The 57,671-nt window shown below is 38.8% G+C and carries 46 protein-coding genes (1 of these 46 running past the window's edge); 13 read left to right on the top strand and 33 right to left on the bottom strand.

What is annotated here, in order from left to right:
* From ABE099_RS19030 to ABE099_RS19000, 7 genes are all read right to left on the bottom strand, one after another.
* Positions 1-1,880, bottom strand: partial view of a GH36-type glycosyl hydrolase domain-containing protein gene (locus tag ABE099_RS19030; protein ID WP_430032908.1) — the 5' portion only. Its footprint begins 1,468 nt before the window's first position; 1,880 of the gene's 3,348 nt are visible here — the first part of the coding sequence; its start codon is at positions 1,878-1,880; its stop codon lies beyond the left edge, outside the window.
* A 104-nt stretch (positions 1,881-1,984) separates the two neighbouring features.
* Positions 1,985-4,111 carry a glycoside hydrolase family 3 N-terminal domain-containing protein gene (locus tag ABE099_RS19025; RefSeq protein ID WP_430032932.1) on the bottom strand — a complete coding sequence of 709 codons (2,127 nt, stop codon included), beginning with the start codon at positions 4,109-4,111 and terminating at the stop codon, positions 1,985-1,987.
* 370 nt (positions 4,112-4,481) lie between these two features.
* Positions 4,482-5,243: an alpha/beta hydrolase gene (locus ABE099_RS19020; RefSeq protein ID WP_430032906.1), complete on the bottom strand. Its 762-nt coding sequence runs from the start codon at positions 5,241-5,243 to the stop codon at positions 4,482-4,484.
* A 48-nt stretch (positions 5,244-5,291) separates the two neighbouring features.
* On the bottom strand, positions 5,292-6,281 hold the full coding sequence (locus tag ABE099_RS19015; protein ID WP_430032904.1) for a LacI family DNA-binding transcriptional regulator: 990 nt from the start codon (positions 6,279-6,281) through the stop codon (positions 5,292-5,294).
* Positions 6,282-6,564: 283 nt separating this feature from the next.
* Complete coding sequence (locus ABE099_RS19010; RefSeq protein WP_430032902.1) at positions 6,565-8,187, bottom strand: ABC transporter substrate-binding protein; 1,623 nt, start codon at positions 8,185-8,187, stop codon at positions 6,565-6,567.
* 66 nt (positions 8,188-8,253) lie between these two features.
* The gene (locus tag ABE099_RS19005; RefSeq protein WP_430032899.1) at positions 8,254-9,153 is read right to left on the bottom strand and encodes a carbohydrate ABC transporter permease; all 900 of its coding nucleotides are present in this window, start codon (positions 9,151-9,153) and stop codon (positions 8,254-8,256) included.
* 4 nt (positions 9,154-9,157) lie between these two features.
* On the bottom strand, positions 9,158-10,042 hold the full coding sequence (locus ABE099_RS19000) for an ABC transporter permease (RefSeq protein WP_430032930.1): 885 nt from the start codon (positions 10,040-10,042) through the stop codon (positions 9,158-9,160).
* Between the two features lie 753 nt (positions 10,043-10,795).
* Here ABE099_RS19000 and ABE099_RS18995 point away from each other — a divergent pair.
* Entirely contained in the window at positions 10,796-12,901 is a 2,106-nt protein-coding gene (locus ABE099_RS18995) for a serine hydrolase (RefSeq protein ID WP_430032897.1), read from the top strand.
* A 329-nt stretch (positions 12,902-13,230) separates the two neighbouring features.
* Here the strand turns inward: ABE099_RS18995 and ABE099_RS18990 are convergent, their stop codons facing one another.
* The 5 genes from ABE099_RS18990 to ABE099_RS18970 form a co-directional block, all read right to left on the bottom strand.
* A complete protein-coding gene (locus tag ABE099_RS18990) occupies positions 13,231-14,031 on the bottom strand; it encodes a DUF4261 domain-containing protein (protein WP_430032895.1) in 801 nt (266 codons plus the stop codon).
* Positions 14,032-14,071: 40 nt separating this feature from the next.
* Entirely contained in the window at positions 14,072-15,241 is a 1,170-nt protein-coding gene (locus ABE099_RS18985) for a YecA family protein (RefSeq protein ID WP_430032894.1), read from the bottom strand.
* A gap of 89 nt (positions 15,242-15,330) precedes the next feature.
* Entirely contained in the window at positions 15,331-16,314 is a 984-nt protein-coding gene (locus ABE099_RS18980; RefSeq protein ID WP_430032928.1) for a Gfo/Idh/MocA family protein, read from the bottom strand.
* Between the two features lie 153 nt (positions 16,315-16,467).
* Positions 16,468-17,334, bottom strand: a complete 867-nt coding sequence (locus ABE099_RS18975) for a DUF6612 family protein (protein WP_430032892.1) — start codon at positions 17,332-17,334, stop codon at positions 16,468-16,470.
* 191 nt (positions 17,335-17,525) lie between these two features.
* On the bottom strand, positions 17,526-18,410 hold the full coding sequence (locus ABE099_RS18970) for a DUF6612 family protein (protein WP_430032890.1): 885 nt from the start codon (positions 18,408-18,410) through the stop codon (positions 17,526-17,528).
* Between the two features lie 385 nt (positions 18,411-18,795).
* Between ABE099_RS18970 and glgP the strand changes: the two genes are divergently transcribed.
* Entirely contained in the window at positions 18,796-20,415 is a 1,620-nt protein-coding gene (gene glgP / locus ABE099_RS18965) for an alpha-glucan family phosphorylase (protein ID WP_430032888.1), read from the top strand.
* A 296-nt stretch (positions 20,416-20,711) separates the two neighbouring features.
* Here glgP and ABE099_RS18960 read toward each other — a convergent pair whose 3' ends face one another.
* Both ABE099_RS18960 and ABE099_RS18955 read right to left on the bottom strand, forming a co-directional pair.
* Positions 20,712-21,977 (bottom strand): DUF445 domain-containing protein, encoded by a 1,266-nt coding sequence (locus ABE099_RS18960; protein ID WP_430032886.1) that lies wholly within the window; start codon positions 21,975-21,977, stop codon positions 20,712-20,714.
* Between the two features lie 206 nt (positions 21,978-22,183).
* Positions 22,184-22,642: a hypothetical protein gene (locus ABE099_RS18955; protein ID WP_430032884.1), complete on the bottom strand. Its 459-nt coding sequence runs from the start codon at positions 22,640-22,642 to the stop codon at positions 22,184-22,186.
* A gap of 286 nt (positions 22,643-22,928) precedes the next feature.
* On the opposite strand from ABE099_RS18955, the gene ABE099_RS18950 reads away from it, so the two are divergent.
* Positions 22,929-23,255, top strand: coding sequence for a winged helix-turn-helix transcriptional regulator (locus ABE099_RS18950; RefSeq protein WP_430032882.1), 327 nt, complete (start codon positions 22,929-22,931; stop codon positions 23,253-23,255).
* A 119-nt stretch (positions 23,256-23,374) separates the two neighbouring features.
* Here the strand turns inward: ABE099_RS18950 and ABE099_RS18945 are convergent, their stop codons facing one another.
* Together ABE099_RS18945 and ABE099_RS18940 are read right to left on the bottom strand one after the other, a co-directional pair.
* A complete protein-coding gene (locus ABE099_RS18945) occupies positions 23,375-24,112 on the bottom strand; it encodes an AAA family ATPase (protein WP_430032880.1) in 738 nt (245 codons plus the stop codon).
* Positions 24,112-25,098: a Gfo/Idh/MocA family protein gene (locus ABE099_RS18940; RefSeq protein WP_430032925.1), complete on the bottom strand. Its 987-nt coding sequence runs from the start codon at positions 25,096-25,098 to the stop codon at positions 24,112-24,114. The genes ABE099_RS18945 and ABE099_RS18940 overlap by 1 nt, the downstream gene beginning before the upstream one ends.
* Before the next feature lie 172 nt (positions 25,099-25,270).
* On the opposite strand from ABE099_RS18940, the gene ABE099_RS18935 reads away from it, so the two are divergent.
* Genes ABE099_RS18935 through ABE099_RS18925 form a run of 3 tightly spaced genes read left to right on the top strand, consistent with a single transcriptional unit; the run spans position 25,271 to position 27,154 of the window.
* Entirely contained in the window at positions 25,271-26,038 is a 768-nt protein-coding gene (locus ABE099_RS18935; RefSeq protein ID WP_430032879.1) for an SGNH/GDSL hydrolase family protein, read from the top strand.
* 11 nt (positions 26,039-26,049) lie between these two features.
* Positions 26,050-26,583: a shikimate kinase gene (locus ABE099_RS18930; protein ID WP_430032877.1), complete on the top strand. Its 534-nt coding sequence runs from the start codon at positions 26,050-26,052 to the stop codon at positions 26,581-26,583.
* Between the two features lie 16 nt (positions 26,584-26,599).
* On the top strand, positions 26,600-27,154 hold the full coding sequence (locus ABE099_RS18925) for a GNAT family N-acetyltransferase (protein ID WP_430032875.1): 555 nt from the start codon (positions 26,600-26,602) through the stop codon (positions 27,152-27,154).
* Between the two features lie 143 nt (positions 27,155-27,297).
* Here the strand turns inward: ABE099_RS18925 and ABE099_RS18920 are convergent, their stop codons facing one another.
* The 4 genes from ABE099_RS18920 to ABE099_RS18905 all read right to left on the bottom strand — a co-directional run bounded on the left by ABE099_RS18920 (position 27,298) and on the right by ABE099_RS18905 (position 32,758).
* The gene (locus tag ABE099_RS18920) at positions 27,298-28,320 is read right to left on the bottom strand and encodes an NADH:flavin oxidoreductase/NADH oxidase (protein ID WP_430032874.1); all 1,023 of its coding nucleotides are present in this window, start codon (positions 28,318-28,320) and stop codon (positions 27,298-27,300) included.
* Positions 28,321-28,388: 68 nt separating this feature from the next.
* A complete protein-coding gene (gene aroD, locus ABE099_RS18915; protein WP_430032872.1) occupies positions 28,389-29,171 on the bottom strand; it encodes a type I 3-dehydroquinate dehydratase in 783 nt (260 codons plus the stop codon).
* A gap of 102 nt (positions 29,172-29,273) precedes the next feature.
* Complete coding sequence (locus ABE099_RS18910) at positions 29,274-31,013, bottom strand: ABC transporter ATP-binding protein (protein ID WP_430032869.1); 1,740 nt, start codon at positions 31,011-31,013, stop codon at positions 29,274-29,276.
* Positions 31,010-32,758 carry an ABC transporter ATP-binding protein gene (locus ABE099_RS18905; RefSeq protein ID WP_430032867.1) on the bottom strand — a complete coding sequence of 583 codons (1,749 nt, stop codon included), beginning with the start codon at positions 32,756-32,758 and terminating at the stop codon, positions 31,010-31,012. The genes ABE099_RS18910 and ABE099_RS18905 overlap by 4 nt, the downstream gene beginning before the upstream one ends.
* 175 nt (positions 32,759-32,933) lie before the next feature.
* On the opposite strand from ABE099_RS18905, the gene ABE099_RS18900 reads away from it, so the two are divergent.
* The 4 genes from ABE099_RS18900 to ABE099_RS18885 all read left to right on the top strand — a co-directional run bounded on the left by ABE099_RS18900 (position 32,934) and on the right by ABE099_RS18885 (position 39,839).
* On the top strand, positions 32,934-33,812 hold the full coding sequence (locus ABE099_RS18900; protein WP_430032864.1) for a LysR family transcriptional regulator: 879 nt from the start codon (positions 32,934-32,936) through the stop codon (positions 33,810-33,812).
* Positions 33,813-33,908: 96 nt separating this feature from the next.
* Positions 33,909-35,501: an acyl-CoA synthetase MbcS gene (gene mbcS, locus ABE099_RS18895; protein WP_430032862.1), complete on the top strand. Its 1,593-nt coding sequence runs from the start codon at positions 33,909-33,911 to the stop codon at positions 35,499-35,501.
* Between the two features lie 128 nt (positions 35,502-35,629).
* The gene (locus ABE099_RS18890; RefSeq protein ID WP_430032861.1) at positions 35,630-38,224 is read left to right on the top strand and encodes a beta strand repeat-containing protein; all 2,595 of its coding nucleotides are present in this window, start codon (positions 35,630-35,632) and stop codon (positions 38,222-38,224) included.
* Positions 38,225-38,420: 196 nt separating this feature from the next.
* A complete protein-coding gene (locus ABE099_RS18885; protein ID WP_430032859.1) occupies positions 38,421-39,839 on the top strand; it encodes an NTTRR-F1 domain in 1,419 nt (472 codons plus the stop codon).
* A 192-nt stretch (positions 39,840-40,031) separates the two neighbouring features.
* Here the strand turns inward: ABE099_RS18885 and ABE099_RS18880 are convergent, their stop codons facing one another.
* The 3 genes from ABE099_RS18880 to ABE099_RS18870 form a co-directional block, all read right to left on the bottom strand.
* Positions 40,032-41,972 (bottom strand): FAD-dependent oxidoreductase, encoded by a 1,941-nt coding sequence (locus ABE099_RS18880; protein ID WP_430032857.1) that lies wholly within the window; start codon positions 41,970-41,972, stop codon positions 40,032-40,034.
* A gap of 177 nt (positions 41,973-42,149) precedes the next feature.
* Positions 42,150-42,428 carry a MerR family transcriptional regulator gene (locus ABE099_RS18875; RefSeq protein WP_430032923.1) on the bottom strand — a complete coding sequence of 93 codons (279 nt, stop codon included), beginning with the start codon at positions 42,426-42,428 and terminating at the stop codon, positions 42,150-42,152.
* Positions 42,429-42,456: 28 nt separating this feature from the next.
* Positions 42,457-43,104, bottom strand: a complete 648-nt coding sequence (locus ABE099_RS18870) for an SMI1/KNR4 family protein (protein ID WP_430032855.1) — start codon at positions 43,102-43,104, stop codon at positions 42,457-42,459.
* Between the two features lie 400 nt (positions 43,105-43,504).
* On the opposite strand from ABE099_RS18870, the gene ABE099_RS18865 reads away from it, so the two are divergent.
* Both ABE099_RS18865 and ABE099_RS18860 read left to right on the top strand, forming a co-directional pair.
* Complete coding sequence (locus tag ABE099_RS18865; protein ID WP_430032853.1) at positions 43,505-43,774, top strand: ACT domain-containing protein; 270 nt, start codon at positions 43,505-43,507, stop codon at positions 43,772-43,774.
* A 29-nt stretch (positions 43,775-43,803) separates the two neighbouring features.
* Positions 43,804-45,159 carry a PFL family protein gene (locus tag ABE099_RS18860; RefSeq protein ID WP_430032921.1) on the top strand — a complete coding sequence of 452 codons (1,356 nt, stop codon included), beginning with the start codon at positions 43,804-43,806 and terminating at the stop codon, positions 45,157-45,159.
* Positions 45,160-45,329: 170 nt separating this feature from the next.
* Here ABE099_RS18860 and ABE099_RS18855 read toward each other — a convergent pair whose 3' ends face one another.
* Together ABE099_RS18855 and uxuA are read right to left on the bottom strand one after the other, a co-directional pair.
* Positions 45,330-46,937, bottom strand: coding sequence for a mannitol dehydrogenase family protein (locus ABE099_RS18855; RefSeq protein WP_430032852.1), 1,608 nt, complete (start codon positions 46,935-46,937; stop codon positions 45,330-45,332).
* Positions 46,938-48,014 (bottom strand): mannonate dehydratase, encoded by a 1,077-nt coding sequence (gene uxuA, locus ABE099_RS18850; RefSeq protein WP_430032850.1) that lies wholly within the window; start codon positions 48,012-48,014, stop codon positions 46,938-46,940. It abuts the gene before it with no gap.
* Positions 48,015-48,294: 280 nt separating this feature from the next.
* On the opposite strand from uxuA, the gene ABE099_RS18845 reads away from it, so the two are divergent.
* On the top strand, positions 48,295-48,960 hold the full coding sequence (locus ABE099_RS18845) for a GntR family transcriptional regulator (RefSeq protein WP_430032848.1): 666 nt from the start codon (positions 48,295-48,297) through the stop codon (positions 48,958-48,960).
* 116 nt (positions 48,961-49,076) lie between these two features.
* Here the strand turns inward: ABE099_RS18845 and ABE099_RS18840 are convergent, their stop codons facing one another.
* From ABE099_RS18840 to ABE099_RS18805, 8 genes are all read right to left on the bottom strand, one after another.
* Positions 49,077-50,270, bottom strand: a complete 1,194-nt coding sequence (locus ABE099_RS18840; protein WP_430032846.1) for a S1C family serine protease — start codon at positions 50,268-50,270, stop codon at positions 49,077-49,079.
* A gap of 33 nt (positions 50,271-50,303) precedes the next feature.
* Positions 50,304-51,647, bottom strand: coding sequence for an FxLYD domain-containing protein (locus tag ABE099_RS18835; RefSeq protein WP_430032844.1), 1,344 nt, complete (start codon positions 51,645-51,647; stop codon positions 50,304-50,306).
* 428 nt (positions 51,648-52,075) lie between these two features.
* Positions 52,076-52,477: a DUF6508 domain-containing protein gene (locus ABE099_RS18830; RefSeq protein ID WP_430032842.1), complete on the bottom strand. Its 402-nt coding sequence runs from the start codon at positions 52,475-52,477 to the stop codon at positions 52,076-52,078.
* A 238-nt stretch (positions 52,478-52,715) separates the two neighbouring features.
* Positions 52,716-53,102: a hypothetical protein gene (locus ABE099_RS18825; protein WP_430032840.1), complete on the bottom strand. Its 387-nt coding sequence runs from the start codon at positions 53,100-53,102 to the stop codon at positions 52,716-52,718.
* A gap of 273 nt (positions 53,103-53,375) precedes the next feature.
* Positions 53,376-53,642, bottom strand: coding sequence for a hypothetical protein (locus ABE099_RS18820; RefSeq protein WP_430032838.1), 267 nt, complete (start codon positions 53,640-53,642; stop codon positions 53,376-53,378).
* A 688-nt stretch (positions 53,643-54,330) separates the two neighbouring features.
* Complete coding sequence (locus ABE099_RS18815; protein WP_430032836.1) at positions 54,331-54,873, bottom strand: hypothetical protein; 543 nt, start codon at positions 54,871-54,873, stop codon at positions 54,331-54,333.
* A 488-nt stretch (positions 54,874-55,361) separates the two neighbouring features.
* Positions 55,362-55,781, bottom strand: coding sequence for a hypothetical protein (locus tag ABE099_RS18810; protein WP_430032834.1), 420 nt, complete (start codon positions 55,779-55,781; stop codon positions 55,362-55,364).
* Positions 55,782-55,821: 40 nt separating this feature from the next.
* The coding region (locus ABE099_RS18805; RefSeq protein WP_430032832.1) for an RHS repeat domain-containing protein at positions 55,822-57,671 on the bottom strand (1,850 nt) is incomplete at its 5' end.

Genomic DNA, 57,671 nt, shown 5'->3' with positions numbered 1-57,671 from the left:
GCTCCACCGTATTGCTCCAAGCCATGCGGAACAGCATAATGAACGAGCATATTGTGTGTGTACCACCATGCCAATGCATTTACCTTAAACACCTGCTCTTCATGTCCCTCTAAGCTAAGGTTAAAGCCATTCATAATTTGAGCAAAGGAGTCACGATACGCTGCAATTTCCTCTTCAATTGTCTTGTTAGCAGGAGCTATTTCTTCACCATGAAGCAACCCTTGAATCTTTAATATCCAATTTTGACTAGCCTCAAGCTGTAACACTGTTAATGAAGCAGAGCCTGCTTGCACCCCAGTGACGAATAAGCTTTCATCTGCAAGCGTCATATCAGTACCAGTTACAGTTATGCGGTATTCAAGATCTGGATAGGCTTGACGACTTAATGAAGACTCGTCTGCACGATACGTAATCCTATTTCCATCTTGTTTAATCTGATAGGATAGCTCATATTCGTTTACGTTCATCGTAATTTGGTCAGTAACGAGGTAACGATACGCTTTACCAGAGATAGAAGTCACCTGTAACGTGAGCTCTGGCGCATCTAGTGCGGCATAATTTGTAATTACGATCGTATCATCCTGCATTTTGTAAACCCACCGTGCATAGTTAAAGCCGATTTCAAAAAGGGAAGGCATAGTCAGCAAATGATAAGCTCCACCTTGCTCCACATAAATACGTTGACCTGCCGTTTTTGGCACGTTTAACGCATTTCTAGCATTTGTGCTCATTTTATTGAAATTGGTATTACCTACGACAAGCTGCGAGTTAAAAATACCATACATGTAAGCACTGGTCGTAATGACAGGCGTACCTAGTTCAACTTGATTTCCACTCATTAAAATATGTCCATGGGGACGTTCAACCATTAGCTCCTTTTGCTTCAATACAACATGCTCATACGTTGGTGTAAAGAAAGCTAATAAGTCATCCCCGTCCCACTCCTCCTGATAACGCTCAGGGAAAAGGGCATCAATTTCAGCTCTGGTCATCGTCTCAGCATATAGTGGCTTACCTATTTTTTTGTTTGTTGTTATCGTTGCGATGTGTTCTGCCTGTTGTCCTTGTGCAGGTAAGTCAGTGGCATAAGCTTGCTTGATTTCATCCCTAAATTCCAAAGTGGTAATCGCTGTGGGGTGATCTTCTTTTACTAAACCATAAAAAAGAAACTGCTTCTTACCGTTTAGTTGTATTTTTTGGGATTGAAGTGCCGTATACGCCATCTCATATTGGTATACTTCATTTGCTAAATTTTTACTGGATAGTGCAATCGGTTCGTTAGTTTCTTTATAATTTAGGCCAAAAAATTGGAAGCCATCTGTAGAATAACCAACTGCTTTTGTTAAGGAGCCTTGCTGAATATAAGGAAATTTACCGCCTTGCGGTTGATTTTGTCTGGAGCAAACAACATATCCCCAGTTCTCATCATCTAAAACGGTATGATCAATATATTGTGATAAATACGCTTCATTGCTTCTTACCGCACCAACATCCGCCACTCCAATATCTTGTGAGTAGATGACATCCACGACGGCATTACTTCCTTCTAGTTGTACATTCCAGAACCAAATCCCTGATGCCTGCAACGTAAAAGTAACTTCATATTGCACATCGTTAATTTCTCCACGATAAATGATCCCTTGATCTATCTTAAATACTTCACTTTGAGACTGGATGCCCAGTAATGGATAAGCCTTAATCTCCGCCCCGTTATGAAATCTTAAATATATGTTGTTCATTGCACCATCAATGGGATTGCTAAGCCATTGATTTATCATTACTTCATTAAATTTTGCTTGAAATAAATCACCTGTTGGCAAAAAATCAAACTTTAGTTTTCCTGCTGATAAGTTGATTAACTGCTCACTAATTCTACTCATTTTCTCCCAACTCCTAGCACAAAATAGTACTTAAAACTTTCTAGTATATAAGTGAAATCACTTGCTTACTTAATCGCTCGCCGCTAACTAACTCCAAAAAGTTGTTACACAAGACGGAAACGACGCTCTGCCACGTCCCGACTGTTACTACCCACAAATAAAGCAAACTCACCTTTATCACTGCTAAAGCTTAAATCAGAATGATGATAACGCAATTGCTCTTCAGTAATCGTAAAGGTTACCTCTTGGCTTTCTCCGACAGCAAGCATTAGCTTTTTAAAACCCTTCAGTTCCTTCATCGGTCTAACCACTTCACCTGAAATATCTCGAATATATAGCTGGACAACCTCTTCCCCAGCATAGCTACCTGTATTCGTGACAGTTAGCTTTACTTCGATGGATGACTCCTTAGTAAGTTGATCTGAGGAAATTGTCAGTTCACTATAACTAAAGGTCGTGTAGCTAAGTCCAAAACCAAACGGAAACAGGGGTTCATTTGGAATATCCAAATACTTAGAGGTGTAACGATTGTCAGGTTCAGAGGCTTTCATCGGACGACCCGTTTGGAAATGGTTATAATACACCGGTACTTGCCCTAATGCATAAGGGAAAGACATCGTAAGCTTTCCAGAAGGATTTACCTCTCCATACAACACATCACTAATCGCTGAGGCGCCTTCACTTCCAGGGAACCAGCATTCTACAACCGCACTAGATTGTTCGATTACCCCATGCAAATCAAGTGGACGTCCATTAAATAATAAAGTCACCATTGGTTTATTCAGCTTACGAATGGCTTGAACAAGCTCAAGCTGAGCCTGAGGTAATCTAATATCTGAACGACTGCCACCTTCACCACTCATTTCAGAGCTTTCTCCAAGTGCGAGAACAATAACATCAGCATATTTAGCAACCTCAATCGCTTGAGCTAATTCTGTTTCCGTTACTACATGAACAGCTTCACAAGCGGCTACCTTGACATTAGCGGCAGATAACTTCTCCTTAAGCACGTGCTCAAGGGTATGAATATCACCTTCTGCGCCCCGCCATGACCAAGAACCAAGGATATCCTTACTCTTAGCAAAAGGTCCAATTAAAGCAATATGCTGACTCTTTGATAGCGGAAGTACATTGTCATTTTTGAGTAATACTATCGACTTAGAGGCAAGCTGACGGGCAACCTGACGATGCTCCTCACAATAAACAATTTCCTGTTCTAGCTCTGGATTAGCACCACGTAATGGATTTTCAAACAAACCTAGTTTATTTTTCAACTGCAATATACGCATTACCGCTTCATCCACTAAGACTTCTTCAATTTCGCCACTTCTAACCAACTCAGGCAAAAACTTAACATAACATGAGGTCATCATCTCAATATCTACCCCAGCTAAAATCGCCTTAAGTGCAGCTTCCTTCTCATCCTCAGCAATACCATGTGGAATTAACTCCATAATAGCTGCCCAGTCAGAAATTAAGACTCCCTCAAATCCCCATTCGTCACGAAGCAAATCACGCATAAGTCGTTTATTGCCTGTAGCTGGGATACCATGTACTGTATTAAAGGATGTCATCACAAGCTCAACACCAGCATCAAGCGCTGCTTTATAGGCAGGGAGATAATATTCTCTCAATTGCCATTCAGATAAGTCTACAGTGTTGTACTCACGTCCACCTTCGCCTGCGCCATAAGCGGCAAAATGCTTAACACAAGCAGCAACTCGTGTTAAATCATTGGTGAGATCGTCACCTTGGAAGCCACGCACAAATGCTGCTGCGTACAAGCTATTTAAGTAAGGGTCTTCCCCTGTTGATTCCATTACACGTCCCCAACGAGGATCACGAATCAAGTCCACCATCGGTGCAAACGTAACATGAAGCCCTGACACCGCAGATTCCTTCGCCGCAATGGCAGCACTTTGCTCTGCTAACTCCACATCCCAAACACAACCAATCGCAAGTGGAATCGGGAATATCGTTTTGTATCCATGAATAATGTCTGCCATGAACAATAAGGGAATCGCTAATTTATCATTTGCCATGTGATGCTGTTGGACAGCGATGAGTTTAGCAGCACCAGACAAACCAAGCTCCGAACCAACCTGCTTCACCGCATCCTCAGAGATCCCCAATGACTCCATGGGACCGGTAATTTCTCCATCTTCCTCTGCGCCTACAAAATATGAGCCAACTAGCTGCAGCATTTGCGCTGCCTTATCCTCTAGTGTCATTTCAGCCAACAATTTCTCTAAGCCCCGTTGATTCACGAATAGGTTTCCTCCAATTTATAAAAAAGTTATAGATTTACGGCTCAACATAGTAATCAGTGCTTGACAATCTTTGGGGTGGGAGGCTACGTAGCAGAAAGTGGTTTCAACCGCTGTTAAAGTCCCACTTTTTTATAACTTGTCTTGAAATGATAAAAGTGGGACTTTAAAGGCGGACACTATCGCTTTTCCACCATCTCTCTGCTCCTCCGCTTTGTTTGCCTATTGTCAAGTACTGATTTTAAGGTAGAGCCATATTTACAATGAATTTTCAATCATTGTTTAATATCCATCCTCAAATCGAAACGTTTCGATTTTATTGTACGCAAAAGCATCATAAAGGTAACCAATCCAATACCCGTCTGATCTGCGGTTCCCAATAATTCCAGTCATGCACACCCGTTCCTTCTTCATAGGTCAAATCAATGCCTAACTGCAATGCACGATTTCTAAAAGTCTGGTTATCATTATACAAAAAGTCTTCGGTTCCACAGCATTGAAACAATTTAGGCTTCATCCCTTGATAGTGCTGAAGCTTTTCTAATAGATACAGTAAATCATCCTCACTACCCTCTAGCTTTGTCACATCGCCAAAAACACTAATTAACTCCTGTGGTTGATAATTATTAGGTCCATTCATTCTACTTGCTAGATCAAGCCCACCAGACAAGCTTGCTACAGCAGCAAAGCGTTCTGGACAACGCAATCCGAGCTTCATTGCCCCATAACCCCCCATTGACATCCCTGCCGCAAAGGTATCCTCTCTACGATCGGAGACGGGGAATAAGGAGCATACGATTTCCGGTAATTCTTCACTTAGAAACGTAAAATAAGGTGAGCCGTACTTCATATCCATATAGTAGCTACGTGCTACATTTGGCATGACAACAACAAGTCCCTTTTCCTCTGCATATCGTTCAATTGAGCAATGTCTTACCCAGTCCGTATGATCTGCACTTAATCCATGTAACAAATATAGAACTGGTAATTTCTCAATATGTTGCCGCGATACAGCTAAAGATTGTGGAATAAGGACATTCATACTGCTTGATAGACTTAATGTGTGAGAAAAAAACTGACACTGAAGCAAAGCCAATACTTCCATCTCCCTTGCTTAGTTCACTATTTATTTCAAACTATTTATTTACAGTTGTCGAACAGAATTTCGTTCAATCAGTTCAATTGTAAGCTTATATTCACGATTCACGTCTGCACCACTTAGTCGTTGAAACAATAAATGTGCAGCGAGTGAACCCGCCTCATGCATGGGTTGCCGAATTGTCGTTAATGACGGAGATAAATATTCTGAGAGCTGGATATCATCAAATCCGATGACTGAAACCTCCTCAGGAATCGAAATCCCTTGTTCTTGAAACGCCTTGACACCGCCAACAGCCATTTCATCATTTCCATAAAAAATAGCACTTGGCAATTGTCCTTGCATAATAATCATCTTGGTGGCACTATACCCACCTTCACGTATAAAGTTACCGTTTAAGCGCCATTTGGATTGTTCCTCAAGTCCAGCTTCTGCCATTGCGCGCAGGTAGCCTTGATAACGTAACTGGCTATCATAGGAATTGGAAGGTCCACTGACGTAGGCAATACGTTTATGCCCATGGTCAATCAAATAACGTGTAGCTACATATCCACCTTGCTCACCATCTACGAGTACACTAACTAAAAAATCACTGCTAATTTCACGATCCATCACAATGATGGGAAAACCTTGCTCTGCCGCCTCAACTAACACTTCATTATGGATATTTGAAGCTAATACAATCGCTCCATCTACTCTTTTTTCACGCAAAAATTTTACCGCAGTGGAATCTCTACCTCCCATAGAGCTACAAGCAATTAGATCGTAGCCATTGGAAATTGCGACCTCTTGCACACTATGAATCAATTCTGAATAATACGGCCCTGACATATCTGTTAAAATTAGAGCAATGGTTTTAGTCTGGCTACGCTTCAAATCCATAGCGATTCCATTTTTGCGATAATTTAATTGCCTAGCTGCCTCTACGACCTTTGCTCTTGTTTTGGCGCTAACTTTACTATCCCCATTTAGCGCATAAGACGCAGTAGATAGTGCAACTCCCGCAAGTTTCGCCACATCCTTTATCGTTGCCACTCTAATATTCCCTCATTTCAACTTTGCAAGATTCAATAATTCTATAATTCAACGTCTACTCATGATAAAACTTATGAAAAGCAATCAATTCGAAACGTTTCGATAAACTTATTATAGCTTTGATTGATAGCGATTTCAATACTCTTTTATTAAAATTGTATATTTCTTTTCCCTTGGTATTATCGTGTTTTTAAACATAAAGCTACCCTATTTACACCACTTCTCTGTGAATAGGATAGCTCCGTTAAAAATTGTAATGATAGAGAGCTACAGGCTATCCGCCTTATTTATTAGCAAACTTATCATTCAATTCATCTAATACTGGATTTACTAAAGCTTCTTTACTTTTTATCCATGCTTTCCAGTTTGCTTCAAGGTCACCTGGTTGAATAATTAGGTTCGTATATTCTGTCGCATAATCAAAGGAAGCTTGATTTTTAGCTTTAGAATCATACAATTGATAATCCCAATCATATGTTGCATAAGCTTTGTCTTTGGTTGCATATTCTGCTTTTAATTTATACAAATCTACAGAACGATCACGATATTCTTTTTTAATTGCAGGGTTTACAATACTGAAGTCATCACCAAGCACATACAAGCCCTCAAAACGATTTGGATATTTTTTATCTAACGTTGTGCCTTCAGGAAGTAAATTTTCGATTTCCTTGTTTGCGCCATACTTCCAGTCTTTACCTTCAAAGCCCATGTTCACAATCATATTGCCTTCGCCACTTGTTGTGTATTCCATGAAGTCCATAATCCGCTCGAATTTCTCTTGCGTAATCTCTGGAGAGAAAATAACTGCTGACCAGAAATTAGCTTGCTCCAAGTTACGATATTTGCCATCTTCTCCAAGCACGATTGCAGTGTGGACAAGATCATCACTATTAACACCAAGGTTCGTTTTCATCTTTTCATCCATATCACGTCTGTAAGATGCAAGTCCACCTAAGCTTGTAATTCCGGCTACGCCATTAACTGTAAACTTCTGATTTGCTTCACCATTTTTCCATGTGTAAAATTCAGGATGCAACAATTTATCCTTATAGGCCTGTTGAAGCTCTTTTAAACCAACTAGTGTGCTTTCATCAGCCGGTCCCCAGTGATATTTACCATCGTCGCCTTTATAGAAAGCAGACTCTACACGAGAATGGGCACTATTTGCCATCACAATATTTGTTAAAGCATCATTGATATCATAAGCAATTGGAATCAGCTTGTTGCCTACCTTACCTGGATCTTTTTCTTGTAATAATTTAGCATATTGCATAAGTTCTGTTGTCGTATAAGCGTCCTTTAATTCAAAGCCAACGTCTTTAGCCCAGTCCTTACGAAGTGCAATAACCCCAATTTGGTTCATTAAAGGTTCTGCTGGCTTATTCTCATTATAAACAGGACGTGGTAACACATAAGTACCACCAACTAATTTCTCAAGCTGCTCGCCTAAACCTGTTTGCTTATAAGCAGCCGCAACCTTTGGCCAACGCTCTTTCCAATTTTCAGGTAGCTTATATAACAAGCCTTGATCAATATAATTAATCGCATCACCATGTACGTAATTCCAGCTTGCTACGTCAGGCAAATCACCAGAGTTAATCCATAAGCGCAATTTTTCAGCCCAAGAATCCCACTCTACATAGTTATAGTCCCATTCCATGTTGAACTTCTCTGTAAAATATTTATGAAATGGATTATCAAAATCCTTAGCTTCTGTCTTTACAATGCTGCCGTATGAAATTTTCAGCTTATCCTTGTAACCATCAGTTGGGTTGCCACCGGAAGCGTTACTGCTTGAATTTCCACTTGACTTCCCCTCATTGGAACTTGAGCAAGCTGTTACAAATACCATTGTAAAACAAAGCGCCAGTGCCAAAATGGATCTAACTGTCTTTTTCTTTTTCATAATGAGCCTCCCTATTTATGATATTACTTGTGGTGCGTGTTACGTTTTGCATGTATAAATCAGGAACTACGCTTTAATAGCACCTGTTAATACCCCTTTAGCAAAATGCTTTTGTAACAATGGGAAGAAACACATTATTGGCAACATCGTCACAAATACTGCAGCCATCTTCATTCCCATTGAAAAGCTTTGCTTGCCTCCCGCTGCAAGACTACTTGAGTTCGCAGAAGTAACATCAGATTCAACAATAATGGTACGGAGTACATTTTGAAGCGGCATTTGATCTGCTTTACGTAAGAAGATCATCGCCTCGTACCATCCATTCCAGAAGGCAACCCCATAAAACAACGTAATAGTTGCTACGATAGGCATCGACAATGGCAAAACAACTTTAAATAAAATTTTCCACTCACCAGCACCATCAAGTCTTGCCGACTCCATAAGCGATTCTGGCACACTACTAAAGTAATTAGACATAATAATAAGGTTAAAGGCACTAAATCCACCTGCCAAAATGACCGACCATAAGCTTCCCGTTAAATGCATATCCTTCATTACCAAATAAAGTGGAACAATTCCACCATTAAAAATCATTGTGAATACAACAAGATAAAAGATTAGCTTTTTACCAGGGAATTTATTTCTGCTTAGTCCATATCCCATGCTTGTCGTAAGGAACATACTTAAAGGTAAGCCAAGGAACAAAATAATTAATGTATTTAAATAACCAGTTCCGATGCGCCCATCCGAAAATAATCTTTTATAAGAGTCTAATGTTGGATTTTTAGGAAACATCATCATCGGGTTATCTGCAAACTCTTTTTGTGTAGAAAAGGACACCATAATTACATTCCAAAATGGAATTAGGATGGCTAATGCGCCTAACGTCAGTAATATAAAGATCACATAATCAATTGTCGTCATTTTATGAACGCCAAACTTTTTTATCTTTTTTGGCTTACTCATATGCCTAATCTCCTTTCCTTCCAAACAATCCATCTCCACCCATTAATTTTGCGGCACGATCAGCTAAAATCAATAACACCATGTTCACAATAGAACGGAATAAGCTGACAGCGGTAGAGAAAGAGAAATCAGTGGAAGACTGGAATGTAATACGATAAATATATACATCAAGCACTTCAGAAACATTTTGAGTTGCTGCATTTGCTAAGTTGAAAATCTGATCAAATCCTGCTGACATTAATCCACCTACGTTTAAAATAAACATAATCATAATCGTTGGCATAATGTTTGGTAATGTAATTCGGAATATTTGCTGTAATCTTGTTGCACCGTCAATTTGGGCTGATTCATATTGATCCATGTCAATCCCCGAAATTGCAGCCATATAAATAATTGCGCCCCATCCTGCTGATTTCCAAATATCTGTAATATACAGCATTGGAACAAATAAACTTTCTGAGCCTAAGAAGTTAATGGTTGGCAATCCAATTAAATGCAGGAAGCTGTTCACTAAACCATCGTAGGAAAGAACGTTAATAACGACCCCTGAAACGACAATCCAAGATAGAAACTGTGGAAAGGTGAACACGGTTTGTAGTGCTTTTTTGTACCTTCTCATTCGCAATTCATTAATCATTAAGGCAAGTATAATCGGGAACGGAAACTGAATAATCAATTTACCAATATTAATAATTAAAGTTCTCCATACAGCGTTAAGAAAACCTGGATCACGAAATACATAAGAAAAATTTTCAAACCCAACCCATGGGCTTCCCCAAATGCCTAAATTAGCTTTAAAATCCTTAAATGCTAAAGAAAGACCTCCCATCGGCATATAAGCAAATAGGAATAACCAAACTAATCCAGGAAGAATAAGTGTGTAGACCATTCTGTTCTTCCATATGTTCTTTAGCAATTGCTGAAACCTGCTGTTAGTTGACTGATTTGCCACACTTCCGGCTTCAAGTTTCAATTGACATCCCCTCGCTCTACTCATGTCTTCATATCTTGTGTACCCATTATACTTAATATCGAAACGTTTCGATAATGATGTAAGTTAATTATCCTATTTTTCAAATTAAATAGGACATCTTTACAATGGGGGAACACTTTGGATATGAACAAAAAGTGCTTTTCAAAATCGTAACGTTTCGATGAATTTATTATATCCTCCTTTGGTAGCGATTTCAACACCCTTTAGAGAAAATTATAAATTATTTTTTATACCTATTACGGCCCTATTTAAAAATTAGTGCTTGACAACGATAGCAGTCTGGTAGCTACGCTCCAGAGTGTTCTTATGATTGTTGTTAAAATCATATTCCTATTATTGAAGTATATTTATGGATGAAATCTGATTTAAGAGACAATCTTCAGAATCGCTCTGTCTCTTCGCTAGTTTGGTTAGCAGTCAAGCACCAATTTTAAGATTGAGCCTGTATTACTTATCTTAAGTTTAGGGCTTTTATCGCAGTGTAGGCTATGCTTAAATTTATTATAATATACATAGATTTATAGTGTAACTAACCAATTTTTCCCTTTAATTCATAGAATATATTTATTATTCATTATTCTTCTATAAGATTAAACTAGAAAATTAGTGTACGTAGCTGGAATATGTTACATTAGATAGTAATAACTTATGACTATTAATAAGGAGTCGGCTATGCGCTCATCCTCACAGAATCAGTCTGATTTATTTCCGTTATTATATAAAACTAGCTTGATCATCATCTCTGTATTATTATGCCTTAGCTTCATTATGCACGAGACTGTTAGTGCACATAATAATGTAGACAATAATGCAGAAACTAGTAAAGGTAATAGTGGAAACGATAACATGCTGATTGTTGGCCCTTCCAGTTCCCAGGAAGTTGAAGCCTTTATAGATAGCTTTATTAACTCTAGCAGTATTAAGCCTTATTTGGCTGGTGCTGTAGTTAGTGTTGTCAGAGATAAAAGCATCCTATTAAATAAAGGGTATGGCTATAGTAATTTAGAGAAACGAATCCTTGTTGATGCCAATAAAACACAATTTCGCGTGGCTTCTATTTCTAAGACATTTACAGCAACTGCGATTATGCAATTACAGGATCAGGGCAAGCTTTCACTTGATAAGGATGTAAATCAGTACACTGGAAATTTAATAGTTCCTAACCTCACTGACAAAGCATTAACGCTTAAACACCTGCTAACACACACCAGCGGGTTTAATTACACAGACAGCGGAGTCACTGTCAGAAGCTATAATACGAACTTTTCGCTAGAAAATTTTATTTATAAAAATATGCCAACGGTTACAACCGATCCAGGTAAGGCTTATCGTTATGATAATTACAGTTATGCTTTACAAGGCTATATAGTACAAAAAATTTCTGGCATGCCTTATGAAAATTATATACAACGTCACATTTTTGATCCATTGGAAATGTATAACAGCTACTTTAATTTAACACCTAATAAGCTAGGAGATTTAGCTACGCCGTATAACAAAAAAAATGAGCCTATGCCACAATATATTGTGTCCTCGAACATTTCTCCTGACAGTGGGATGATTACGACGGGGAAGGACATGAGCAACTTTATGATCGCGATGTTAAATAAAGGAGAATTTAAAAACACATCTATATTATCTCCATCCTCTGTTGCGACCATGCAAAAGCTAGACTACTCTATTCATCCCGATGTCCCTGGCGTAGGTTATGGTTTTGAATCTACCTATAATGAATATAACAATGGTCGCTATATTATTAGCAAAGCAGGTGATCTACCTGGCTTTCATTCCGATTTCTGGTTGCTTCCTGAAGAAGGAGTAGGTTTATTTATTGTATACAATAGTGACAGGCTTGACCTTAGAGGGAGATTGCTTGAAGCTTTTATGCAGCATTACTATCCCTCTTCAACTAAGTCAGACAAGGGGGGTTCGGGGTCTACCTCCAATCGAGGCTTACGAGACTTTACAGGGTATTATCGTGATTTAAGACAAGCTTCATGGACCTATTATATTACTGCGACAGAAGATCAATTAATCGTAAAGGATAACTATGGTATCCATAAGCTAAAAAGAGTGCAAGACTTATTATTTATGGATGATAAAGGTCGACAAGCCGCATTTAAAATCGATGCTCAAGGAGACATCACTTATTTCTATTACAATAAATCAGACAGTTGGTCGATTAAGCTACCTGAACCAGAGTTATACAGTGATGTATCTCGGGACAATCCTTATGCCCCTTCCATCTATCGTCTTAAACAGTTAGGTGTATTACCTCAGGGTAGTGGTCGATTTGTTCCAGAAGCTCCGATTACAGGCAGTGAGTTTCTCCAGCAAGCGATGACCGTAACAGGGCTATATACAGTAACAACTAATGTATCAGCTAATCAAACCTATACTAAAAATACTTCTATTAATACGACGTTAATGCAAACTGCAAATAGGTTAGGTATTATCTCCAATACGGACCTACGGTCCTTTAGAATGGATCAGCCCATTACTAGAGAGCAAGCGGCAACTGTATTATGGCGTATCGTACAAAGTCAAAAAAACATTCCATCTATGACCGTCAAGCTAGCAGGAAAGCAAAGTAATTGGGCCGTGGAAGGCGTATCGTTTGTTGTGTTGCTTCGCTTATATGGTCCAGAGGTAACGATTGATCTAGATGGGAGCATCAACTACCAATCGCAGAAATATATGTCTAGGCAGGAATCTGCTATTTTATTAGATAAGTTAGTTAATGTGTTGTATTAATTAAGACTCAACACAGAAAACGGTTCTTGACAATCTATAAAGTAAATTTCTTTATAACATGTATTGAATGGGTGAAAAATATGACCTTAAAGTGTTTATGCTCTCGAAGTATCTTTCTTGCAGAAAGATTGTCACGCATTCGCTTCTCCACCATCTCTCGCTTCTTCGCTTCATTAGCTTATTGTCAAGTACCAATTTTAAGATTGAGCCTTCATTAAATAGGTTTAGAGAATGAAGAAAGGGCGTCTAACAGTCTTGATTGACTGCTAAACGCCCTTTTCTTTTAAGAAAAGTAAGGAAATAAGCTTAATTGTATATACATTAGGCTCTTAAATATCAATCTTTAAGCTATAACCCTCGACCGCCACACCTGGGGTGCGCTCAATCGCTAACTTATGATCTTCAGAGAAGCCAATCGTTTCTCCATGTCTTAAAATTACATTGTTTTCAATGACATGAGTAACAATCAAAAATAGTACCTCATATAATTTGGCGACGTCCTGTTGTGAATCAATCACTTCGATCTCATCTTTTCCAAACACTTTTAGCCCTGAAGTGTACATGTTACGCCCATTCTCACCACGATATAAACCAATAAATATCCATAAAGGGATTGGCAAAATATTCTCTTTTAACGCTTTTGCTGCTTCAATATAATATCCTGCTTCATGAACCATTGGATGCATATATAAGGCAATTGCATGAGGCATACGTAATAAAGAGCTCGCAACCTTTGTAAACAAAGTGTAGGCTTCAGTGACATCGTTGTGATCCATCACAGATACAATAATTTGTGCCTTATGGGTAGAAGTAACTTGCTCTGCTTCTGGCCATAAGAAGTTGCGACCTGCATTTTCCTCTACCTCTTGGTTAGGAATTGGAGCTGGGATATATCCGCACACTACCTTCATTCCATCCACTTCAAAAATCAACGTTTCTTCTTCGGTTTGTACATCAACTGAAAGATTCCAATCCTCCTGCATCGCAGCAACAAACACATCAAAATCATATTGACATTCATCAAGTAAAATAAATCCAAGAATAGGGCCCTGCTCTGGCTCAGCTACTGGAGGTGCAGGTTTAGTTGGAACTGGGTTAGTTTTTCTCTTTAATCTATCTAATAAACCCATGATTTTATCCTCCTTTCACAATTAATTATCCACACCGCAATTAATTTTTACCGCAGCATTTCTTATATTTTTTCCCACTGCCACAAGGACAAGGATCATTGCGACCAATTTTCTCTACCGTTATAGGTTTTTTGTTAGGTATTGCAAATGGCGTTGCACCTGTACGGAAGTTTCCAGGGATTTTGCTCATTTCAATTGGAGTATATCCGCAATTAGACCAAAATCTAGTATGGTTATATACATCTGCAATCAACGCAATAATTTGCTCCGCTTGATCTTTATTATGGAACTGAATATCGCGACGTTCAAACTCATATACGATTTCCTGTAGTGTAGATTCATTCGAGCATGCAAGCTGAATATCATCAATTAAATATTCACGCATTTCCGAATCAGTACACAACTCCACAGATAAATACTTATCTAACGCTTTTAGCTGAGGTGTCATCTCAAAGTACATATCATCTGCATATTGCAGTAATGTAGCTTGATCAGGAACATAATGAGGTTTGTTTTGTATTTTTTGAACTAATTCCTTATATTCCTTTTCATCCTCAGATACGAGTAAAGCCTGATTCACAATATATCCATCATGAGCAACAAAATATTGCTCACGCTTTAAAAATTCATCCATGTAGCTTGTTATTTCTTCTAAGCTTAGCTTTTCCTCATGTTGATCATTGTAGATTTCATGCAACATTTCCGTAGTGAAAATACCATATAGATTGTTCAAAGCAAGTACATATTGGAAAATATACATCCGCTTTTCGTAAGCCTCATTAAATGCGGCGGTATTCATCTTATGGAAAGCTTGTACAATCTCATCTGGCATCACGAGATATAGCTTCTTATCATTAAAATAAGTATAAACTACACCACGCTCAAGCAAATAAACGTATTGTCCATATGGAATGTAGTTGTCCTGCTGAATGGAATTCTGAACTAATGATTTAAATAAATCCCATTCATCAAATGCAGCCTCTAATAAAATACTTTCTAAATTAGCAGGTTCCGTTAACCATTGCTGCAGGGCAAGAGCTAACTCCTCCTTTTTCAATTTAGAACGACCGGCTATTTTGTTCGCTGTTGCTAGCGCCGACAATTTAGACTTTGACATTCCTAATAATGTTTCTGACAAGCTTGTTGTCACATCACCAATAATGGCATGTTGAATATTTTGTTCTTCAAGCATTAACTTCAAATTCTCCAAAAAAGGCACACCTCTTCCAAATAATCACGATCTGTCACACATCTAGATTCTACTTTTAAAGACCTATCTATTCATTATACATGAATCTCTTATTCAAAGGGATACTTTAGTCCCCATTGCCCACGCATCTTGTCTAAAATTCTAATAATATTCAAAGACTCATTTAAGGAAATAATTGGACTTTCTTTTTCTCCTGCTAATATTAAACGTCCTACCTCTTCTGCTTCATAAGCATAACCATGAGACGCGCGTGGCGCTGAAAATGTTTCAGCCTCCGCATCATTTACCTGTAATGTCGCTTCATTTGCATATAAAAAGGTAGGAATGTGAATATGGCCTTTTGTACCATAAATATAAGCATCGTTATTTAGCGCCAATCGCACAGCACCACTTACTAAGGCAGCTTTCCCAGCACCATAATCTAATAGTGCAGAAAAATGCTCATCTACCCCTGTTTGCCCAATCTCAGCACTACTTGAAATATGGATTGGATTAGCACCAAAAATCATCGTCGCAAACGATACGGGATAAATCCCAGCATCTAACAAAGCCCCTCCACCAAGCTCTGGGTTTAATAGTCTCCCTTGTGGATTCCATTCACTATGAAAGCCAAATTCAGCCCGAACCTGCTTAACCTCACCAATCTGGCCCTGCTGAATCCACTCTCTCACCTTTACGATCGCAGGTAAAAAACGTGTCCACATCGCTTCCATCATAAACACATTTTTTTGTCTGGCAAGTGCAATTAATTTTTCTAATTCACTTTCATTTACAGTAAATGGTTTTTCACACAATACAGCCTTCCCTGCCTGTAACGCTAACGTCACATGCTCAAAATGAAAAGGATGGGGGGTTCCAATATAAATAACATCAACATTGGGATCAGCAACGAGCTCCTCATAACTTCCATATGCTTTAGAAATATTCATATTTTCTGCAAATCTAGAAGCACTTTCGATTGTACGAGAGCCAACAGCAACAGCTTCACCATTTGTAACGTATTGTAAATCACTTGCAAAACGATCCGCGATCCAGCCAGTTCCCATGATGCCCCAGTTAACCTTTTTCTTTATTGCAGAATTCATATGAATACCTCCTAAAAAATAAATGTAGTTAAGTAATCTTACCCATTATAACATTTAATAAAAACGAAAGAAGCGCTACACACCATACAACAGGTGTAACGCTTCAATTGTGTGACTATTTTAATGAGCTTACTACATCAATTACTTCTTAGCGCTATCTAATGCTTCTTGAGGAACTTTGATTTCTGTAATTTCGTTGTGCTTGGAGAAGCTAATGTCCATGTCCATATCCATTGCCATCTTTTGTCCTTCTTGTTCCATGTCCATAACAAGTTTAACTTTAGAGGAAACTGGATACAACGTATCTTTTTGAATTTTCGTAGTCATTTTCATTTCAGTAATGTTCATCATATCTAGCATTTGGGATACTTGTGCACCGTTAGCACCTGCACCTGCATTTTTACTCAATACTTCTTTTGCTAGTTCTTTGATTTTATCGCCACTTACATCAGCATTAATAACATAGTTATCGCCTTCAGCCGTAATTTTAGCTTGATCTCCAAGAGATCTAAATTGCTCTAATTGCTGAGATACATCTGCGTTACCTTCAGTAGATTTAAGCACTTCATCAATAGAAGCGTCTTTAGTGTGCATCCATTGACCGCTAACAAGCATATACATTCCATCTTTAGTTACATATTGCTCGATATCTTGTTTTTGCTCACCTGAATCCATGTTTGTGACGATATGCATTTGAACAGGATCACCAACATATTCTGCTTTCATTGTAAGGTTCATGTTTTGCTCTTGCTTTTGCTCGCCTTGCTCCATCTTCATATTTTGTTTTGAAGAGATTTCCATCGCATAGCTTTTTAGTTCTTTCGCTTCCTTAGCTTGTTTAATTAACTCATCTAAGGTTGGTGCAGCTGCATTGCTTTCAGTTTTGCTTGTATTTTCTGTTTTAGCTCCGTTTGCTGACGTTGTGTCTCCTTCTTTTGCTTTTGAGCCACATGCCGTAATACTAACCGCTAACACTAATGTAAGTAATAATCCTGCCCATTTCTTCAATGTAAAAATCCCCCTAATTAATTTATATAATCCAATTTATTTAAACAAATATAGTGATGAAAATAAAGGTGAATTTAGAACTAAAAAAGCAATTATAAATGTTTTAAAACTAGTACTTTCGTCTATTTCTATAATAAAAATATGACTTTTTTACATTTAATACAATTTTAAGGTGGTTGTATTTTAGTAAATTAGTTCACACTTTTCACTGCTTCTTCAGGTACTAAAATCTCCTTTATTTCATTATGCTTTGATAAAGTAAGGTATGTATCAAAGCGTGAAACCATCTTTTGCTCACCTGCTGCCATGTGCAAGATCAGGTTCGAGGTTGATGAAATTAAATATAAATGTTGCTTATCCATGATCATTTCTAACTTCAATTCAATATCATTTACAAGGTTAAACATACTCTCTAATTGAGCTTTGTCTTCTTCCGATGGCGTCCCAGTTGCATCCATCATCATTAAATATCTAGCTAAACCTAGTACCTTCTCCCCTTTTAAGTCGGCAGTAAGGACATATTGATCGGCATTTGCTAAAATTTTCACCTCATCCCCAACAGAAGAAGCCAATTGCTCCAACATAAGCAGAACTTTTGCATTTTCATCTGAGAACATTTCATAGTTTTTATCAGGTGGATTGAAACTCCACTCTCCTTCAAAAAGAGTATAGCTTCCTATACCCGACTTATAATAATCCTCAGTCGTAGTCTTCTCCCCTGATACTTCTAATTCTGTCACTATATGTGATTGTTCTGGCTTAACAATATAATCCCCTGCCGATTTCATTTTCATATAATCTTCTTGGCGATCCGAACCCTGTTCCATTACAAAATTTTGCTCATAGCTGCGTACAGCAGTGTAGCTATTAAGTGTGTAAGACGATGACTTTACCTTTTCAATAAGCTCATTGAAGTTCATTGCAGGGGAATCTTGTTCATTTTTTGTGCCCCCTGTCAATGCTGTGCCACTTTTGTTCGTTGAAGCTCCCTCTTGTGCTGTTTTTTCCTTTGTGCCGCATGCTGTAATACTAATTATTAACATAACTAATATTAGCATGCCTAACCATTTCCTCAAAAAATGTTGTCCCCCTTTAATTTAGGATCATTCTTTAGATACGTAGTTGCCAAAATGAAGATGCATTTAGGGTTGAAATCTGTTTTTAAATACGAACATTTCACTTTTTCAGAATACCTCTGTTCCTTTGCTAATGTGAGATGTTTGTCAACTACTTATTCTAAATGATAAACCTTAAATTAGATTTTTTCTTAAAAATTACTTCTTTAATATTTAAACCATTATTCATAAATCAAAACAGGTAGACATCATTTTTATAGTTGTGTGCATACTATTGATTAGTTGTTTATCGTCAAGTAGCAACATGCGTAAGTTGTATCAACTTCGCGCCTAGCCTAATATACTGCATTAATTAACGTAAGGTCATATGGGGGGAATTTTACTTATGAATGAAAAAAGGTTGCCTTCAGTCGCTTATTTCAGTATGGAGTTTGGACTTCATTCTGATTTTAAAATGTATGCTGGCGGATTAGGCATTTTAGCTGGTGATTACATTAAGGGCGCCAGAGATATTGATGTGCCTATTGTAGGTATAGGCCTAAAATGGAAGCAAGGTTACACTGATCAATTCATAAATGATCAAGGACAGCCTTATGATTCTTATCATAATTACACCTATGATTTTCTTGAAGATACGGGTGTTAAGGTGACTGTTGAAATTAGAAATATCCCTATCCATTGCAAAGTGTGGAAAACAGAGCATTTTGGCAATAACCCGTTATATCTGCTTGATACGGATATTCCTGAAAATGGCGATACGTGGATTACCGGTCAATTGTATGGCTGGTTTGGCGAGGAAAGAGTGGCGCAAGAAATCGTTTTAGGTATCGGTGGTATTCGTGCATTACGAGCACTAAATATTCCAATTGACGTGTATCATTTTAACGAAGGTCACGCCATTTTAGCTGCGGTTGAACTAATAAAAGAGAAACAACACAATGGATTACCATTCCAAGAGGCATGGGAGAAGACGCGTCAAGAGGTGGTGTTCACCACACATACCCCTATCGTTGAAGGAAATGAAACCCATCCACTTGATCGTTTAGAGTATATGGGTGCATTTAACGGACTAACACGCCAACAAATGATTTTAATTGGCAATGACCCCTTTAATATGACCGTTGCAGGCTTAAGGTTATCCCGTAAATCTAATGCAGTTGCTCAACTACATGCAGTAACCGCCAATAAAATGTGGGAACATGTACAAGGTAGATCTGAAATTATCGGGATTACTAATGCAATCCATACTCCAACATGGGTGGACCCCCGTATTCTATCAGCCTTTGAGCAAAATGGAGACTTATGGGTCGTTCATCAACAGTTGAAATCTGAGCTTATCCAATTTATCGCTGAACGTACGGGCATACATTTAGAGCAAAACAATTTATTAATTGGCTTCTCAAGACGTGCGGCACCTTATAAGCGAAGTGATCTGATTTTCTCCAAACCCGAAAAAATTGAACCTTATTTGCAATCTGGTAAAATTCAAATTGTCTTTTCGGGTAAAGCACACCCACTAGATGATGTAGGTAAAAAAATTGTAGGTAACCTTGTTGATATGATGAATCGATATCCAAAAAGTGTAGTATTCCTTGAAAATTACGATATGGAAATTGGGGCAAAGCTAACGCGTGGTGCTGACATTTGGCTGAACAATCCAAGAAGACCATTAGAGGCTAGTGGGACGTCTGGCATGAAGGCTGCGATGAATGGTGTACTAAACTGCTCTATTTTAGATGGTTGGTGGCCTGAGGCGTGCCTAGATGGTGAAAATGGATGGGCGATTGGTGATGGGCTTGAAACGACAGACTTTGATTATTTGGATGAACATGATAGTAATGCTTTGTATGATGTGTTATTAAACAAAGTGTATCCTACTTATTATGATAATCACCCTCGCTGGAAGGAAATGATGCATAAGAGCATTGAAACAACCTATGCCGCCTTTGCAATGCCTAGAATGATCCTCGAGTATTATGACAAATTATATAACGGCTCTAAGTAGTCGCACATAAAGTAAATAAAGTGAGTATACCTCCAGCGACTAGGCTGTCAGAATACTCACTTATATCTTAAAATTTGTGGTTCATATTAATTAGTGGTTGACAACATCCCAAGCTAGCGAAAGGAGCAGAGAGATTCTGGAGAAGTGGAACGTTCATCTCTTAAAATCAGATTTCAACCATCAAGTTGTCTATAAATAATAAGGAATCTGGTTTTAACAATGATCGTAAGAACTCTCTGTCCTGTAGCCCTCCATCTCCAATATTGGCAACCACTAATTTTTGAGATCCAAAAATTTCAAACTAATATTAACTTCAAAGTGGTTAAGATAATCCCAACTATAAAACCACATACAGCCCCGTTTAGACGAATCCACTGCAAGTCATGTCCGACCTTATCCTCAATTAGTTCAATTAGAGCATCGTTATCCAGCTTGTTCAAATTTTCTTCAACTAGATCTCCAATTTTAGAGTGATGCTTATCGAATAATGCGGCTGCTTGCTCCTGCACCCATTGCTCCATTTGCTCCAAAAGCAATGGATTACTATCTAATTTATCCACAATTTTTCGTAACATAGGCACTAATATTTCAGCGCGAAATTCCTCTGTTTGAATATAAATAGAAAGCTGTTGTAGGCTTTGTTCAATCCATTTTTGAAGCTTTCCACTTTCTTTCCAATTCTCAATTACATTTACTTTTAATTCTCTGAGTTGATTCATAAGCTTAGTTGATTTAGATATATTTAAAAGCTCATTTTGAATAAAATAGAGCATTTTGTAACGCTCTTGATGATCAGATATTTTCCATTCCCGTATTTTGTCCAACAGAAATGTTTGTAGCATGCTACCTAATTTATCTTCATCTAAATAACTTGTAAATGCACCAAGCGCAAATTTCATGAGTCCATTAAGCTGAATAGAATTAACACGTTGCATTGCTAAACGTCCCATTAATTCTTTAGCTTCGTCTTGAGACACCCATTGCTCAGCACGTTCTAATACATAATTTAGCGTTTGCTCATCCGCCTGCTCGCGGATAAGTCTTTTAAATAAAGACTCTAATACATCCTCTTCACGAATATTGCTCGCTATTTTATCAAGCCAATTTCCAGCATACTTCGTTATTGCTTCTGGGGAAAGCTGATCCAATCCGATCTGTAATGTCCGTATAATGCTATCCTGTACAGTAACATCAGAAACCGAGGATTTAAGCTTACTAAGAACGATCCCGGAAATATTCACACTTTTTATTTTATTTGTTACACTTTCCCGATTTAAAAGCTCTGTTTCTACCATCGTTTTGATGGCATTCACCATTTTCTCCCTGTTTTTAGGAAGCAATGCAGTATGGGGAATTTTAATGCCAAGTGGATGACGGAATAAAGCAGTAACCGCAAACCAGTCTGCCAAGCCCCCCACTAATCCTGCCTCAAAACCACCTTGCAGCAAGGCCATACCGGTACCTGAAAAAGGAAGCGTCGCAACAAAACCTGCGCCCATTACACCTAGTGATATATTTGCCATTCGATAAGTTTTCTTTTTATGCTTTCTCTGTTTTCTCATGTGTTCTCACCACTTCTTCGAATTGTTACACTAATCATGTTATACCATAGAAGCAGGTCACAATCCAAACTCCACGGTGACATGCTCAACGGTTTATCACAATCCAGAATACAAATTAATATACATTTATTTATTTTAGCTAAAGGGTTTAAGGGTCAAAAAAAAGCAGGCGCTTTATCGCGCCCACCTTTTATAGGTTACTATGTTTATTGAGGAACAGAAGGTTCAGAAGCTGAATTATCTGCTTTTTTTGCTTTTTTTGCTGTTGATTTCGTGAATTGCCAAGCCGTTACAATCGCCAATACAAAGAAAAGATAGTCCATCGGTTTTAATGAACCTATGATTAATTCTTTATAAACAGCCCAAATTACATCATCAAAATAACCAATATCATTGATTTGATTATAGGAATAACTAATTACAACATACTTACCAAATAAAATACCTAGTATACTGCCAACAACTGCATATAGTTGATGTACAAAGTTAACATTCTTTTTAGCAAAAATAGCAACTAAATATCCAGTTAAAGCCCCGGTAGCTAATGCTACATAACCAACCTCATATTCCGTTGCAATGGCGATACCTCCCCAAATAGCGCCACTAAGCAAAATACCAAGGAATGCCCCTACTAATGGAATAACATAATTTTTTTGTTCGTTCATTACATTCCCTCCTACCTTAATATAAATATGAACAATTTATGTCTAAGCTAGGATACATTATTTCTTATTTAATTTACATGGTTAATAAGACTCAATTATTAGTTAGCTTAACCATTAGTTTTAGTATTATATTTATAATCACACCATTATTTTATTCACTTAATAACATTTGTATAGTAAATTTAATAAATGAAAATAATGGCATCCCGTAACTTAATATAAATTAATGATTTAATTACATTTTTTACTTTGAATGTTATACTAAAGTTGTATTCGAGGTGATAATATGGCACAAACTAATGAAACCAAGTTATGTCCGAAATTTGAAAAAGGTATTCAACTTGCCACTAAACGATGGGCTTGTCTCATTATTCATCAATTACTTGAAGGTCCTAAACGATTTTGTGCAATTGAAACATCATTACGTATTAGCGGTAGATTGCTATCTGAGCGACTAAAGGAACTGGAGCAAGAAGGGATTATTCAACGTAACGTCTATGACGAGACACCTGTACGAATTGAATATGTGCTAACTGAAAAGGGGAAAGCTTTTGAGGAAGTACTAAAGTCACTTCAAACATGGTCACAAAGTTGGATAAAGGTTGAAGACTAACTCTAGTGTCTATCCAATCAAACACATCAATCAAGGCTAGCTACACAAATCATTTTGTAAATGGTTTGTGTAGCTAGCCTTATTGCTTCGTCCTTATTCCTTCGTCATTATATAATTGATCAATCCATAAGTTCCTTTAAAATACGTTCAGGATGATTTAGAAATGATTTTGTTAATATATAATGATCTGTCTGATCATAGGTTGTTTGCTCAATAACCTCATCACGAATTACAAAAACATCTGCATTTGGAAATGCCATTAAAATTGGTGAATGGGTTGCAATTATAAATTGACTGCCCTGCTGAACCAAATCATGCATTCTTGATATTAATGCAAACTGCCTTGCAGGTGATAATGCGGCTTCTGGCTCATCTAGAATATATAGACCAGATCCACGAAACCTGTGCATAATTAGTGACATAAAGCTTTCACCATGAGATTGATGATGAAGTGATTTCCCACCATAGCTCATGTACAATCCAGGTGTTTCCTGATCTAACTTTTCAATTTCTGAAGCTACATTATAGAAGCTTTCTGCTCTTAAAAAATAGCCATCTTTAGGGCGTTTAACCCCTTTAATTAACGTAATTTGTTGATCTAAAAGAGCATGTGTATTATTTGTAGAAAAATTAAAATTTTTAGAGCCACCCTCAGGGTTAAATCCGTAATTGACTGCAATCGCCTCTAACAAAGTAGATTTTCCACTTCCATTTTCCCCAACAATAAAGCTTACTGCATTATTAAAATTTAACGTTTTTAATGCTTGAATGAAGGGCAAATGATAAGGATATGAATGTAGGTCAACGTCAGCCAGCTCCAACCGAATCCCCCGCACATATAACTTACTTATACTCATTATTTATGATCCGCTGGAAATACTAATCCAATTTGCTTTCGAGTCTCTTCCATAATTTCAGCGACAGTTAATGAGTTACTAAGAGAATTAATATCACTTTCCGCTCTGCCACTCATAATTAAATCCGCAAATTCGACTGCCTCATAATACATAGATTCCTGTGTCTGTGATTGAGTTAAATCCTCAATCGTTCCATCACGATAGTAAATTTTCACTTGATATGGTCCATTAATTTTGTCAATGACCATCGTACCATTTTCACCTTGGATTTCAGCAGGTAGATAGGAGTCTGTAATTTTTGAATACATGATAACAGCATCCATCTCCTTATATTTCAATAATAAGCTACCTTCACCGTCTACACCCGACGATAACAACATCCCTGAAGCTTTTATTTCATCTGGCTTGCCAAACAACGTAACTAATGGATAAATGCAATACACGCCAATATCCATCAATGCACCATTAGAAAATTCCGGATTAAATGCATTTAACACTTTTCCTTGTTTAAAGGCATCATAACGAGAAGAGTATTGACAATAGCTAGCAAAAAAACGGCGAACTTCACCAAGCTTATATAGATTGTCGCGGATCACTCTAAAGTTAGGCATAAGCGTTGATTTTAGCGCTTCCATAAGCACAACGCCATTTTTCTTTGCCACTTCAACCATCGCGGTTAATTCCTTAGTATTGGAAGCCATTGGCTTTTCACACAACACATGTTTTCCATGCTCAAGACATAAAATCGATTGCTCAGCATGAAGAGAGTTAGGACTCGCAATATAAACAGCATCTAATAAATCACTTTGTGCCATCGCTTTCAAATCCGTAAATATTTCAATGTCATCATTATATTTCCCAGCAAATTCTTTTGCCTTTTCTTCCGAACGGGAATATACCGCAGTCAAAACAAGATGGTCTGTCTCCATAGCCGCAGCAATAAAGCGCTCTGTTATCCAGTTAGTTCCAATAACACCATATCGTATCACAGTTTCTCTATCCCCTTTTGTATAAAATAGTATGTCTATTTTCTCATCCTTAGTATGCTTTGTCCACTCTTCTACTATAGTTATTCATTCTGCATTACCTTGCCTCGATGTATGAACTGATTTACAATATTTATAGGTAGGTATTAACAAGGAGAAGCGAGGTGGTTACATGGAAAATCAGGAGAAACACAATTGGTTTCAGGAAGCAAAATATATTATTAGTGGGGATTCCATTTCCAAGGGCGTTATTTATGATGAGCAACGAAAAAAATACGTAGTGCTAGAAAATAATTACGTGTCATTGCTACAATCTAAATTAAAAGGCGCTGTTCGCAATACAGCACGCTTTGGAAATACATTAGTCAAAGGGATTACCAATCTGAAGAGAGATATCCTTAAGGAAAAGCCAAACATCGTCTTAATTGAGTATGGCGGTAACGATTGTGATTTTAATTGGAACGAGATTGCTGATAATCCACATGCCGAGCATAATCCCAAAACTGATTTTAATGTGTTTGAAAAAATGCTGATTGAAACGGTCGAATATTTACGAAAACAAAATATTATTCCAGTATTGATGAGTCTTCCTCCACTCAATGCCGATAAGTATTTTAAATGGGTTAGCCGTAACAATCCAATTGCTGAACATAACATTATGCAGTGGTTGGGGAGTGTAACTAAAATTTATTGGTGGCAGGAACGATATAACTCTACCATTTTAAAAGTATCTGAGCTGACTAAAACTAAAATTATTGATATTCGTGGTGCCTTTTTAGAGCATCCTGATTATACAAAGTTTATTTGTGTAGATGGCATTCACCCAAATGAAGCAGGCCATCAAATTATATGTAACAAGGTGCTTGATTTCATTCAGACTAACTATCAATTTTTATTAAGAGATCATAACGATTTAAAAGGTGTAACCGCTACTGACTAGGAGAATGATATATGACTATTCACACCATGCCCGAAACCTATACAAATTTAATTATGACCGGCTTTATGGGCGTAGGCAAAACAACAGTTGGAAAACTGCTTGCGAATCAACTGAATTGGCCATTTGTTGATGTTGATCATGAAATTGAATTACAGCATGGCAAAGCGGTTACGCAAATTTTTAAAGAGCTTGGAGAGCCTGCCTTCCGTGAAATGGAAAAGCAGTTTATTACTACATTATGTAAGGAGTCAACCCACCAAGTCATCTCATTAGGTGGTGGTGCCTTTTTACAGGAGGAAATTAGACAGGCATGTCTTGCACATGGTCTTGTTATTTATCTTGATATTAGCTGGGAATCATGGAAAATCCGTTTACCTTACATTCAGGATAGTAGACCCATTTTACAGCAAAAATCGTTAGAAGAGGTTGAACAATTATTCAATACTCGTCGAAGCTTATATCAGGACCATCATCTCTGTATTGAGATGGATGAGATTGGCTTTGAGGAAGCGGCCAAACAAATTATTTCTTCTCTAAATTTATAAACATATTGAGGTGCCTATGAACAACATAACAAAGTTGAATCCAGACCTAAACGAGGATGTATTTGCTTACCAAGCTACTGCAGAGGATGAAACTCAAATTAAAAGTCTGATATTGGATACAGCGGCTTGGCTACATAGCAAAGGGCTATCTCAATGGGATGCTTTACTTGAAGGTAAAGACAGTCACAATATAGCAGGTGCAATTTTACGCGGAGAAGTATTTGCATTTAAATCTCGTCAATTAAATGAACTTATTGGTACTGTTATTTTACAGTTGAATCCAAGTGCTTGGGATTTTAATTTGTGGGGTGAAGGGGATCAATTTCACGATTCTGCGATTTATCTTCATCGATTAGCTGTAAGTCGTTCCTATGGTGGCAAAGGATTAGGCGGGCTAATTTTAGGCTGGTCTGAGCGGGGGATAAGCTTTGCTAATAAAGACCGTATTCGTCTTGACTGTGTAGCGCATAATGAGCATTTAAATCAGTTTTATCTAAAATCAGGTTATGAATATAAGGGCATCAAGGATGGCTGGAGTAAGTATGAAAAAATAATTGTTACTTCAATATAAAAAGGATTTCTGAAGTCACTACCCTATTAATAGTATAAATACACCCCACAAAAACCAGATGTTTACTTAACTCTGTTCTAGCGGGGTGTATTTTATTTTACAGTTAATTCTATTACCTGCTGCACTCATTTGTTGTTTCTTCTTTAAAACCCTCGCTCATATTGCTTCGGAATATCTATCGTTTTATTTAACTGTTGTGCAGCTTCTAATGCCCAATATGCATTTCTCAACATTCCTCTACCTACAGCAACAAGCTCCACCGTTTCATTTCCGATAACAGCATTTGCCAAAATAGGGTCATCAAGCTTCCCAACCGCGATCACAGGGACATCTAATGCTTTTTTAATTGCCTCAGCAAGCGGCAACTGATAGCCAGCGTGATTTCCTGGCTTTCTTAAAGGTGAGATCGCTCCTTCACCCCCAGCCGAGATATGGAAAAGATCTACACCCGCCTCTTGGTATCGTTTAGACATCTCTATGCTTTCCTCAATTCCATAGCCATCCTCCACATACTCCTGTGCAGAAATTCTTAAAATTAACGGCATATCCTGTGGCATTTCTTGTTTCGCTGCTTGGATCACTTCTCGCCCAAATTTCGTTAAGTCTTTACCATACTCATCTTCTCTTTGATTAGTTAATGGAGAGTGAAATTGGTGAATTAAATAACCATGTGCACCATGGATTTCAATCGTATCTACTCCGATTTTAACAGCACGCGCCACAGCTTGGCGGAATTTCTGTACCATTTCAGTGACTTCCTCTGTCGTAAGTGCACGAGGTTGCTTATAGTTTTCATTGTAAGCAATTGCAGATGGAGCTACAGGAACAGCAGCATGCTCTGCCTTACGTCCTGCATGTCCAATTTGAATACCAACCTTAGCTCCATAGGAATGACAAGCATCTACAATTCTTTTTAACGCGGGCATTTGCTCATCGTTCCATAAACCTAAATCATAATCAGAAATACGACCATCTGGCTCTACATCCGTCATCTCAATAATAATTAATCCAGTCCCACCAATAGCACGGCTAACATAATGAATATAGTGCCAATCCGTTGCGATCCCATCCTTTTTTTCAACTGAATATTGACACATTGGTGGCATGACAATACGGTTTTTAAGCTCTAGCCCTTTTAGCTTATAAGGCGTAAACAAATCTGGCATATTAAAAGCTCCTTTCAACTCAAAATGCTTGTATTAAAACACAATACCACAGTATTATTATAAAAATATTAATGTGTTGTCTGACTCAGATTACTATGCAATAAGTCTAATATCGATCGAAGTGAATTGACATCAACTTGTCCAGGTGCAGATGCCTGTTTCCCAATACCAAAGGTCAATGCGGAGCCAAACACTTCCCCTGCTAAGCGTGTAATGACACCTTGACCTGCCATGGACATCGTAATAATCGGTGTGGTTGCATATTGGCTATACATCGTATATGTCGCATCGAGCAATGTAATCACATCCTGTGGATTTAAAGGCATCACCGCGTATTTAGGCAAGTCAGCACCTAAGCGCTGGGCATGTTGAAGTACCGCAATGATCTCAGCCTTTGAAGGTGTTTTGACAAAATCGTGCTTAGAAGCAATGACATATACACCATGCTTATGCGCAAGCTCAATTAACGAGGTAATAGTCTGTTCACTATTGTGTAGCTCCACATCTATAATATCTACCAACCCTGTAGCCACAATTTCTTGATTTAATTGCAAATAGGAAGCAGGCGTGATGGCCCTTTGCCCTCCCTCTTGTAAACTACGGAATGTAAAAATTAATGGGATTTCTCCTAATATGGAGCGAATCAGTACCAGATTCTGCTTCACTTCAGCTATATGCTCCACTCGTTCAAAGCAATCTACACGCCATTCTACAAGATCCAAGTTCAGCGTTGTTAAATACTTTGCTTCTTCCTCTAGTTGTGCAGATGTTGTCCCTACCATAGGTACACAAACCTTTGCTGGTCCTTCACCTAATTTTACTTGTCTAATGTTTAGGATTTTATGATTCATGAATAGCTACACCTCTACTCTCACTAGCTCTTATGGTCACTTAAATCAAGCGCACACTTATTGTGAATTATTGTATCATAACTTGTACAAAGTGTAGATTGATTAAACAGCAGCAAATTGGCTGTTATAAAGTGAAGCATAATATCCCCCACGTTGAAGCAATTCATCATGACTACCGCTCTCCACTACATCTCCATTTTTCATAAATAAAATTAAGTCAGCTTCACGAATTGTTGATAAACGGTGGGCAATAACAAAGCTAGTACGTCCTTCAATCATTTTCAGAAAGGCCTTCTGAATCCGAACTTCTGTTAATGTATCAATACTACTTGTGGCCTCATCTAAAATTAACATCGGTGGGTCCACAAGCATGACACGCGCAATCGTTAACAATTGCTTTTGACCTTGTGACAAGCTATCTCCCGTTCCACTAATACGTGTATTGTAGCCTTCTGGCAATCGCTTAATAAAGCTATGTGCATTAGCCGCCTTAGCTGCTGCAATGACTTCTTCATCACTTGCATCTGATTTTCCGTAGGCAATATTATCCCGAATCGTACCATCAAACAGCCATGTTTCCTGTAGAACCATCCCGAAATTACGACGCAAGCTATCCCGATTAATATCCTTAATGTTCACACCATCAATCGTAATTGTCCCTGCATCCACATCATAAAAACGCATTAATAAGTTAACCAATGTCGTTTTCCCAGCTCCAGTCTGCCCAACAATGGCAATTCGAGTTCCTGGCTGTACAGTTAAACTAAAATCCGTAATGAGCGGACGCTCAGGAACATAAGCAAATTTAACATGATTAAATTCAATGACACCTTTGTTTTGACCGACTTGATATTGTCGTGGCGAGTCAGTTTCTTCCACCTCTAGGTCCATTATTGCAAAAATACGTTCAGCAGAAGCAGTCGCAGACTGAAGCTGTGTTAGTACACCTGTAATTTCATTAAATGGCTTTGCAAATAAGTTGGCATAAATTAGAAAGCTTGATAAATCCCCCACTGAAATACGTGCCATAATTACCGCAATACTCCCAATAATCGCAATCGCAGAAAATGTAATATTATTGACTAAACGTGTTGTAGGGTTGGATAAGGAACTAGCAAATTGCGATTTCACCCCAGTATCGTATAAGGTTTGATTCAGTGTTTTAAAATCTTGTTCAGCACGTTGTTCATAATGGAACGCCTTAACCACCTTTGCTCCACCAATCATTTCCTCGATATACCCATTTAGCTGCCCTAAAATTTTTGCTTGCTCCTTAAATAAACGTTGGGAACGTCTAGTAATGTAGCGAGCTACAAAAAAAGTAACGGGTGCAGATAACACGACAACCACCGTCATAAGAGGATTAACATAAAGCATAAAGCCCACCGCACCAACGATTGTAACAATTCCAGTTAGTAAAGTGGAAATTCCCTGTAGTAACCCGTCTGAAATGGCGTCCATATCATTAACAAAGCGGCTAATGGCATCACCATGTGGATGACGATCATGGAATTTAAGTGGCAATTCATCAATATGATCAAACAAATCAGCACGCATATCATTAATCGTACAATAAGCAATTTGATTACTTAAATAGGTTAAAATCCAAGTAAAAACACTTCCAATGGTATAAATAAAAGCTAAGCTAATCAGGATCGAGCTGATTACCCCAAAATAAACTTCATTTGGACCTACCATTTGGTCAATCGCACGTCCAATTAAATATGGTCCAATTAAACTTGCAACGACACTCACAATCGCACTAATTATTGCCCATATTACAGACATCTTATATTTTTTTGTATATTGCAAAACGCGTGCCCAGGTCTCTTTTGTACTCATCCTGTAACCCCCTGACTGGCTTGCTGTGTAACATAAACCTCTCTATATACTTCACAAGTATCAACTAACTCCTCGTGACGGCCTATGCCAACGATACGTCCTTCATCAAAAACAATAATTTGATCTGCATGTTGCACTGTACTCACTCGTTGAGACACTAGCAAAACGGTTGATTGTGCACTATATTTAGATATGGCTTGGCGTAATGCCGCATCGGTTGCAAAATCAAGTGCACTTGCTGAATCATCAAGAATTAGTATTTCAGGATTAGCTACAACTGCTCGAGCAATCGTAAGACGTTGCTTTTGACCACCAGACAAGTTTTTACCGCCTCTTTCAATCATCGTTTCATACCCATCAGGCAACTTACTAATAAATTCATCTGCTTGAGCGATTTGCGCCGCAAGCTTGATTTGCTCATCCGTTGCTGTATCTTTTCCCCATCTAATATTTTCTGCAATTGTCCCATAAAATAGCAAAGCCTTTTGCGGCACAATGCCCATCTTATTACGTAGCTCTATAAGTGGATAATCCTTAACATTTACCCCATCTACAAGCACTTCGCCTTGACTCACGTCATAAAAACGAGGGATTAAATTCACGAAGGTGGATTTCCCCATTCCAGTTCCCCCAATTATACCCACCGTTTGACCTGAATATATTGCAACAGACACATCTTGCAGAGCAAGATCCCCTGTTGAGTTATAGCCAAAGGAAACCTGTTTGAATTCAATCTTTGGTGTCATTGCTGGTGTAGCATCTTGTTCCTTACTTTTAGTGTAGCTCTCACCATCTGCAATTGTACCCTGAACAGCAAGCACCTCATTAATTCTGGCAGCAGACGAGGATGCCTTTGTAAACAAAATGACGAGATTAGACACTACAATAAGTGCTAACAAAATTTGTGTAACATAGTTAATAAATGCAATCACTTCACCTTGGGATAAGCTTCCTGACTCAATATGGAATCCACTCACCCATAAAATGATAATAATCGTCCCATTCACCACAAAGCTTGTTGCAGGACTTAGCAAAGAAGCAATTTTACCTACTCTAAGCGCAGTTTGCGTAACATCATCTGACGAAGCATGGAAACGTTGACGTTCTGCACGTCGTTTAGCAAAAGCACGGATAACTCGAACGCCACTCAAGTTTTCGCTTAGAACTAAAGCAACTTGGTCTAATTTTTTTTGATAACTACGATATAAAGGCGAAGATTTGGTAATAACCAAATACAACACTATGGCAAAGATCGGCGTTGAAGCTAACACAATTAAAGCAAGTCTAAAATCTAAAATCATTGACATAATGATGGCCCCGATACAAATAAACGGCGCTCTAATAACTAAGCGAATCAGCATCGCAACAGCAACCTGCAATTGGTTTACATCATTTGTAATTCTATTTACTAACGATGAAGTCCCAAAGCGATCCATTTCCTTATGTGAAAACGTAAAAATATGTTTGAATAATGTATCCCTTAAGGAAGTACCAAAGCCTTGGGAAGCACGTGCTGCATAATATTGACAAATCATGGCACAGCCAAAGCCCAATACTGTCATAATTAACATTAAGCTACCCATTTTTAGTACATAATCGGTATCCTTCTCACCAATTCCATGATTGATAATAAGCGCAACGATTGTAGGCAACAATAGCTCTAAGATTGCCTCCAATAACTTAAAAAAGGGCCCTAATATACTCTCTTTTAAATATGGCCTTAAATAAGATTTCAATTTGAACATAAACCACCACACCTAACCTATGTAATATATGATTACGATTGTTTCCTTCTCTAACCCATTTATGATTATGGCATACGTTAAACTATATTGAAAATATTTAGTTTATATCTCAGACATATGATATAAATATGGATAGTGAAAAATTTTAATCCGATTTTCTGAAAGGAAAATTCCCATGGATATCAGACAATTAAAATATTTTTTGACCATTGCTGAGGAAGGCAGTATCACTGCGGCAGCTAAGAAATTAGCTATGGCACAACCTCCTCTAAGTCAGCAATTAAAGCAACTGGAGGATGAGCTAGGCGTCCAGCTTATGGAGCGTGGAGCTCGTAATATTACACTCACTGATGCAGGCCTCATACTTCAAAACAGAGCTAAGCAAATTATCGCTCTCAACGACTCGGCAGCAAGAGAAGTAAGAGATATAAGCAGTGGTCTAAGTGGGACGCTTGCCATTGGTACTGTTTCCTCTTCCGCCTCTACTTTACTAAAGCAACGTTTAACCTACTTTCATGGGCAATACCCCGATGTTACGTTTGAAATTCATGAAGGTAACACATTTAGTATGATTGATTTACTTAATAAAGGAATTATTGAAATCGGAATTGTAAGAACTCCTTTTAATGTAACCAACTTAAATTGTGCCTATGCTGAAACAGAACCGATGGTAGCTGTGATGACAACAGAACATGATTGGGATGTGGTGAAAACAGAAATTCAGATGGATGATTTAAAGGGACGACCTCTAATTATTTATCGTCGTTTTGAACAGCTTATTATAAACACTTGTTATCAGAGTCATTTTGAGCCTTCTATTTTATGTAAAAATGATGATGCTCGTACCACTCTGTTATGGGCTAATGCAGGGCTAGGCATCGGTATTTTGCCTAAGTCGGCTGTATATGCCTTAACAGATCACAATGATCTACGAATCAAGGTGATTCAAAATGATGCTCTTCATACTCGGATTGCCGCCATTTGGGACAAGGATCGTTATCTCTCTTCTGCTGCGAGGAAATTTATTGAATGCTTTAATGATAAAACCATTTAAAAAGAAAATTTTCTGATACTAGTACCTGGTACTAGTATTAAGTGTTATAATGAAGTAATATTACTAATTCGAACGAATAAAAAGGAGATTATCCTAATGAACTTTGAGCAATGGAACGCACCTGAACAGTACAATTTAACTTCTGAGATGGATCATCATCCTGAGAATAAAGTTGCGCTTAAATGGTTAAATGAGCAAGGAGACTATGAAGAAATAACGTATGGCAACTTAATGAAAAAGGCAAACCAGCTTGCAAATGGATTAGAAAAGCTAGGCTTGAGCAAAGGGGATCGTGTCCTCGTGATGGTTCCACGCCAAATTATTGCCTATGTAATTTATTTAGCTTGCCTAAAGCTAGGGGTTGCTGTAATTCCATCCTCAGAAATGCTACGCGCCAAAGACTTGGAATATCGCTTTAACCATTCTGGAGCCAAAGCCGTAATTGCTTGGTCCTCTCTAACAACTGAGGTTGATAAAATTGAAGTGGACACGCCTTCATTAGCTTATCGTATTTCAGTTTCTCAACATGATGAAAAACCAGCATCAGGCTGGTACAATCTTGATCAGCTTATGCATGAGCAAAGTACTGAGTTCGAGACCGTTGCTACGCATCGTGATGACATGGCAATTTTAGCTTATACTTCGGGTACAACAGGGAATCCAAAAGGGGTTATCCATAGTCATGGCTGGGCATACGCACATTTAAAAATTGCCTCTACGCTATGGCTAGATATTCAACCAGAGGATACGGTGTGGGCAACGGCAGCACCTGGCTGGCAAAAGTGGATTTGGAGCCCATTTTTATCGGTTTTGGGAAAAGGAGCAACAGGTATTGTTTACCATGGTTCTTTTCATCCAAAGCAATATCTTAGCTTAATTGAGAAGCATAGAGTTCAGGTATTATGCTGTACACCAACTGAGTTCAGACTGATGGCGAAAAGTGGCCATTTAGGAGAACATGATTTAGCTTCATTACGAAGTGTAGTCTCTGCGGGTGAACCACTAAATCAAGAGGTCATTAATACATTTAAACGTGAGTGTAACATTACGATTCGTGACGGCTATGGACAAACCGAAAGCACCTTGTTAATCGGAACTTTAATGGATACACCGATTCGATTAGGTTCAATGGGAAAAGCTATATCTCCTAAATTAATTGAAATTGTTGATGAGGATGGGACACCTGTTGCTCCAAATGAAATTGGTGACATCGCTGTTCATTTAGATATGCCGGCTCTATTTAAGAGCTATTATAATGACCCGGAACGTAAAAAGAGCAGTCAACGTGGTCAATATTTTGTTACAGGCGATCGTGCAAGGGTAGATGAGGATGGGTACTTTTGGTATGAGGGTCGGAACGATGATATTATAATTAGCTCTGGTTATACGATTGGACCATTTGAAGTCGAAGAGGCTTTGATGAAGCACACTGCTGTTAAAGAATGTGCGGTTGTTGCTAGTCCAGATGAAATCAGAGGCTCTGTTGTAAAAGCTTTTGTTGTATTGGTGGATGGTGTTAGCGAATCACATGATTTAGCACGTGAGCTACAAAGTCACGTCAAATCGTTAACAGCACCTTATAAATATCCAAGAAAAATTGAATTCATTGCTGAACTACCTAAAACAACATCGGGTAAAATTCGTCGCGTAGAGCTTAGAGAAATGGAACGAAAGAACTCGCTGCTTTAAGAGGATTAAAGATTAGTAATGTTAAACAAGTATGACGGTTAAGCGGAATAACACCTTTTTTTAAACATAGAGTGATACAAGGAGATTTTTTACGTCATCTATATGGGGTGGGTATTCTGACTATTCGCTTGGGCAATAAAATCATCAATGGAAGCTTTGAAAATGGTTTTGATTCCTGGGTTCCCATAAATACTATTCTCAATTCATCAGCTAAAACTGGGAATTTCAGCGCTGAAATGCAAAATAGTTTAACATCTCCCTCTGTTCAACAAGCGGTAATCGTTGAACCTGGAGCGGGGTATTATGTATCTGCATCAATAGCTAGGTATGGAAGTGGAGTAAGTCCTATTGTCGTTATTTCTGTAAGTTTCTTTGATGTAAATATCAATTTTTTAAGTAGCGGACTTTTGCTTGTAACTCAACAGGGACATTTTGAAAGCAGTGAGTGGAGTGTGTTTGAGGGAATCACTACAATTGCACCTCCAACGGCAATATACGCACAGCTTTCATTTACGTTTTTACCCACACCCTCTTCAAGTAATATTCTTGTTGATGATGTTATATTTATGGATGCAACACTTTTAAGCGGCACCACTGGTGCTACTGGCCCCACTGGTGCTACCGGCATCGCTGGGGCTACTGGTGTTACGGGTGCTACCGGAGCTACGGGTTCAACTGGTTCTGCTGGATTAACTGGCAGCACGGGAATCACGGGCATTACTGGGGCGACGGGCGATACAGGTGCTACTGGTTTGACTGGAGTTACCGGAGTAACTGGTAGCACGGGGAACACTGGTTTGACTGGGGCGACGGGCGATACGGGTGCTACTGGTTTGACTGGAGCTACAGGAGTAACTGGCAGTACGGGGAACACCGGGGCTACGGGCGACACAGGTGCGACCGGTTTGACTGGTGCTACTGGAGTGACGGGCAGCACGGGGAACACCGGGGCTACAGGCGATACGGGTGCTACTGGTCTGACTGGAGTTACGGGAGTGACAGGCAGCACTGGTAACACAGGGGTTACTGGAGCTACAGGCGATACGGGTGCTACTGGTTTGACTGGAGCTACAGGAGTGAGTGGCAGTACGGGTAATACGGGGGTTACTGGGGCTACGGGCGATACGGGTGCTACTGGTTTGACTGGAGTTACGGGAGTAACTGGTAGCACGGGTACCACTGGTGTTACTGGGGCGACAGGCGATACGGGAGCTACTGGTCTCACTGGTACTACTGGAGTGACTGGTAGCACGGGGAACACTGGTGTTACTGGGGCAACAGGCGATACGGGTGCTACTGGTCTGACTGGTACTACTGGAGTAACTGGAAGTACGGGGAACACGGGCATTACTGGGGCAACAGGTGATACGGGAGCTACTGGTCTCACTGGAGTTACGGGAGTGACGGGAGTGACGGGCAGCACGGGGAACACGGGCATTACTGGCGCGACAGGCGATACGGGTGCTACTGGTTTGACTGGAGTTACGGGAGTAACTGGTAGCACGGGTACCACTGGTATTACTGGAGCTACAGGCGATACGGGTGCTACTGGTCTGACTGGAGTTACGGGAGTGACAGGCAGCACTGGTAACACAGGGGTTACTGGAGCTACAGGCGATACGGGTGCTACTGGTTTGACTGGAGCTACAGGAGTGACTGGAGCTACAGGAGTGACTGGAGCTACAGGAGTGACTGGCAGTACGGGTAATACGGGGGTTACTGGGGCTACGGGCGACACAGGTGCGACCGGTTTGACTGGTGCTACTGGAGTGACGGGGAACACTGGGGTTACTGGGGCAACAGGCGATACGGGTGCTACTGGTTTGACTGGAGTTACGGGAGTGACGGGCAGCACGGGGAACACGGGCATTACTGGCGCGACAGGCGATACGGGTGCTACTGGTTTGACTGGAGTTACGGGAGTGACGGACAGTACGGGGAACACGGGCATTACTGGCGCGACAGGCGATACGGGTGCTACTGGTCTGACTGGAGTTACGGGAGTGACAGGCAGCACTGGTAACACAGGGGTTACTCGAGCTACGGGCGATACGGGTGCTACTGGTCTGACTGGAGTTACGGGAGTGACAGGCAGCACTGGTAACACAGGGGTTACTGGAGCTACAGGAGCCACAGGTGTTACGGGCGCTACGGGTGCGACCGGCATTACTAGTGCTACTGGAGCTACAGGGGTAACTGGCAGCACAGGCACCACTGGGATTACTGGAGCTACGGGTGCTACTGGGGCCACTGGCGCTACGGGTGTTACCGGTGCTACTGGAGTTACGGGTATAACAGGTGTGACTGGCTCTACTGCAGGTGCCCCTACACTTTCATTTAGTAATAATAACGGCAGCATATCTGTTTTTCCACCGTTAAACACTGAAGTAACCGTTGCATCCGTAACCTTAAATGTGATAACTGGAAATTTATTGAAAGTTGACTATGCGCTTTCATATGAAGGAGTATTCACATCAAACTGGTCGGTTACAGCGGAATTTCGTTTGTATAGAGATGGCACTCTAATTACAACTCGAACTTTAAATCGAAGTGGATCACCAGCAGGGACTAATCGTTTCCCAGTAGCTAACACATACGTCGATACAGTTCCAACTACTACCTCTAGCACCTATGAATTACGTGTAATTACAACAGCTGCCAGTAGCTTAACCTCTGCTACAACAATTAATCGATATTTGAATATTATTTTATTTACACCTTAATCTCAAACATACTCAAATCTTCTAATAAACTAAGGCTGCCGAGTATTTCTCGCCAGCCTTTTTAATCTCTATTTTAATGCAATACATTTTGTGAAATTTAATTATTCTTAATAGTTTAGATAAAGCCCTAGTCTTAAATGACATGGGTTTCTTAATTACGTTTTGGCCATTATTACTCAAGATGCTTTTACTCTAATTGGAATTACATAGTAACAACACAACGCCCATTTTAGTAGAGCTTGGAGTTTTTTGGCATACAATGTATTTATGTATGAAGCTCTATTGTTTATACAACAATTTGTGTGGGGTGGTTAAGCTGACTATTAGTTTAGGTAATAGAATAATTAACGGTAGTTTTGAAAATGGATTTGATTCGTGGTTTCCTGTAAATGCTGTTCTTAATGCTTCAGCTAAAACTGGAAGTTTAAGTGCAACATTGTTAAATGGGGCTTCTGCTCCCTCTGTTAACCAAGCAGTAACGGTTGAGCCGGGAGCAGGATATTTTGTATCTGTGTCATTAAAACGAAATGGAAGCGGGATAAGTCCTGTTACTGTTATTTCTGTAAACTATTTAGATACTAATATCAATTTTTTAGGCACTGGACTTCAACTTATAGTACAAGAGGGGCATTTTACAAATGAAGACTGGAGTGTATTCGAAGGATTGACCACTACAGCTCCTTTAACGGCAGCCTTTGCTCAGCTATCCGTTACGTTCTTGCCTTCGGCTTCTGCAAGTAATATCGTTGTTGATGATGTAATCTTGATGGATGCAACACTAATAAGTGGTGGTGGTGGGGCTACTGGGGCTACTGGGGCCACTGGCGCTACGGGACCAACTGGTCCAGGAGTTGGTGATACTGGAGCAACTGGGGTTACAGGCGCTACGGGTGCCACTGGCGAAACTGGGGCCACTGGCATTACTGGTGCTACTGGAGATACTGGTGTAACTGGAGCCACTGGCGAAACTGGGGCCACTGGTGCTACTGGCATTACTGGTGCTACTGGAGATACTGGTGCAACTGGAGCCACTGGCGAAACTGGGGCCACTGGTGCTACTGGAGATACTGGCGCTACTGGTGCGACGGGCGCTACTGGGGCCACTGGGATTACTGGTGTCACCGGTGCTACTGGAGCCACTGGCATCACTGGTGCTACTGGAGCTACTGGGGTCACTGGTGTTACTGGAACAACAGGTGACACTGGACCAGGATCCACATTAGCATTCTCAAATACTGCTGGTGCCCTTGCTGTAGCACCACCATTAAGTACTGAAGTTACAGTAGCAACTGTGACTACTACTGTCACTACGGGAAATAACTTAAAGGTTGATTATGCAGTAGATTATCAAGGGGTATTTAGTGCTGCTTGGACTCTTACTGTTGAGTTTAGATTATATAGAGACGGAACTTTAATTGCTACACGAACTTTAAACCAGAGTGGCGCAGCAGCAGAAACTGTTGAATTCCCAGTAGCTAACACCTATGTGGATACAGCTATAACTACTGCATCCAGCACCTATGAAGTACGTGTAATTACAACAGCTGCTACTAACTTAACCTCCGCATCAGCAGTAAATCGCTACTTGAATGTTACACAGTATACAACAACTTAAATAAGTTCCTATATTTCAAAGAGCTTTTTTAATACCTTATTTCAAAAAACTTCGAAAATTAATAAAGGGGCTGCTCAATTTCAGAGTAGTCCCTTTTTATATAACACTTATTAGCCTTTAATTTATATTTTTATTATTTTTCACTCAACAATTAACAATGTAAATCAAATTAATAAGCTTTTTCTTTGTTTGTTATTTTACTTGCACTGCGACTTTTGCCGCACTCTCCCCACCTAGTCGCCCTGAGGTGAAGGCATACCCGATACCAACCCCATTACCTACATAAGTATCATTGTAGAGCACACCTTCAGATTCAAGTCCCACTGCATACAGACCCTTCACGGGTATACGTTGGTCATTTAATACTTGGAACTGAGTATTCACTAGCAAGCCGCCTACAGAACCAAGGTTATTAATTTCTGCAATGATAGCATAATATGGTCCTTTTTGCCCCATCGGGGTTAGATACGCCTTCTCCTTCCCAAACGCAGTATCCACACCAGCTTGAATTGCATCTTGATATTGCTCATAGGCTTCCTTAAAGGTATTTTCATGCATTCCAGCATTTTTAGCCAATTCCTCAACCGTATTTCCTTTATAGCCATCTCCATTTGCAACCATGCTCTCAAATACTTTTTCTGCGTTTTCCCAAGGTGTGTCAAGCTTAAATTGATCCTTAAAGTTTCCATAAAATTCAGGCGGCATCCCAGGTAACTTAGGTGCCTGAATCCCACCCATCCCTTTCGCTGTAAGCGTATCAAGCTGGGCTTTAGATACAATTACGAGGTGATAAGCACCATTAAAAGCACTTGTATTCGCCGCTGCAACGGGTGTAAGTGTTGCAGCTTCATCTCTAAAGCGTGCACCAGCACTTCCTACATTCATAAAGTTAGGCAAATAAGTTAGCATAAGTGGATAACTTGCTTCAAAAGGAGTGTATTGTTTTTTTAATCTCTCCGTTGCTCTAGCCAACGTCTGGTGCAGCATTTGTCCACCAAAATTATCTGGAACCTTTGCCCCTGCTGCCCAAGCAATTTCTAAGCCTTCACCAACATTTTGTCCTAGACCACCATTTACTCCTTCAAAGCCAAAGCTTTTCTTTACCATTTCCTTATTTGCAGCATAACCACCAGTTGCCATAATGACACTTTTGGCTGTAACTTCTAATGTAGTACCGTCTGACTTCACTGCTTGAACACCGATCACAACACCTTCATCATTAGTAATTAGCTTTTTAGCTGTTGTTTCTGTTAGTACTTGTCCTCCATTTTTTTCAACGGAAACGGCAAGCATTTTTCTTAATGTAGCTTGACGCGACTCATATGGCGGCAATACATGAAGCTGCTCTCCCCCAAAGTTCAAAAACTTTGTTTTATAGCCTTTTTCATTAAGCCAATCATAGGTTTGACCTGACTTCGTGACATATTGACGAATGGCAGAGGCATCTACCCGCCAATGATTGTTAACAATCCAATCCGCAATTTCCTTCTCCACCTCAACCTTTACACCTCGGCTTACAGCCTCAGTTGAGTTATAAAATTTCCCTGCCCAAGACAAATTACTTGCTCCACCAATATTGGCTGTCTTTTCAATGATGATTACCTTTGCTCCATTATCTGCCGCAGATACCGCCGCTGAGACTCCAGAAGCACCTGCTCCTACTACAATGACATCTGTCGTTAGCTGTTCTGTTTTACCCTCTCCAGACCTTTTAACTGCTGTTTTTAATACTTTAATATCTCCACCTGCCTGTCGCATCGCATTTTCAACAGCATCTATCATCGCTTTACTGGATAAGCTTGCACCACTGACGGCATCAACAGCTAGCGTCTGCTCTGCAATGATTTGATCCTTTACTTTTTCTAGAGCAGCATCACCTAATCCACCTGTTTCAGACTGACTCACAATTTTGATATCTGTGATTCGGCTATCCTCGTTCACTGTCACCTCAACCTTAATTTTCCCATCCTTTCCTTCTGCCTCGCCTGTGTAAGTTCCTGCGATAAAGGTGGTATCTCCACGCTGTGTTGTCTCTTCAGATGAGTTCCCTGTACAGCCACTAAGAACACCTACTACAAGTAACAAGCCCAACATTACACTCAAAAGTTTGCTAAGTGCTTTTTTACTCCCCATTTTCACCTCTCCCCCTTTGCGTTACTTTTTCAAACTTTTCCTTTTGTTGCACTCCCATCATTGATTGTAATTTTTTTCACTTAAATGCCCTCGCTGTTCCTTAATTTCACACTCATAAAGGGTATGCTCAGCTTCACTAATTTCATTCATCATTTCAGTAATACGGTGTAATAACCGCTACTTCTGTTCTATCTCTAATTGCATATTGCGTCTGCTCTCTTCAAAGCTACGCAAGATGCACCCCGTGGGGCTCTCATTTACTAGAACGACGGTTTCCTGTAGAGACATTTCTGCACTTCTAAACCAGCGACTCATCAATAAGTTCCTCGCATCTAAATCGCTAAAATAACGATAGTGGTTGTGATCATCTTTTTGTGGAGACACAATGTCGTGCTTTTCGTATAATCGTAATGTATCTGTTGTTAAACCAAGGATTGAAGCAAAGTGACCAATCATATATTTCAAATTTTTATCTCCCCTTCCCTCACTCATCGTTATCCTTATAAGGTTTCATAGGGACGATTAACAGCCTTGCCATTTCTTCGAAGGAAGGAAATATTTCTCTTATGTAGGGTTGGAGGAATGCGCGAACAGCTTCACCATCTTGTTGAGCATCATCCACTTGATGTAAATAATCATGAAGCACCCATACTACAGGATAATCACCTTGTTCGTTAGGATTCCGTAAATCAAAGCAAATTGGTCCTTGTCCGTCTTCCCCCACTGCAAAGGGCAAATAACCTGCTAATAACATAGGATTCCAGTTCTCGATTAGGCTGATGACTTCACTCAAGCCCTCACCTGTAAGCAATCTTGGCATTTCAATAAAGGCGCAATCCCCCTTATAGCTAGACCCTTCCTTAATATTCTTAAACTGTAGCTCAATATAGTGATAAGCTCTCAAAAATTGCTTATACAGCTCTGGATATTTAATTGCATATTGTTGCTCTATGACTTCAATCTCTTCCATCGTAATCGTAGAGTTTACAATCTTCCAATCTATCCATCCTTCTTCATCCACCTGACCATTTCTCATATCCATCGGAACCATTACCTCAACATGTCTCATAAGAAAATCTGGAACTGAATTAAAATATGCGGCTAAGCTTTCTTTGATATCAAACTTGAACATAACTACTCCCCCTATGTATAAATGTTGAATTTCTATCTTATGCCCAATTAAGGCCTAAACTTAATTAGTGATTAGCTAATGAAAGTTCTAGGCGAAGGACAGAGGGATTGTGGAGTAATGTAATGGTCGCATTTAAAACTAAATTTTTACTTTGTTTGTGACATCCAATAATTTAAAATTTAATTTTAACAGCGAATGAAACAACCCTCTGTCTGTAGTGACACCCCCTGTCTTCATTAATCACTAACTTCTCCTATGCCTTAATTTCTCCTTAAATTATAAAACATTACACATAATAAGACATCTCACATTGCCCATTAACCTTTTTTCTGACATAATAATCTGAAAATCATATTCGGAAGCCTGTAAAGGAACCGTACAATTAAGGGAGGCAATTATATTGAAGGGGATTATTACGGTATTAGGAAAGGACAGAGTAGGAATCATTGCTAAAGTCTGTACGTATCTTGCGGAGCAACAAGTTAACATTCTTGATATTTCTCAAACGATTATCCAAGGATATTTTAACATGATGATGATCGTAGATGCCTCTGCTTCTACTAAAAACTTTGATCATTTAGTTGAAGATTTACAACAGCTCGGCGTTGAAATTGGGGTCGAAATTAAGCTACAGCACGAAGATATCTTTAACACAATGCACCGTATATAATTTGCTTGCCTTTGGAGGGATTACGTATGATTTCACTTGTTGAAGTTCAAGAAACAAATAAGATGATTCGCGAAATGAATTTAGATGTCCGTACCATCACGATGGGGATCAGTTTAATGGATTGTGGACATCCCGATTTAAAAGTATTTAATCAAAAGATTTATGATAAAATTACTCGACTTGCAGAAAATTTAGTTAAAACAGGTGAGGATTTAGAAAAGCAATTTGGAATCCCCATTATTAATAAACGAATTTCGGTTACGCCGATTGCAATTGCTGCGGGCGGTGTTCAGACAGATACGTATGTCCCTATCGCCGAGCAATTAAATAAAGCAGCTAAAGAGGTTGGCGTAAACTTTTTGGGTGGTTTCTCTGCGCTCGTACAAAAGGGAATGACTAAAAGCGATGAAATTTTGATTCGTAGCATTCCTGAAAGCTTGGCGGTCACCGAAAGAGTGTGTGCATCGGTCAACATTGGCTCTTCTCGTAGCGGGATAAACATGGATGCAGTGAAGCTCATGGGTAATATTATCAAGGAATCTGCGGAGCTAACTGCGGATAATAACTCTGCTGGCTGTTCTAAGCTCGTTGTATTCTGTAATGCGGTTGAGGACAATCCCTTTATGGCAGGTGCCTTTCACGGACCAGGTGAACCTGAATGCTGTATTAATGTAGGCGTAAGTGGCCCTGGTGTTGTAAAACGTGCACTAGAGGAAGTAAAAGACAAAGATTTTGAAACTTTATGCGAAACGATTAAACGTACTTCCTTTAAAATTACGCGTGTTGGACAGCTAGTAGCCCAAGAAGCATCTAAAAGATTAGGTGTCCCGTTTGGGATTATTGATTTATCCTTAGCTCCTACCCCTGAAATCGGAGACTCTATCGCTGAAATTTTCCAAGTAATGGGCTTAGAGGAAGCAGGTGCACCAGGCACAACTGCGGCATTAGCCATTTTAAATGATAACGTGAAAAAAGGTGGCGTAATGGCTTCATCCTATGTTGGCGGATTAAGTGGTGCCTTTATTCCTGTCAGTGAAGATCATGGCATGATTGAAGCGGTTCAAAAAGGCGCTTTAACACTTGAAAAGCTTGAAGCGATGACGTGTGTGTGCTCCGTAGGTCTCGATATGATCGCCATTCCTGGACATACCTCCCCTGCTACAATTGCGGGAATTATTGCGGATGAAGCCGCTATTGGTATGGTCAATAATAAAACAACTGCGGTACGAATTATTCCTGTCATTGGCAAGGATGTTGGTGAAATTGTAGAATTTGGTGGCTTGTTAGGATATGCCCCAGTTATGCCTGTCAACTCGTTTAGCTGTGCAAGCTTCATTGAGCGTGGTGGACGAATCCCTGCACCGATTCATAGCTTCAAAAACTAAGTTAAGTAGCTTAAATCTAGGGTGAGTCTGAAAAAGTTAATAAATACACTAAAAAACAGGGAAACTACTTAGGAATTAGAAGAGAGTTTTTTCTCTTGTTCCTTATAGGTTTCCCTGTTTATTTAGACTCCATAGATTGTCATGAGCCGATTTCTGTGTTGAGCCTAAATTTATTTCACATATTTCAACAATGCTTCACGAACCGCACCTGCGCCCACCAGCATTTCATGGAACATACCTTCAATTTTTGTACCTAAACCAATTTCATATAAATTTACGCCAAACAATTGCTCATCTTCAATAATCGCTTTAACATTAGAGCTTGTATCCCCAAGTGATGCCCCCTGCAAGCGTTGCTGCAATACGTCCATTAATGGATCAGGACTGAGCTCAAATGGCTCTCCAGCATCATTGATTCCTAATAAATATCTGCACCACATCGCAATGGCTAATGGAATGCTAGTTAGGCTTGTAGCATCCAAATCTTCTCTAGCCACATAGGATTTAATCGTTTCTCCAAAACGAATACCTACCTTTTGAGAGGTGTCTGTAGCAATACGCTGAGGTGTGTCTGGAATAAATGGATTAGCAAAACGTTCATGAATGACTTCATCTAAAAACTGCTTCGCATTTAAAATACCTGGGTCTACCACTACAGGAAGTCCCTCTTCATACCCAATGTTTTCAACCAGCTTACGTAAGCTAGGATCCTTCATTTCGTCTGCAATTAACGTATAGCCTAATAAACAGCCTGAAACCGCAAGTGCGGTATGCAAAGGATTCAGGCAAGTGGTTACCTTCATCGTCTCTACCTTGTTTACAGTATCACGATCAGTGAAAATGACTCCCGCTTCCTCAAGCGCTGGTCGTCCATTTGTAAACTTATCCTCAATGACTAAATATTCAGATATTTCAGCATTTACAAATGGTGCAGTATACGTATTTTTAGAGGTAACGATGATCTCCATGCCCTCCACACCTTGCTCTTTAAGCGACTGCTGTACGATAGAAGACGGGCGTGGTGTAATTTTGTCAATCATGGACAATGGGAAAGTTATTTTGTGCTCATCTTCAAGATATTGAATAAATCCGGCTTCAACATGCCCTCTTTTTACCCATTCATTTGCAATCGTTAGCACACTAGCTCTAAGCTTATCTCCATTATGCGAGCAATTATCCAAGCTCAAAAATGTCATTGGAAGCTGTCCCTTTAGGAAACGGCGATAAGCTAATGAGGTTACAATACTCATCAAATGAATTGGATACTCAGGACCATTTTCAATATCCTTAGTCACAATACCAAGGTATTGGCCTTGAGCATCATGCAGAGCATACCCTTTTTCCGTAATTGTAAAGCTAGCTAGCTGTAAGCTTGGGTTTTCAAAGCAAGCAAATAAGCGATCATATTCTTCCTTCCGTTGCTTTTCAATCGCTAGTGCCTCAACAATGCTACTAATAACCTTTTTATGGAAATTTCCATTTGCACTCATCAGCACTAATAGAGTTAAGTTATCATAAGCTTTATATACAGAATCGATTAATTCATAATCAAACGTATCTACGGTTACAATTCCCGTACTTGCCTTACCAGTATCTAATAGCTTTTGATGGGCGTGAGCAACAAATCCTCTAAAAATATTACCTGCTCCAAAATGTACCCATTGTGGGTTAGTTGCGGTATTTTTTGCTACTTGCTCATAGTCAAACTGAGGTAATTCAATTCCTGCCGCTTCCCAAGCTGCCTTGTTTTCCAAGCTTTTGCGGTTTAGCTGTAGCATTTATTTTTCCCCCTTAGCCTTCTCCAAGCTATCCCATACTCCAAGCATATACATAATGCCTAATGCTCTATCATATAAGCCGTATCCTGGACGGCAATTTTTTTCTTCGCCCCATAAATGTCTGCCATGGTCAGGACGCACATAACCGGTATAACCATTTTCATGGTACGCCTTCACTACCTCTGCTACGTCTACACTGCCATCTCTACCCCGATGAGAGACCTCAATGAAATCCCCATTGTCAAACACCTTCACGTTACGAATATGTGCAAAATAAATACGGTCATGGAATTCACGGATCATCGCAGGTAAATCGTTTTCTGGATTAGTACCAAGTGAACCAGTACAGAACGTCAAGCCGTTATAAGGGCTATCTACCATATCAAGGAACCGACGAATCGTGTCCCGACTCCGAATAATACGAGGCAAGCCAAAAATCGGCCAAGCTGGATCATCAGGATGGATTGCCATTTTAATGTCAACCTCTTCACACACAGGAATGATCCGCTCTAGGAAATATTTTAAGTTTTCAAACAATTTCTCTTCGTCCACATCTGCATATGCTGCAAATAACTCATCTAGCTTCGCAAGTCTTTCCGGCTCCCAGCCTGGCATTGTGAAGTCGCCTGCACCTTTAAGTACGCGATCTACCATTTCTCGAGGATTATCTGTAATTGCCGCCTTTTCGTAAAATAACGCATTAGACCCATCTGGCAGCTCTTTATACAACTCAGTACGCGTCCAGTCAAACACAGGCATAAAGTTGTAGCAAATTACCTTAACGCCAACTTTAGCTAACTTTCGAATCGTATCAATATAAATATCTATATATTTATCGCGTGTTGGCAAACCAATTTTAATATCATCATGCACGTTCACGCTTTCAACTACGGCTGGGCTAAAGCCTTTTGCAGTAATTTGATCCGCTACCTTTTGGATCTCTTCCATTTCCCACACTTCACCTGCGACCTTATGATGCAATGACCAAACGATCCCCATTACTCCAGGAATTTGTCTTACATGGTCAAGTGTAATATTATCATTACCTTCACCATACCATCTCCATGTCATATTCATTGCCAAGCCCTCCTTGTATTCATCAAAATAATAGTAAATGAATGACTTACAGCATCGTATTCCAACGTATAACCTTTAAAAACATCTTTAAAAATCTAGTATTTTGTTTAACTTGTATACAAGATTTTTTCTTGATAATAATATAGGAATAAAGCGTTGTCAACTAATAAATAACAATTATCTTTATGAAAAATATTTGAAGTTTTATCAATTTTCTTTTTCATACCATCAATAACATGTATACTAGTAACAAATCTATTCAATTGAAAGTTGGAATGCAATGTTTACCAAGGAGCAAATTATTACGATACTCAAACATGAAATTGTGACGATGGAACTCACACCAGGCACAATGATCAGTGAAACAGCCCTATCTGAACGCTTTCAATTATCTAGAACACCTTTACGTGATGTGTTGAAGCAGCTAGCAGCAGAAGCTTATATAGATATTTACCCAAAAAGGGGGAATTTTGTCTCCTATATTGATTTAGAATCAGTGGAGCAAATTATTTACTTAAGAAGTATTTTGGAGAAGGAGATCATTAAAGAATTAACCACACGTCTATCGATCACCAACATACACACTTTAAAGGGGATTTTAGAGGAACAAGCTCTTGCGATTGAAAACGAGGCACCTACAGATACCTTTCTAGCATTAGATGACAAATTCCATCACACCTTGTTTAAGCTAGCAGGACGACAATTTTTGTGGGAAATTATTCAACAACGTAATGTTCATTATGTAAGATATCGTAGATTACACATGCTAAAAAGGGAAAAATTAAGTGATATTTTACAGGAGCATCAGCTTATTTTAGAACATATGGCACATCAGCAAGTGGATAAAATAGATTCACTGATTCAGCAGCATTTAAAGGATGATATTAATTCATTAGATTTTCAGATGGAATTTTCTAAATATATCGGGTCTGCTTCCTCTGTGTAGGAGGTGGCTGAAAAGCATAGAATTAGAGCATAGAATTAGAGCATAAAATGAAAGTATAAAAGAGAGGTCTTAAAGCTCACTATTTTGATGACTTCTAAGACCTCCGCACTCTACTATTATTTTAGCTTTTTTCCTACACCCTTTTGCAGCTTTAATACACCATTCTCATAGCTCAACGTATAATTCACTTCATACCGCTGTTTCACTGTTCCATCCTGATGACGTTCAGTTGCTTCAATGACCGCAGATACCTTTGCACCTTCAAGATTTTCTTCGATTGTCGCTACCTTTTCTACAACAACGCTAGACGTGTACAGGTAACCTTTACGAAAATTCTCATAACTAGTGCCACTTTGCCACTGACTGCCTAACACAGCATATGCTGATACATAATCACCTGAATTTATCGCATTATAAAAATAAGTGACAAGCTGTTCTGATGTGGAAACTGCGTTAGAACCCTCCCTATTTTTTTGCAAAATTGCTTCATTCATCGGTTTTTTGGACCAAGCTTCTGCTTGCTTTAAAATTTGCGTAATTGGAATGCTAAAGCCAATCCCTGCTTCCTGTGACGCAGAGGCGGAGTTGATCCCCAATACCTCACCCGTTGTTGCACTAACAAGTGGCCCACCACTATTTCCGTGGGTAATAAATGCAGAAATTTGATACATATTCGTATATACATAAGGGTCAATTTCAAAGTTACGACCGATTCCACTTATAATTCCAGTGGTCACTGTATTTTCTAAACCAAGTGGGCTACCTAGGGCTAGGATCTCATCGCCCGTTTCTGCTTTTGTCGTAGATATAGGCAATGGATCAAGCTTTTTTAACTCTGGCACACGCACAACAGCAATATCTATGTCATCCCCAATGCCAATCACCGTTCCTTTGTATTCCTTGTGATTTAACATTCGCACTGTGACCTCAGAGTAACCTTCGACTACATGCGCATTGGTTAACAAATCGCCTTGATTGTTATAGAGGAAACCCGTTCCTAGTCCCCCTGCACTCTCAATCGTAACAACACGTTTTTGACTCGCCTCGATAATTTCTTTTTTTGTCTTGGTATGTTTTTCGTTATTTGATGAATTGGACGTGCTTGATTTATTTGATGCATTTGAAGCATTTGATGTGTTCGATATATTTGATGGATCTGTACTGTTTACGGCTTTTACCTCTGAAGACGCTAATAACGGCTTTTGTGTAAGCTGATTCTCCGCGTAGTTATGAATCCAAAAAGCCCCCGCAAACCCTGCACATAAAATAACCACAATGGACAGAATACTTTTCCATGCTCCCTTAGACACCCTATCCACCCCTTTTCCTAACTTGATTCAAAGTTAATCTAAAAACCACGTAGCATGACTAGCAGTCACGCTTGCCTCTGCATAGGCACTATTATACGTTGTTGTAAAGCTACCTACGGCATTAGTATCTAAATAATAGGGATCAACATAAGCATTGACTTGATTCATGTATTTACCCTCTAGATCATAAATATCAATCGTTAATTCAACATCATAAATCGGTCTGGTCGCAACATTTTTTATTTTGCCCGTAATTTTTAGATCACCATATTCGTCTAATACAGCATTAATGCCTATGACTTGGACAGCAGAGGTTTGATTATTTAAGGCCTCCTCCGCCGCCTTCTGTTCAGCTAGCTCTATTCGTTTCGCTTCCGCTTGTTCAAACATTTCACGTTTTTCTACAATGTATTTACGATAATCACTTAATTTATTGCTATTAGGTACATGATAAAGTCCATAATCTACGATTTGTAGTGCTTTAGGAAAGTCTGCTTTTTTTAGCTTTACTTCCGCTGCCTTATAGCTTACATCCACTAATTTATTTTTAATCTGCTTGGCGATAGCCTCTGCTTCTTTTCCCTCTATTTTGTTGATCTCATCTAGCTTTTCAACTAAAGCATCTACCGAATCCAAGGTTTCTATTTCAGCCTTCACCTTTAGCACCGCAAGTGTTGTCTGGTTCGTTGCCAACTCTTTATGCAAGGGTGCAAAAATAGGTTCAGTTCTTTCTTTTAAGCCAACAGTAACTTTATCCAGTACTTTTTGACCTAAATCGATTTTTTGCGTTTTTAACTCATTAGCTGCCTCTGCAAGCTGTTCTTGTAGGCTAATCGCTTCTGTTAAAATGTTTTGATCACTAATTAAAGCTTTATTTTGAGGTCGTTCTGTTAGTGCAGTATCGATGAGCTGCTTTGCCTCCTGATAGTGACCAGTTAACGCTTTTTCATTGGCCTCAGAGTGCAATTTTGTAACCTGCTCGTTAATGCCCATTTCGTATTTATAATACATAATCAAAGACATGATCGTTACACCTATTACTAAAAGAGGAATCATCCACGCTATAGGTTTAGGTTTTGTTTTATTATTTTGCGTATTAGTTGATCGCCTTGATATTTGTGAATTATATGAATTTTTTGAATTATGTCCATGTTGAGCACCTTGTTTATTTAACTCTAAGTCGTCGCTGCTTAACTCTGATGCCGATGCAACTTCCGACTCTGATTTCGCCGAAGCCGAAGCCAATGGCGAATTATCTTTGCCAAATCCTAATTGATGTAGCAAATCTACACCATCATGCTGGATTAGCTTCGTTCCACATTTTATACATAACGCAGTGCCTAATTCATTCTTAGTTCCACACTCGTGACAGTACAAAAAAACTCCCCCTCATGTTCCCGTTTCTCTCTTTTCTCCCTACATGTGTAATCTTCTAATTCTGTAACACTATATTTTATAAAATAAATAAGGTTCTATCTTAAAATAATACCAATACATTTTACTGCAATTAAAAGAAATTTTATTTTAACAACAATCGTAACAACTCTCTATATCGGAGCCACAAGCCTCCTATCGTTGTTAGGTACTAGTTTGATAGAGCCATAAGTAAATCTATTTTGACACTATCATATCTAAAAACTTAATAGTTAGCTAGTAAGCACACGCAAAACAAACCCGCCCTACATTATATGCAGAGCAAGGTTTATTAAACAATTTTATTGGGATTGATTCAGGGTTTGAATTATTAGATGACAAAAATCCAGGTTTGCGTAGGAATAAAGGGTTCTGGATTAGTTTTAAATAAATTATGGAGTTTGTATGCTTCCATCATCTAAGAGTTGTTTGATACGTTGTAGAATCGCCAGAAACACACCCTGATCAATCATTTGCGCATAGGTGCCCGAGCAATAACGCTCCTGACGGGTAATTGTTGTGATCCATTTGCGGATGGTATCAAAATCCATCTCTTTGACTTGCTCTGCTAAATTTTCTCTAGTTGTAATCTGCTCCTCGCTAAACGTATGCCAATCAAAACCAACGATGACTAGCATTTCTGAAGCCAGCATAATGAACTCATAAAACTTTTCTGAGTAGCGAAAAGGATCAAAGCTCAACTCATTTTCAACTGTATATTTAGGTTCATTGGACTCGAAAAAAGGAATGAACTGTAGCAGTTGGTGGTAGTTGTTATGATTTTGGTCGGACAAGATAAGACCTCCTTTATCATCTATACATATACCAAGTTACAGTACATATAAGAGGACCGCAATAAAATAAATTTAACTAATACAGGTTGATTATAGTGATATCTGCCTTAATACATTGTTAGTGGTTGAATGAAAGGTTCATTCGGCAACAGGTAATCCATAAAAAAGAAGCCTTGAAAGGCATGAAGCCAATCAAGGTTGAAAAAGTAGTACTCAAAGATCCCATGATCTAACATAGCTATATATTATTCTCATACATAATTAATTTATCTATTTCAAATCTCAAAAAACTTTGTACCCCTGGAGGAACTCCTTCAGTTTCAAGGAGAATAATACTATTGCCAAAACGAACTACCATGCAACCATCCTCGTCACTAATTGATTCAAATTCCCCTTCGAAACAAACTCTGTTATTTATTATTTTGATTGAATATAAATGTGTGTTTGTCTCATGGATATCCTTACCCCATTTTAATACATTTGGAATTTCTATCTCGACATCGTAGGACATGCCCTCCTTTGGAAGTGCTCCCTGCCACCAGGCCGTGCCCTCACCAAATTCAGAGGAAAATACCACCTTTGTTTCTTCGTTATTTTCCTCAAAACTTTTAATTATAATTTTCATCTCTTCACCTCTTCGGATTTGGAGCACGAACAACAGCATTAACTACATTCATCACATCATTAAGAGGGTCATAGGTTCAGAATTTCTCATGATAATGGTGTTTTGTAGGACTTGTGTCAAGTTTTGATATTATCCTCATTGGGCAGGCTCATCAGTTCTAGGATGAATATTTGTGTGTTCCCCAGACTAATTCAACTTAGTACTAAGTGTAAGATTTTATCCCCTATGAAAAAAATAATATTTAATTTAAGGGTATAAATCTTAAACAAATTATTAATATTTATTTATTTTTTTGTGTATTTCTGCAAATTCTAATAATTCTAATCCTAACGAATCTGAATAATCCCAGGAATCTAATATTAATCTTGGATTACTCAATATCAACTCTTTCCCTTGTTCAATTAAATAAAGTTCATTTAGAATAGTTTGTAACTGATAGATATTTTTTTTACTTTCTCCCTTGTGTACTCTTTCTATTTCATCAGAAACTTTATTTTTTAATTCAATATTTTTTTCAAACATTTTCTCTTCTAATGACATTTTATTAAGTCCTCCAAATTATTATAGAAAACCTTGAGAGGGAAAGTACCAAAAAAGTATGTAAATATTTATTAAAAGTATTAATAATATGAATTTGAACTAATACACTGAAAGTAACATTGATATTTCACTTTCACATCTCCCATACGAATAGTATCACCAGCTTTAAGTTTCACCTCTACAACTGACTTTGGAGTAGCTTGTAATGCAAATTTATCTTGTATTTGTAAAGGGGTTAATCCTTTTATATCTTCTGCCTTTCATCACCCAACCACCATACATACCAGACACTTTCCCATCATAAGCTCTAACAAAAACTGTATCTTTTTTTTATTTTATTTCTTGAACAACCGTTTTTTCAGTATATGGAGGGTTCTCATAAACTTTTTCTGCCCATCAAAAATTCACAATTTCAGAAGAACTATATTTGTTTATTTCAACTTAGTTGCTCATCCAGAGCATGACACCATCTCTACCTTTGCCAAATCATTTTACCATATAAAATTTCAAAAAGAGGCTGACACCAATATATTGGTATCAACCTAAAAAATTTTTGTATTAAGTTAGTTAAAACCCATTTCAATTATTTAGCTATATAAACATTAAAAAAGGAAATACTAAACAAGGTTATAGAAAGGACTGTTAAATTCAAGTTATTTGTAAGAATAATTTCTACACTTTATTTCTTCTAATATGCTAGACTTTCTTTGAAAAGATTCCCCTTATTAATATCTAATCGGAAATTATATCTGTATCTACCATACTGATCTTCGTTATTTTTATCTCCATCACACACAACCCATACACTTTCTTTGGACCAAGTAAAATAAAGCAACTTAAATCCTTCGGGCTGATTCACTTTAAATAAGAGATCGCCTTCTAAATTATATCCAATTAGTTCTGACTTACCTCCATCACAAAGAATCAATATTCTTTTAAATAGTGGAGAATATAACACTTCTTGTATTCCATGAATATTAACCTTTTTGGTTTTCCCGTCATTGCCCCATTCAATAATACCTAATTTCATATCACAAAATAGCTTTAAAACACCACTATACGAATAATAATAAACCTTCGTTGCTACATAGTTCTCTCCTGCAACAACACGTATTAAATTCAAATTATCTTCTTCAGTAGCACAAAAAGCCTCTATAATTTCTAAAACAATTTCACTCTGATTGTATTTCCAATTAATAAATCCTTGATTTACGGTTAAGTTCTCAATCATCGCCTTCTCCTATCTTATTTCCGATATTGATATAACATCTAAGTACTCCATTGCATTTGCATTTCTATCTAATAAAAGATTAATTTGATGGGCTCCTCCACTTAAATACGTATCAGTGCTTAGATATTAATTCATCAATATTATTTGATAAAGAAACATTGAATAACCACGGCTCTGTCCTTTCTTGAAGTATGATACGTTCATCTGCCTAATTTTGCCAATCTACTTTACTGTAATACTCACTAAAAGTAAATGATACTTCTTGTACCAGATGTCGTATATGTTCAAAATAATCCCAAACTATGTATGCTAGTAATCCTTTATACTTTTCCTACCTTACATCCCTTAACTTTTTTTATGACTAAAACAGTTCAATCATCTTATTCTTTTTATTAAAATGAAAATAGGCTCAGTCCTACTTTCAATTCAAATGAGACTGAGCACTATAAGATATCTTTATTTAAAAATGTGGTTTAAATTTATTTAACTTATTGTTTTGGATATTTATTAATAAAATCTTCAAGTACTTTTTGTGTAGCTATACCACACTTTGGAAGAATCTCTTTAATTCTATTAAAAATTTCCTGATTATTTGATACCAATTCAATATTAGTTGGATTAAGGATCACTCTTAATGAATCAACACATATTGTAAATAATTCTTCGTTATCTATACTAGTTAATAAAATTAAACTTTTAATTACGGCATCATCGTTAATGTGACTATCGACACAGTAAGCATACCTAACCTGCCAATCAGTAGATTTTGAAAGAATTGTATTCAATAATTCTTTCCAATCATTATCTTTGAATTCCTCTAACATCTCTCTAGCAATGGAAAATCCCTCATCATACCAATAATCTACTGTAAATTCTCCCGATAAATATTTGTCTAATTCTTCATACATTTTTGATTCCTCCTAATTATTATTGACTAGATTATGTTTGTTACTGAAAACCCGATAGTAATGAATTTGCACCCCCACCTGTCGGGTACCCACTTACTACATCATTTCCAATTTTTATAACCTCAACCTGCACACCATCAACTACGCCTCTATGCAAGGTTGCTCCATCTCTTATACGTTCACCAATTTTTGTTGTGTCTCCTATTTTAACAATACTATCAATTATTTTTGAATCAGACCACGCTTCTGGAAAGAGCGTACTTGTCTTGAGCTTTGCAAGATTTCCATCTGAAAATTGTGTTGTAAATTTAACCTTTTTTGTTCCATCAGCATTAATTGATACATCTTCAACGGCATAATTAGGATGATAATTTGTAATACTTCCAGAGTGCCCCCCAATTATTTCGTTTCTAGCAGGATCTTTACGTTGACCAAAAAGTATTTTTTCTTTCATCTCATCTGTAACTAAGGTGCTACAACCTATCCCATCTAACCCCAACGGATCCACATACAGCACTGGATCACCATTTACATAAACATAACGGTTAAATTTCTGCCCTTCGGTTATTTCGCCTCGGATTACATCCCGGTTTAAAAACCGCTTCAGTTCTGTATGGTAATATCGTGCTCGCATATAGTATAGCCCATTGATATCATGCATGACACCATCTCTACCGTTATACTGAAACGGTTGCGATGTTGATCCCTCGAAATGCTCTACTTCGCCATAGGTTCCATAGGCATATCGGTCTGTGACTAAGCCGTGCTCATTCGTTAGGATGGTTGTGCTACCCCGAATATTGCTATGATAGCTTTGATAAATCCCTGTCCCTACATCTTCTCTACCTATTAACCCAAGTCCATATACGTAACGAGCAAGGACATTCCCTTCACCATCTAACTCCATTAATAATCGACTAAATCGACTTGAATCGTCCACAACATAGCGTGTGACTTTTCCACGCCAAATGCTTTCAATGCGTTCATTTCGCCAGTTATACCGATATTTCATGCGACCAGTTTGGATGATGCGGTTACGAGCATCATATTCATAAGCTGCCATTTTTTCGCCATCTGTGAAGTACAGCAGGTTCCCATCGGCATCATGCTCTGTTGGGTAGTTGCCAATGCGGCGTAACCGATTATCTGCACTATAGCTGAATACAGACATTGAGTTAGTTGAACCTCGACCAAATTCACCTAGATTATCACCAGTACTTGTTCCTCTTGCTCCTAATATTCCTTTTGCTTCTTCTAATCCTTGTATTCCTTCAATTCCCAATCCTGTCTCTGTGTCTACTTCCTTCTGCTCCGTCAGGTTACCACCAAGATCATAACGATAATACGTAATTTTACCTTGGTTAGCTCCACTAACTAAGCGGCGAAGCTGATCATACGTATATTGCTTGTTCTGCTCTCGTACAATTTGACCCACTTCATTATACTCATATTTTAAGTCCTGGATCATAATCCCCTGCGCAGTGACATCCTGTTGGCGAAGGAGCTGACCTAAGACATCATAGCTTCGGCGTTCGCGTGTCCCATTTGGACGGTGGGTCTCGATCACACGTCCATTCGCATCATACCGATACCGTGTTAATCTGCCTGCCCAATCCTTCACCTCCGTCAATTCACCTGCTAAGTTATAGCGGTATTCCACCACTTTCCCATCCGGGTACGTCAAATGTGTAAGGTTGCCGACTTCATCATAAGCATAGCCAATTCGCTTACCCCATACATCCCATTGCTCGATCAATCTACCTAAAGCATCATAGCTACGACGGATAGTCTGTGTGCGTTCTTTCCCTTGATCTTCAGTTTGGAGTGAAGCCTCTTGCTTCTGCTTTGTTTTCCATGCTCCAACCTGACCTGAAGTTAGGCTGACCGTTT

Origin of the sequence: Paenibacillus turicensis (assembly GCF_050461185.1) — a bacterium.
Taxonomy (GTDB): Bacteria; Bacillota; Bacilli; order Paenibacillales; family Paenibacillaceae; genus Fontibacillus; species Fontibacillus turicensis_A.
This window is presented reverse-complemented; position numbering and strand designations above follow the sequence as displayed.

Coding starts and splice junctions, on each gene's coding strand:
- ABE099_RS19025 (WP_430032932.1), bottom strand. CDS start 4,111: ATGACACTAGAGGATAAGGCAGCGCAAATGCTGCAGCTAGTTGGCTCA.
- ABE099_RS19010 (WP_430032902.1), bottom strand. CDS start 8,187: ATGAAAAAGAAAAAGACAGTTAGATCCATTTTGGCACTGGCGCTTTGT.
- ABE099_RS19005 (WP_430032899.1), bottom strand. CDS start 9,153: ATGAGTAAGCCAAAAAAGATAAAAAAGTTTGGCGTTCATAAAATGACG.
- ABE099_RS19000 (WP_430032930.1), bottom strand. CDS start 10,042: ATGGTCTACACACTTATTCTTCCTGGATTAGTTTGGTTATTCCTATTT.
- ABE099_RS18995 (WP_430032897.1), top strand. CDS start 10,796: ATGACTATTAATAAGGAGTCGGCTATGCGCTCATCCTCACAGAATCAG.
- ABE099_RS18990 (WP_430032895.1), bottom strand. CDS start 14,031: ATGGGTTTATTAGATAGATTAAAGAGAAAAACTAACCCAGTTCCAACT.
- glgP (WP_430032888.1), top strand. CDS start 18,796: ATGAATGAAAAAAGGTTGCCTTCAGTCGCTTATTTCAGTATGGAGTTT.
- ABE099_RS18960 (WP_430032886.1), bottom strand. CDS start 21,977: ATGAGAAAACAGAGAAAGCATAAAAAGAAAACTTATCGAATGGCAAAT.
- ABE099_RS18955 (WP_430032884.1), bottom strand. CDS start 22,642: ATGAACGAACAAAAAAATTATGTTATTCCATTAGTAGGGGCATTCCTT.
- ABE099_RS18950 (WP_430032882.1), top strand. CDS start 22,929: ATGGCACAAACTAATGAAACCAAGTTATGTCCGAAATTTGAAAAAGGT.
- ABE099_RS18945 (WP_430032880.1), bottom strand. CDS start 24,112: ATGAGTATAAGTAAGTTATATGTGCGGGGGATTCGGTTGGAGCTGGCT.
- ABE099_RS18935 (WP_430032879.1), top strand. CDS start 25,271: ATGGAAAATCAGGAGAAACACAATTGGTTTCAGGAAGCAAAATATATT.
- ABE099_RS18930 (WP_430032877.1), top strand. CDS start 26,050: ATGACTATTCACACCATGCCCGAAACCTATACAAATTTAATTATGACC.
- ABE099_RS18925 (WP_430032875.1), top strand. CDS start 26,600: ATGAACAACATAACAAAGTTGAATCCAGACCTAAACGAGGATGTATTT.
- ABE099_RS18920 (WP_430032874.1), bottom strand. CDS start 28,320: ATGCCAGATTTGTTTACGCCTTATAAGCTAAAAGGGCTAGAGCTTAAA.
- aroD (WP_430032872.1), bottom strand. CDS start 29,171: ATGAATCATAAAATCCTAAACATTAGACAAGTAAAATTAGGTGAAGGA.
- ABE099_RS18910 (WP_430032869.1), bottom strand. CDS start 31,013: ATGAGTACAAAAGAGACCTGGGCACGCGTTTTGCAATATACAAAAAAA.
- ABE099_RS18905 (WP_430032867.1), bottom strand. CDS start 32,758: ATGTTCAAATTGAAATCTTATTTAAGGCCATATTTAAAAGAGAGTATA.
- ABE099_RS18900 (WP_430032864.1), top strand. CDS start 32,934: ATGGATATCAGACAATTAAAATATTTTTTGACCATTGCTGAGGAAGGC.
- mbcS (WP_430032862.1), top strand. CDS start 33,909: ATGAACTTTGAGCAATGGAACGCACCTGAACAGTACAATTTAACTTCT.
- ABE099_RS18880 (WP_430032857.1), bottom strand. CDS start 41,972: ATGGGGAGTAAAAAAGCACTTAGCAAACTTTTGAGTGTAATGTTGGGC.
- ABE099_RS18875 (WP_430032923.1), bottom strand. CDS start 42,428: ATGATTGGTCACTTTGCTTCAATCCTTGGTTTAACAACAGATACATTA.
- ABE099_RS18870 (WP_430032855.1), bottom strand. CDS start 43,104: ATGTTCAAGTTTGATATCAAAGAAAGCTTAGCCGCATATTTTAATTCA.
- ABE099_RS18855 (WP_430032852.1), bottom strand. CDS start 46,937: ATGCTACAGCTAAACCGCAAAAGCTTGGAAAACAAGGCAGCTTGGGAA.
- uxuA (WP_430032850.1), bottom strand. CDS start 48,014: ATGAATATGACATGGAGATGGTATGGTGAAGGTAATGATAATATTACA.
- ABE099_RS18845 (WP_430032848.1), top strand. CDS start 48,295: ATGTTTACCAAGGAGCAAATTATTACGATACTCAAACATGAAATTGTG.
- ABE099_RS18825 (WP_430032840.1), bottom strand. CDS start 53,102: ATGAAAATTATAATTAAAAGTTTTGAGGAAAATAACGAAGAAACAAAG.
- ABE099_RS18820 (WP_430032838.1), bottom strand. CDS start 53,642: ATGTCATTAGAAGAGAAAATGTTTGAAAAAAATATTGAATTAAAAAAT.
- ABE099_RS18815 (WP_430032836.1), bottom strand. CDS start 54,873: ATGATTGAGAACTTAACCGTAAATCAAGGATTTATTAATTGGAAATAC.
- ABE099_RS18810 (WP_430032834.1), bottom strand. CDS start 55,781: ATGTATGAAGAATTAGACAAATATTTATCGGGAGAATTTACAGTAGAT.